The 57671-nt window shown below is 44.3% G+C and carries 48 protein-coding genes, 1 other RNA gene and 1 pseudogene (1 of these 50 running past the window's edge); 18 read left to right on the top strand and 32 right to left on the bottom strand.

Features of this window, described 5'->3' with window-relative positions; all coding sequences use genetic code 11:
- Together H2O73_RS17665 and grpE are read right to left on the bottom strand one after the other, a co-directional pair.
- A partial coding sequence (locus H2O73_RS17665; RefSeq protein ID WP_182110255.1) for an Hsp70 family protein occupies positions 1–120 on the bottom strand: 120 nt, incomplete at its 3' end.
- 321 nt (positions 121–441) lie between these two features.
- A complete protein-coding gene (gene grpE, locus H2O73_RS17670) occupies positions 442–1047 on the bottom strand; it encodes a nucleotide exchange factor GrpE (RefSeq protein ID WP_182110256.1) in 606 nt (201 codons plus the stop codon).
- Positions 1048–1191: 144 nt separating this feature from the next.
- Here grpE and nadK point away from each other — a divergent pair, with 144 nt between their 5' ends.
- The 3 genes from nadK (at position 1192) to bamE (ending at position 4473) form a co-directional block, all read left to right on the top strand.
- Positions 1192–2076 carry an NAD(+) kinase gene (nadK, locus tag H2O73_RS17675; protein ID WP_182110257.1) on the top strand — a complete coding sequence of 295 codons (885 nt, stop codon included), beginning with the start codon at positions 1192–1194 and terminating at the stop codon, positions 2074–2076.
- A gap of 218 nt (positions 2077–2294) precedes the next feature.
- Entirely contained in the window at positions 2295–3959 is a 1665-nt protein-coding gene (recN, locus tag H2O73_RS17680) for a DNA repair protein RecN (protein ID WP_182110258.1), read from the top strand.
- A gap of 154 nt (positions 3960–4113) precedes the next feature.
- Positions 4114–4473, top strand: coding sequence for an outer membrane protein assembly factor BamE (gene bamE / locus H2O73_RS17685; protein WP_182110259.1), 360 nt, complete (start codon positions 4114–4116; stop codon positions 4471–4473).
- 68 nt (positions 4474–4541) lie between these two features.
- Here bamE and H2O73_RS17690 read toward each other — a convergent pair whose 3' ends face one another.
- Entirely contained in the window at positions 4542–4895 is a 354-nt protein-coding gene (locus tag H2O73_RS17690) for an RnfH family protein (RefSeq protein ID WP_182110260.1), read from the bottom strand.
- A complete protein-coding gene (locus tag H2O73_RS17695) occupies positions 4885–5328 on the bottom strand; it encodes an SRPBCC family protein (protein ID WP_182110261.1) in 444 nt (147 codons plus the stop codon). Before H2O73_RS17695 ends, H2O73_RS17690 begins: the two co-directional genes overlap by 11 nt.
- Before the next feature lie 120 nt (positions 5329–5448).
- Between H2O73_RS17695 and smpB the strand changes: the two genes are divergently transcribed.
- From smpB to H2O73_RS17710, 3 genes are all read left to right on the top strand, one after another.
- Positions 5449–5934, top strand: a complete 486-nt coding sequence (smpB, locus tag H2O73_RS17700) for an SsrA-binding protein SmpB (protein ID WP_182110262.1) — start codon at positions 5449–5451, stop codon at positions 5932–5934.
- Between the two features lie 65 nt (positions 5935–5999).
- Positions 6000–6367: a transfer-messenger RNA gene (gene ssrA / locus H2O73_RS17705) on the top strand.
- 234 nt (positions 6368–6601) lie between these two features.
- On the top strand, positions 6602–7111 hold the full coding sequence (locus H2O73_RS17710) for a GNAT family N-acetyltransferase (protein ID WP_182110263.1): 510 nt from the start codon (positions 6602–6604) through the stop codon (positions 7109–7111).
- Between the two features lie 49 nt (positions 7112–7160).
- Here H2O73_RS17710 and H2O73_RS17715 read toward each other — a convergent pair whose 3' ends face one another.
- Positions 7161–8057 carry a LysR family transcriptional regulator gene (locus H2O73_RS17715; RefSeq protein ID WP_182110264.1) on the bottom strand — a complete coding sequence of 299 codons (897 nt, stop codon included), beginning with the start codon at positions 8055–8057 and terminating at the stop codon, positions 7161–7163.
- Positions 8058–8156: 99 nt separating this feature from the next.
- Between H2O73_RS17715 and H2O73_RS17720 the strand changes: the two genes are divergently transcribed.
- The 3 genes and pseudogenes from H2O73_RS17720 (at position 8157) to H2O73_RS17730 (ending at position 11906) form a co-directional block, all read left to right on the top strand.
- Positions 8157–8765 carry a short chain dehydrogenase gene (locus H2O73_RS17720; protein WP_182110265.1) on the top strand — a complete coding sequence of 203 codons (609 nt, stop codon included), beginning with the start codon at positions 8157–8159 and terminating at the stop codon, positions 8763–8765.
- A 201-nt stretch (positions 8766–8966) separates the two neighbouring features.
- Entirely contained in the window at positions 8967–10232 is a 1266-nt protein-coding gene (locus H2O73_RS17725; RefSeq protein ID WP_182110266.1) for a mechanosensitive ion channel family protein, read from the top strand.
- Positions 10233–11102: 870 nt separating this feature from the next.
- Positions 11103–11906, top strand: a pseudogene (locus tag H2O73_RS17730) (mechanosensitive ion channel family protein).
- On the opposite strand, the gene H2O73_RS22230 reads toward H2O73_RS17730, so the two are convergent.
- The 3 genes from H2O73_RS22230 to H2O73_RS17740 form a co-directional block, all read right to left on the bottom strand.
- Positions 11896–12024 (bottom strand): hypothetical protein, encoded by a 129-nt coding sequence (locus tag H2O73_RS22230; protein ID WP_281364250.1) that lies wholly within the window; start codon positions 12022–12024, stop codon positions 11896–11898. The pseudogene H2O73_RS17730 and the gene H2O73_RS22230 sit on opposite strands and share 11 nt — an antisense overlap.
- Positions 12025–12397: 373 nt before the next feature.
- Positions 12398–13897, bottom strand: a complete 1500-nt coding sequence (locus H2O73_RS17735) for a PTS transporter subunit EIIC (protein WP_182110267.1) — start codon at positions 13895–13897, stop codon at positions 12398–12400.
- 457 nt (positions 13898–14354) lie between these two features.
- Positions 14355–14954: a DUF2913 family protein gene (locus H2O73_RS17740; RefSeq protein WP_182110268.1), complete on the bottom strand. Its 600-nt coding sequence runs from the start codon at positions 14952–14954 to the stop codon at positions 14355–14357.
- A gap of 341 nt (positions 14955–15295) precedes the next feature.
- Between H2O73_RS17740 and H2O73_RS17745 the strand changes: the two genes are divergently transcribed.
- Positions 15296–16336 (top strand): DNA cytosine methyltransferase, encoded by a 1041-nt coding sequence (locus H2O73_RS17745; RefSeq protein ID WP_220457656.1) that lies wholly within the window; start codon positions 15296–15298, stop codon positions 16334–16336.
- A 106-nt stretch (positions 16337–16442) separates the two neighbouring features.
- Here H2O73_RS17745 and H2O73_RS17750 read toward each other — a convergent pair whose 3' ends face one another.
- Complete coding sequence (locus H2O73_RS17750) at positions 16443–17300, bottom strand: HaeIII family restriction endonuclease (protein ID WP_182110269.1); 858 nt, start codon at positions 17298–17300, stop codon at positions 16443–16445.
- Positions 17301–17514: 214 nt separating this feature from the next.
- On the opposite strand from H2O73_RS17750, the gene H2O73_RS17755 reads away from it, so the two are divergent.
- From H2O73_RS17755 to H2O73_RS17765, 3 genes are all read left to right on the top strand, one after another.
- On the top strand, positions 17515–17808 hold the full coding sequence (locus tag H2O73_RS17755) for a hypothetical protein (RefSeq protein WP_182110270.1): 294 nt from the start codon (positions 17515–17517) through the stop codon (positions 17806–17808).
- A 196-nt stretch (positions 17809–18004) separates the two neighbouring features.
- Positions 18005–19549 (top strand): bifunctional GNAT family N-acetyltransferase/carbon-nitrogen hydrolase family protein, encoded by a 1545-nt coding sequence (locus H2O73_RS17760; RefSeq protein WP_182110271.1) that lies wholly within the window; start codon positions 18005–18007, stop codon positions 19547–19549.
- 264 nt (positions 19550–19813) lie between these two features.
- Positions 19814–21133, top strand: coding sequence for an MBL fold metallo-hydrolase RNA specificity domain-containing protein (locus H2O73_RS17765; protein WP_182110272.1), 1320 nt, complete (start codon positions 19814–19816; stop codon positions 21131–21133).
- 27 nt (positions 21134–21160) lie between these two features.
- Here the strand turns inward: H2O73_RS17765 and H2O73_RS17770 are convergent, their stop codons facing one another.
- Positions 21161–22075: a DUF808 domain-containing protein gene (locus H2O73_RS17770; protein WP_182110273.1), complete on the bottom strand. Its 915-nt coding sequence runs from the start codon at positions 22073–22075 to the stop codon at positions 21161–21163.
- 223 nt (positions 22076–22298) lie between these two features.
- The gene (locus H2O73_RS17775) at positions 22299–23567 is read right to left on the bottom strand and encodes an O-acetylhomoserine aminocarboxypropyltransferase/cysteine synthase family protein (protein WP_182110274.1); all 1269 of its coding nucleotides are present in this window, start codon (positions 23565–23567) and stop codon (positions 22299–22301) included.
- Between the two features lie 449 nt (positions 23568–24016).
- Here H2O73_RS17775 and H2O73_RS17780 point away from each other — a divergent pair, with 449 nt between their 5' ends.
- Entirely contained in the window at positions 24017–25570 is a 1554-nt protein-coding gene (locus H2O73_RS17780; protein ID WP_182110275.1) for an alanine/glycine:cation symporter family protein, read from the top strand.
- A 192-nt stretch (positions 25571–25762) separates the two neighbouring features.
- A complete protein-coding gene (locus tag H2O73_RS17785; RefSeq protein WP_182110276.1) occupies positions 25763–26716 on the top strand; it encodes an aldo/keto reductase in 954 nt (317 codons plus the stop codon).
- A 34-nt stretch (positions 26717–26750) separates the two neighbouring features.
- Here H2O73_RS17785 and H2O73_RS17790 read toward each other — a convergent pair whose 3' ends face one another.
- The 4 genes from H2O73_RS17790 to guaB all read right to left on the bottom strand — a co-directional run bounded on the left by H2O73_RS17790 (position 26751) and on the right by guaB (position 31294).
- A complete protein-coding gene (locus tag H2O73_RS17790) occupies positions 26751–27101 on the bottom strand; it encodes a MerR family transcriptional regulator (protein ID WP_182110277.1) in 351 nt (116 codons plus the stop codon).
- Between the two features lie 159 nt (positions 27102–27260).
- Positions 27261–27860, bottom strand: a complete 600-nt coding sequence (locus tag H2O73_RS17795; RefSeq protein ID WP_182110278.1) for an acetate uptake transporter — start codon at positions 27858–27860, stop codon at positions 27261–27263.
- Positions 27861–28162: 302 nt separating this feature from the next.
- Positions 28163–29716 (bottom strand): glutamine-hydrolyzing GMP synthase, encoded by a 1554-nt coding sequence (gene guaA / locus H2O73_RS17800; protein WP_182110279.1) that lies wholly within the window; start codon positions 29714–29716, stop codon positions 28163–28165.
- Positions 29717–29830: 114 nt separating this feature from the next.
- Positions 29831–31294: an IMP dehydrogenase gene (gene guaB, locus H2O73_RS17805; protein WP_182110280.1), complete on the bottom strand. Its 1464-nt coding sequence runs from the start codon at positions 31292–31294 to the stop codon at positions 29831–29833.
- Between the two features lie 232 nt (positions 31295–31526).
- Between guaB and xseA the strand changes: the two genes are divergently transcribed.
- Positions 31527–32858, top strand: coding sequence for an exodeoxyribonuclease VII large subunit (xseA, locus tag H2O73_RS17810; protein ID WP_182110281.1), 1332 nt, complete (start codon positions 31527–31529; stop codon positions 32856–32858).
- Here the strand turns inward: xseA and H2O73_RS17815 are convergent.
- From H2O73_RS17815 to H2O73_RS17875, 13 genes are all read right to left on the bottom strand, one after another.
- On the bottom strand, positions 32838–33080 hold the full coding sequence (locus H2O73_RS17815; protein WP_182110282.1) for a zinc ribbon domain-containing protein: 243 nt from the start codon (positions 33078–33080) through the stop codon (positions 32838–32840). The genes xseA and H2O73_RS17815 overlap by 21 nt on opposite strands.
- A 305-nt stretch (positions 33081–33385) precedes the next feature.
- Complete coding sequence (locus H2O73_RS17820) at positions 33386–34270, bottom strand: alanyl-tRNA editing protein (RefSeq protein WP_182110304.1); 885 nt, start codon at positions 34268–34270, stop codon at positions 33386–33388.
- Between the two features lie 64 nt (positions 34271–34334).
- A complete protein-coding gene (gene der, locus H2O73_RS17825; protein WP_182110283.1) occupies positions 34335–35822 on the bottom strand; it encodes a ribosome biogenesis GTPase Der in 1488 nt (495 codons plus the stop codon).
- A 174-nt stretch (positions 35823–35996) separates the two neighbouring features.
- Positions 35997–37157 carry an outer membrane protein assembly factor BamB gene (gene bamB / locus H2O73_RS17830; protein ID WP_182110284.1) on the bottom strand — a complete coding sequence of 387 codons (1161 nt, stop codon included), beginning with the start codon at positions 37155–37157 and terminating at the stop codon, positions 35997–35999.
- Between the two features lie 11 nt (positions 37158–37168).
- Positions 37169–37783 carry a YfgM family protein gene (locus H2O73_RS17835; protein ID WP_182110285.1) on the bottom strand — a complete coding sequence of 205 codons (615 nt, stop codon included), beginning with the start codon at positions 37781–37783 and terminating at the stop codon, positions 37169–37171.
- A gap of 66 nt (positions 37784–37849) precedes the next feature.
- Entirely contained in the window at positions 37850–39118 is a 1269-nt protein-coding gene (gene hisS, locus H2O73_RS17840; RefSeq protein WP_182110286.1) for a histidine--tRNA ligase, read from the bottom strand.
- A 35-nt stretch (positions 39119–39153) separates the two neighbouring features.
- Complete coding sequence (gene ispG / locus H2O73_RS17845) at positions 39154–40272, bottom strand: flavodoxin-dependent (E)-4-hydroxy-3-methylbut-2-enyl-diphosphate synthase (protein ID WP_182110287.1); 1119 nt, start codon at positions 40270–40272, stop codon at positions 39154–39156.
- 9 nt (positions 40273–40281) lie between these two features.
- Positions 40282–41223 carry a RodZ domain-containing protein gene (locus tag H2O73_RS17850; protein ID WP_182110288.1) on the bottom strand — a complete coding sequence of 314 codons (942 nt, stop codon included), beginning with the start codon at positions 41221–41223 and terminating at the stop codon, positions 40282–40284.
- A 407-nt stretch (positions 41224–41630) separates the two neighbouring features.
- Entirely contained in the window at positions 41631–42755 is a 1125-nt protein-coding gene (gene rlmN, locus H2O73_RS17855; protein ID WP_182110289.1) for a dual-specificity RNA methyltransferase RlmN, read from the bottom strand.
- Positions 42756–42940: 185 nt separating this feature from the next.
- Entirely contained in the window at positions 42941–43369 is a 429-nt protein-coding gene (gene csdE / locus H2O73_RS17860; RefSeq protein WP_182110290.1) for a cysteine desulfurase sulfur acceptor subunit CsdE, read from the bottom strand.
- A gap of 8 nt (positions 43370–43377) precedes the next feature.
- Positions 43378–44187: a tRNA cyclic N6-threonylcarbamoyladenosine(37) synthase TcdA gene (gene tcdA, locus H2O73_RS17865; protein ID WP_182110291.1), complete on the bottom strand. Its 810-nt coding sequence runs from the start codon at positions 44185–44187 to the stop codon at positions 43378–43380.
- A 141-nt stretch (positions 44188–44328) separates the two neighbouring features.
- Positions 44329–45429, bottom strand: a complete 1101-nt coding sequence (gene mltA, locus H2O73_RS17870) for a murein transglycosylase A (protein ID WP_220457657.1) — start codon at positions 45427–45429, stop codon at positions 44329–44331.
- A gap of 81 nt (positions 45430–45510) precedes the next feature.
- Positions 45511–45939: a DUF2850 domain-containing protein gene (locus H2O73_RS17875; RefSeq protein WP_182110292.1), complete on the bottom strand. Its 429-nt coding sequence runs from the start codon at positions 45937–45939 to the stop codon at positions 45511–45513.
- A 157-nt stretch (positions 45940–46096) separates the two neighbouring features.
- Here H2O73_RS17875 and argA point away from each other — a divergent pair, with 157 nt between their 5' ends.
- Both argA and H2O73_RS17885 read left to right on the top strand, forming a co-directional pair.
- The gene (gene argA, locus H2O73_RS17880) at positions 46097–47434 is read left to right on the top strand and encodes an amino-acid N-acetyltransferase (RefSeq protein WP_182110293.1); all 1338 of its coding nucleotides are present in this window, start codon (positions 46097–46099) and stop codon (positions 47432–47434) included.
- 250 nt (positions 47435–47684) lie between these two features.
- A complete protein-coding gene (locus tag H2O73_RS17885) occupies positions 47685–47864 on the top strand; it encodes a hypothetical protein (protein WP_182110294.1) in 180 nt (59 codons plus the stop codon).
- Positions 47865–47916: 52 nt separating this feature from the next.
- On the opposite strand, the gene recD is transcribed toward H2O73_RS17885, so the two are convergent.
- The 4 genes from recD to H2O73_RS17905 all read right to left on the bottom strand — a co-directional run.
- The gene (gene recD, locus H2O73_RS17890) at positions 47917–50061 is read right to left on the bottom strand and encodes an exodeoxyribonuclease V subunit alpha (protein WP_182110295.1); all 2145 of its coding nucleotides are present in this window, start codon (positions 50059–50061) and stop codon (positions 47917–47919) included.
- On the bottom strand, positions 50058–53693 hold the full coding sequence (gene recB, locus H2O73_RS17895; RefSeq protein WP_182110296.1) for an exodeoxyribonuclease V subunit beta: 3636 nt from the start codon (positions 53691–53693) through the stop codon (positions 50058–50060). Before recB ends, recD begins: the two co-directional genes overlap by 4 nt.
- 296 nt (positions 53694–53989) lie before the next feature.
- Positions 53990–57451 carry an exodeoxyribonuclease V subunit gamma gene (recC, locus tag H2O73_RS17900; protein ID WP_182110297.1) on the bottom strand — a complete coding sequence of 1154 codons (3462 nt, stop codon included), beginning with the start codon at positions 57449–57451 and terminating at the stop codon, positions 53990–53992.
- Positions 57452–57659: 208 nt separating this feature from the next.
- Positions 57660–57671, bottom strand: the final stretch of a protein-coding gene (locus H2O73_RS17905; protein WP_182110298.1) for a TDT family transporter. It continues 960 nt past the right edge of the window; the window shows 12 of its 972 coding nt (coding positions 961–972); its start codon lies beyond the right edge, outside the window — the gene reads right to left on this strand; the stop codon is at positions 57660–57662.

Genomic DNA, 57671 nt, shown 5'->3' on the forward strand with positions numbered 1-57671 from the left:
AACAACAGATGCGGTTGTACGCTCACCTTCCGCGTTTTCAATCACGCGTGGTTTGTCGCCGTCTAAAACAGCAACACAAGAGTTAGTAGTACCTAAGTCAATACCAATGATCTTACCCATCAGGCTATCTCCGAATAAATTCTATTATCGTTTTGCTCTATCCCATATGTGGGGGATAGAAAATTGGGTTTCAACCCTTGCTCACAAACAAAAGCGATATGTTTGCTTCTTGTATGCACCATAAATAAGGGCGGCAAATGGCATTTCAAGGGAGAAAAACAAAAAAAATCGTTTTTTTGCTATTATTTTTCCCGCTCACCTTGATAGTGATGACACTTTAGCCACTGAAAGCACAGGGTTATGTTTTGCTAAATGCGAAAAACGCCCCATCTAAGACAGGGCGTTGCATTATTTCATAGCAGAAAAAGGATAACTTCGCGATTACTTCGCAACCATTACCATTGCAGGGCGAATCACACGACCATTCAACTCGTAACCTTTTTGCATTACGAACATAACAGTATTTGATTCGTGATCTGGGCTTTCTTGAATTGACATCGCTTGATGGAACTCAGGGTTGAAAGTTTCACCTTCAGGGTTAATTTCTTTCAAACCAAACTTAGCCACCACATCTGCAAACGTTTTGTGAGTCAGTTCTACACCTTCAAGAAGAGGTTTAACCGCTTCGTTTTCACTGTCTGCCGCCGCAATCGCACGCTCTAGGTTGTCGATAACTGGCAATAGTTCTTCTGCAAACTTGTTTAGAGCGTATTTACGCGCCTTATCAATTTCTTGCTCAGTACGACGACGCATGTTCTCTACTTCTGCTTTAGCACGTAGCACGCCTTCTTGCTGATCTTTAAGCTTCGCCTCGCTTGAAAGTAGAGCTGCTTCTAATTGAGCAATTTTTGCTTCTTGCTCATCCTGTTCAGTCTCTTCGTTCCATTCGATATCAGCATCTGTACCTACAGCTTCTACGTCAGACTCAACGGCATTCTCTTGCTGTTGTAGCTCTTCTTCTTGGATTTTTTTCTCTTCGTTGCTCATGATATCTCCAGAATTCACGTATTTGTGTTGTTTGCGTGTCACGATTGCACGCTATAAATACACAAAAATTCGCATATTTAGCTAACTTGCCATTATTATGGGGATGAAGATTATCGATTCAAGCCTATTTCTACCGGAAAAGCCATGAAAAAACCATTTGAAGTGATCGCCATCATTGGTAAACCTCGAGATCAGCAAGCAATTCAGACCCATAAAGAATTGTATATTTGGCTGACTGGTGAGGGTTACAGCGTTTATATTGACGATCGTTTGAGCGATATTCTTAGCGATATACCCAATGAACACTTTGCGAGCTTAATCCAACTTGGGAAAGCGGCAGACCTTGCCATTGTCGTGGGTGGTGACGGTAACATGCTTGGCGCAGCACGTGTTTTATCTCGTTTTGATATTTCAGTGATCGGTGTTAACCGTGGCAATCTAGGTTTTTTAACCGACCTCAACCCAGAAGACTTTAAAACCACACTTAAAGCCGTTCTTGATGGTGAGTTCATAGAAGAAGAACGTTTTCTGCTCGAAGCAGAGATCCACCGACATAAACAGATCAAGAGCCACAACGCAGCCCTCAATGAAGCGGTACTCCATCCTGGGCAAGTCGCACATATGATTGAGTTCGAAGTCTATATTGATGACAGTTTCGCTTTCTCGCAACGCTCTGACGGTTTGATCATATCAACTCCAACAGGCTCTACCGCTTATTCGCTTTCTGGTGGCGGTCCTATTCTATCGCCTAGCCTCAATGCGATTTCATTAGTACCGATGTTCCCACATACCCTATCCAGTCGCCCTTTGGTGGTGGACAGTAAACGCCGTATAAAATTGATTGTCTCGCCAGATAACCGCGGCACACAAGAAGTAAGCTGTGATGGGCAGGTCTCATTACCTGTCTCTCCTGGTGATGAAATTCATATCTATCAAAGCCCCAACGCGTTGAAGTTGATTCATCCTAAAGATTACAGTTACTACCACGTATTAAGAAATAAACTCGGTTGGTCAAGTAAACTGTTTTAGACCACTACATCCCCAAAAGGCTGATGCTAACCCATCAGCCTTTTTTTATTTTTCCCGCCAGCGAGTTAACCAATCATCACTCTGTAAAACTTAATGTAATCAATAAGCTTCTAAAAACCACTTTCCTCACAAAATTTTCATTGCCCATCTTTACTGTATAAAGAAACAGTATATACTGAGTCTATATACAGTATTGTTCATTTAAACAGGTAATAAAAATGCTGGCTCATCTGAGTGTTAATAATTTTGCTATTGTTAAATCTTTGCAGCTAGAACTTTCTAAGGGCATGACCACCATCACCGGTGAAACGGGTGCAGGTAAATCTATTGCAATAGATGCTCTTGGGCTATGTTTAGGCGGTCGTGCCGAAGCCTCTATGGTTCGTCAAGGTGAAGAAAAAACCGAGGTCAGTGCGGCATTCTCTCTTGAGAACAATATTCACGCTACGCGCTGGTTAGAAGATAATGACCTGTTAGATAGCAATGACTGTATTTTACGCCGAACCATCAGTAAAGATGGGCGTTCTCGCGCCTTTATCAATGGCAGCCCAGTTCCACTTTCGCAACTAAAATCACTGGGACAGCAGTTGATCAACATTCATGGTCAACATGCGCACCACCAGCTAATGAAAAGTGATTATCAACTGGCAATGCTCGACCAATATGCTGGGCACCTTAACTTACTCAAAAATACCCGCAATGCTTATCAAACTTGGCGTCAAGCGGATAATAACTTAAAGCAACTACGTGAAAATAGTGCGCAGAACCAAGCACAAAAACAGTTGCTGGAATATCAAATAAAAGAGCTTAACGAACTCTCGCTTGGTGAGGAAGAGTATGAAGAACTCGAACAAGAGCATAAGCGCTTATCCAATAGTGGTGAGCTTGCCTCCACCTGCCAACAAGCGATAGAGCTTATTTATGAAGGTGAAGAAGTTAATGCGCTTGGTATTTTGCAATCAGCCAATCACTCCCTAATTCAACTTGCAGAACTGGACGAAACGCTGGCTGAACTACCTAATATGCTGGCAGAAGCCATCATCCAAATAGAAGAAGCCAACAACGAGCTGCGCAATTATCTCGACAATATCGATGTTGACCCAACGCGCATGGCATTCGTCGAGGAGCGTTTTTCGAAGGTCATGTCGATCTCACGCAAGCACCACGTGCTGCCCGAAGATCTTTACCAACATCATCAAGATCTACAAGCTCAGATAGAACAACTCGACTGTTCAGACGAAAAACTAGAAGAGCTTGCTCAAGATGTTGAAGCCAAATATATGGCATTTTTATCTAGCGCAGAGAAATTGCATAAATCTCGTAGCCGTTATGCGAAAGAGCTAAACAAACTCATCACAGCCAGCATGCATGAATTGAGTATGGAAAAAGCGCAATTTAGCATTGAAGTGCACAATGAAGGGACGCACCCATCACCACTCGGTTTAGACAGCGTGTGTTTTGTGGTATCCACCAACCCTGGTCAACCAATGCAGCCTATCGCGAAAGTCGCTTCAGGTGGTGAACTTTCACGTATTTCGTTAGCTATTCAAGTGATCACCGCGCAAAAAGTAGATACACCAAGCCTGATTTTCGATGAAGTAGATGTGGGCATCAGCGGACCAACCGCCGCCGTCGTCGGTAAAATGTTACGTAAACTGGGCGAATCTACCCAAGTACTTTGTGTTACTCACCTTCCCCAGGTAGCTGGTTGCGGGCACCAACAACTGTTTGTCGCCAAACAGACCAAAGCGGGTAAAACTGAAACACAAATGAACCAATTGGGTGAAGATCAGCGCGTAGCTGAGCTTGCTAGACTTCTCGGAGGTAGCCAAATCACCGAATCAACCTTAGCGAATGCTCGTGAGCTACTTATTGCGGCATAAAGAACTATTTTTTACGAATTGTGTATCGACTTTGCAACCTAATTCAAAAATCATGGTCTGAAATAATTCAAAACAAGATGAGCTTTTTACATTAGGCGCAAGCTTGTTTATTATCAGCCCAGTTTAACAAATGGATAGTTACAAGAATTTGAGTATGCAATTGAAAAAGTGGCTTATCGCAATACCACTCGCCATGACGATGCTGACGGGTTGTTCATTATTAGAAAAATTGGTGTATCGAATTGATATCAACCAAGGCAACTACATTGAACAAGAAGCCGTAAACAAGCTAAAGTTTGGTATGAGCAAAGAGCAAGTACGCTTTGTACTAGGCTCGCCAATGTTAGTAGAAAATGGATACCCAAATACTTGGTATTTCATCTACCACCATACCGAAGGTCACAAAGAGTCGATTCAGCGTAACCTGATTGCAAACTTTGATGAGCAAGGTCGCTTAGTTGAAGTAACGGGTGATTACCCTCTAAGTGATGCATTTTTCGAAAGCATCAACTAATCTCTGTTACCGCTATGAATCAAAAAGGCTCGCTTAAAGCGAGCCTTTCATTTTATCTTGCTTGGCAATTAACCACTCTTACGCATTGCGTTAGGTTTGCCACCGGTCACCGGATCAGCACCACCAGACGCTTTCGCTTGTTCAGCACGCTTACGACGAATCTCTTTCGGGTCAGCTAAAAGCGGGCGATAAATTTCTATTCTGTCACCATCACGAACTGTCGCATCCAAACGCACATTGCGGCTGTAGACACCCACCTTGTTTTCTTTCAAGTCCACTTCAGGGTACAGCTCTAACACACCCGACTGCGCAATGATGGCTTCTACTGTCATCGCCTTATTGACGACTAAAGTAAACACACGTTGCTCTTGTGGCAGTGCATAGACCACCTCAACATGAATCATGTCAGACTCAATACTCATAACACTCGTACACCTGTTTCGCGCGTTTGGTAAAAGCGTTAACCATATTACCGGTCAACTCATTGAAAATTTTACCGAAAGCCATTTCAATCATCTTACTTGAGAATTCAAATTCCAGCTTTAATTCAACTTTGCATGCTTGCTCATCAAGTGCCGTGAAAAACCAACCGCCCCTCAACGTTTTGAACGGACCGTCGACAAGACTCATAAGAATAGCTTCCCCCTCCACCAACTCATTCGCTGTGGTAAAAGTTTTGCTAATCCCCGCTTTAGAGACATCAACCGAAGCAACCATACCAGACGCACTCGCTTCAAGAACTCGCGAACCCGAACATCCAGGTAAAAACTCAGGATAACTGGCAACATCATTAACTAGATCAAACATCTGCTCAGCACTAAATGATACTAATGCAGAACGAGTGACTTGCTTCATATATTCTCCTACTTGACGAACAACTTGAGCACAAAGCCCTACGCAATTTTACTTTTATTTGCTCTCAGCGCAAATAAAGGGATTTGCTAACCCCATTGTGCACCGTATAATGGCGCTATTATGGCAAAGAAAAAAACAAAACAAAAAGCGGGTAGTAATACTATCGCGCTTAACAAGAAAGCTCGCCACGAATACTTCATTGACGATGAAATTGAAGCTGGCTTGGAGCTACAAGGCTGGGAAGTGAAAGCCCTACGCCAAGGCAAAGCCAATATCGCAGAAAGCTATGTGTTTATGCGTGACGGAGAAGCCTTTGTTAGCGGAATGACGATCACTCCTCTTAATCAAGCATCAACACACGTTGTCGCAAACCCTACGCGTGTACGTAAACTCTTAATGAGCCGTCGCGAACTCGACAACCTAACTGGCAGAATCAACCGTGAAGGTATGACTTTGGCTGCACTGGCACTTTACTGGTCTCACTCTTGGGTGAAGATTAAGATTGGTGTTGCTAAAGGTAAAAAACTTCATGACAAACGTACTGATCAAAAAGAAAAAGATTGGGCTCGTGAGAAATCACGCGTAATGAAGAGTTCATTGCGTTAAACTTGACCACTTAGACGCAGAGTACTAGACAGGGTCTCCTTTTCTGATACTATGCTCGAACACTTGGGGCTGATTTAGGATTCGACGGGAATTCAGAAGTCTGAGGTGCATGCCGAGGTGCGGTAGGCCTCGTTAACAAACCGCAAAAAAATAGTCGCAAACGACGAAAACTACGCACTAGCAGCTTAATAACCTGCCAAGAGCCTCTTTGCCCTAGCTTCCGCACGTAAGACGGGGAATAACAAAGAGTCAAACCCAAACGAGCTAGTCCGGATTCTCCCGCCTGAGAGATGAACGACGAATTATAATTCAGGATAGTCATTTACTAGCGTGTCGGTTCGCAGGTGGATGGTGAATTTAAAGATCGACTAAGCATGTAGTACCAATGATGAAAGGTTTTCGGACGCGGGTTCAACTCCCGCCAGCTCCACCAAACGTTTGGAAAGGGCCAACTCGCAAGAGTTGGCCCTTTTTGTATGTGCCTCATTTTCAAATAGTTAACGATGAGCGGGCTCACTCTCAATGTCTAACTCAATACAAGAGTCGCTCTCTTGCCAAATCATTTAGTAACACGCTTGGTAACACCGATTTATTGATTTCCGTACCTACCCCACCGTCTTGCATGCGCTTATAATCTTGACCTCTCTCCATCTTTGAGGAAATTCACATGACTGTCGTATGTGAAACAGAAAGACTGATTGTTCGCCATTTTGCATTGAGCGATGCCGAATTTATTGTGCGATTACTCAATCAACAATCCTTTATTCGCTATATCGCAGATAAAAATGTCCGCACGAAAAAAGACGCGATCAATTACCTCAATCAAGGTCCAATGGCGAGTTATGCCAAGTATGGCTTTGGTCTTAGCTTAGTGATGCTCAAAGAGTGCCATACGCCAATTGGAATGTGTGGAGTACTAAAAAGAGATGAGCTGGAACACCCTGATTTGGGTTATGCGTTTTTAGATGAGTTTGCGGGCAAAGGCTATGCAAGTGAAGCGGCGGCTAAAACCCTGACAAGTACCATGAAGCAAAGTGCGCTTGATACGGTTCTCGCGGTGACTTTGCTCGATAATGCGCGCTCTAATAAACTACTCAACACGGTTGGCTTTAGCCTGCAAGGCACTATTGAGCTGTACGGCTCGCTCAATAATTTGTACCAATATCAAACAAGCTAATTCTTCGATTTGAATTGCGCTGGGTAACGTCCAGCGCAGAAACTAACCGTTAAATTAAATACTTAGGGTTCTCGCGTAGCCAATCTACTACCGCTTGATTGAACTTCACTAGTTTTGATGGCGTGATCCTGCGCTGGGCATAAATCAAACTCAGTTTATGCGACTTCACCGACCACTGTGGCAACACTTGCACCAGCTCGCCCCGCTCCAGCATTCCTTCCGCATGCATATAAGGTACACACGCCAACCCCACCCCTTGCTGCGTCAAAGATAGAATTGCCGTATAAGTGTTCGCACGTATATTTCCCATCACTTGCTTGAATACGGTCTCACCATCTTGCACCAACTGCAGGTGGTTCCAACGCTCATTTTGGCTATTAAGTACAAAGAGCTGCTGCTCAATATTGTCTATGGTCACAGGTGCTAAAGAAGCCAAGTAGTCCGGAGCAGCAACCAGTACATTGCGCATATCGCCCAACTCTTTTGCCACCACATCTTCAGGCAAAGTATCAAAGGCGCGAATCGCCACATCATACTCCCCTAGCTCAATTCGTTTTTTTCCGGGACCAAAATCGCAAATCACCTCAACCAACGGGTTTTGTTGGCAATAAGCAGGGATCACGCTTTGGCACAGCGAACGACCAAACTCCAAGGGTGCGGTAATTCTTAGCTCACCGCTGATTTCTTGTGCCATGTCGCGCACCCGCATTTCAGCTTCGGTTGCCAACAATTGGATCTGCTGCGCTCTAATCAGTAGATCGCGTCCTGATTCCGTCAAACTGATTGAGCGCGTGGAGCGATGGAACAACTTACTGTTCAGGGAGCTTTCTAAACGCTGGATATGACGCGAGACCAAACCTTTCGACACATCCAATATCTCAGCCGCTTTGGTAAAGCTGCCCTCTTCTGCCACCGTCAAAAATGTCTGTAGATAGGTTAGATTCATGATTAGCACCATTTAGTAAACAGTGCGCTCATTTTGTGTGGTTTTTCTGTGTAATTCAAGCCAATAAGATACAAAACGTAAACACAACGGAGAGCAATCATGAAAATTTTAGTTATTGGTGCTGCGGGCACTATCGGTTCAAAAATCACTCACGCATTACAATCACGCTGCGAAGTTATCACTGCGGGTAAAACCAGTGGTGATGTGCAAATCGATGTCACTGATCCAAGTTCAATCCATGCCGCATTCGATAAAATCGGCAAAGTGGATGGCGTTATTTGCGCAGCGGGTGATGTGGCTTTCAATACCTTTGAGCAAATTAGCCGTGAAGAATGGGATGTGGGCATCAACAGCCGTTTGATGGGGCAAGTTAATCTGACGCAAATCGCGCTGAATTACTTAAACGATAATGGCAGCATTACGCTAACCAGCGGCATCATTGCTGACTACCCCATTGCGTATGGCGTCAGTGCTGCCACGCTCAATGGTGCGCTAGAGCACTTTGTCAGCGCAGTATCGCATGAACTACCACGTGGAATTCGTATCAACACCGTTAGCCCAACCGTGGTGACAGAGTCATTGGGCACTTATGGTGACTACTTTCCTGGCTTTCACTCCATTGATGCAAAGGATGTGGCGAAGTTTTACCTACGCGGCGCTCTGGGTGTCGAAAATGGCAAAACTTTCAAAGCGTTTGCAGGTAACTAACTACCAACCTTTACGCTATTTGCCGCTCTTTCTGAGCGGCTTTTTCATTGGTACATTACAAGCCTCATCTAAAACCTGCCTATCTCTAAGACAAACATCCCACCTTGCTGCTACCATTGACGCTACACTTTAAAAATGAACGAGTTGAAACTTAACTCGCTCTTCCCTCATTAAGCTATAACAATAAAAGAGGAAACGATTTTGCTAGAGCATCATGTGCGTAATTACATCGCCGCGAAGTTAGCGGACGTCGGCATCAGCAGTGATCCTTATGGCATTGAATTAACCAGTGTGTTTGTACTCACGGTGCTGGCTATCGCGGCGATAAGTTATCTGGTGGTTCACCACGTCATTGTTCGCTCAGTTAAAAACGTACTGCAAAAAAGCAATAAGCCATTAGCAGACAGCCTTGCCAAATTCGATCTTCTAGGAAAACTATCATTGTTGGTTCCAGTGATGATATTAGATGTAATGATTCCAATTGCGGTCGGACACTACAGTTTACTCGCAAGTATTCTTGATAGACTGCTCGGCGTAATGGTTTTATTCATGTTTATTTGGGTGATTTTTGCGCTTTTAGATGCCCTAAACGACATCGCCACGTTCAAAGGCATTACCCGTAAGATGCCGATCAAAAGCTTCGTTCAACTTATTAAACTGTTCGCCTTTTTCGTCGGTTTGATTATTTTTGTTTCTATTCTTGCCAATGAGTCCCCAATCATTTTCTTATCCGGTCTTGGCGTGGCTACTGGTTTTGTGATGTTGGTGTTTAAAGACACCATACTCGGATTTGTCGCTGGTATTCAGCTTTCAGCCAATCGAATGATCAGTCTCAATGATTGGATTCAAATGAGTGCTTATGGCGCAAACGGTACGGTAGAGGAAATCTCTCTCACCACGGTTAAGGTCAGAAACTTTGATAATACCGTCAGTATGCTGCCAGCCTACGCACTGGTGCAGAATGCGTTTATTAACTGGCAAGGTATGTCTGACTCTGGTGGACGACGCATTGAGCGCTCCGTCAACATTGATGTGACCTCGATTCGCTTCATGAGTGACGAGGAAATTGAATCAATGAAAAAAATCCGAATTCTACGCCAATACATCTACGAGAAATCGCGAGATATTAGTGAATATAATCAAGAATTAGAGGAAGGCGACAATGATATTGGCAACATTCGTCAAATGACCAACTTAGGGCTATTCCGCGCTTATGTGAATGCCTATCTACGCGCCAATAAAGACATCCACCAGTATATGTTAATCATGGTTCGTCAGCTGCAACCCACTGCGGAAGGTATCCCCCTTCAAGTTTATGCGTTTTGTAATAATGTCGATTGGGCGATCTATGAAGGCGTCCAAGCCGATCTGTTCGACCATATCTACTCAATGATGCCAATGTTTGGCTTACGCCCTTATCAAGCGCTGAGTAGCAATGACGCAATAAATATTGGAAAGGATAAGTAACGGTACTAAAACGAAAAATGGTTGACCACTATAATTCGGTAGTTATAAACATTGGTAAAGAGCAAAGATAATTCCCCTTTCTTTTTCACCTTAAACTCATGCCAGATCAAAGGTAGATGTATGATATTCATCACATAGAAAGCATACCTCTCGGTGGTAAAATCAACGGTGTAGCAAACAGGCCGATCATCAAGCCTATTCACTATCACTTATCTGAGGTTTTTGTATGGGTGTATATACAGAAGTATTTTTGCGTACTAAGTTAAAATGCAACCTCGGATGTGATATCGAAAGTGTCTTCAACTTTTTGTTTAATAATGGAGATAAGCCCACTGTCATACCAAATCATGTCTTTTTTGAGTGCGTAAATTGGCAAAGATTTGGTCGTTGCAGTTATTCCAATTTTCAAACATTCAGTTATATCAATGACGGGTACCTTTGCAGCCGATTTGACGTAAAAGTGGTCGATCAAGATATAGGTAAATTTTTTAACTGGATCGAACCCTATATTGATAAGAATGAACAAGACTCAGTTTGTGTTGGCTGGTTCTGGTCAGAGAAAGAACAGCAACCCGAACTCGTGTTTATGTAAATGATAATGGCAGAGTCACGGCATTAGTTTTAGGTTGAGCAAGCTAAATTAAAATACCATCTCGTTGAGTAACCACCACCGCCTTGTTAGACCTCCCCTATATAAATTATTGATTGAAAAAACCACGAACAATCAAATACTCACACAAAGTTGAGATATCTCTAGTCGCATAGAGCTACACTACTTAAGACCGTTTAATTTACTAAACCGAATCGCCTAGCGAGCGGTTCCTGAATAGCGCCATTTCTAACGACATACAAAAAGTAAAGGATGCTATTTTGCTAGAGCACCTTATTCGCAATTATATTGCAGCCAAGCTCACTGATGTGGGTATTAGTAGTGATCCGTATGGTATTGTGAATTAACCAGCGTATTTGTGCTGGTCGTGCTGGCTATTGCTGCGGTGAGTTACTTAGTTATACACCATGTCATTTTTCGTTCTGTTAAAAACGTATTGCAATAAACCGTTGGCTGATCTTCGCGCTTTTAGATGCCCTCAACGATATTGCCACATTCAAAGGCATTACCCGCAAGATGCCGATCAAAAGCTTCGTTCAGCTAATTAAACTGTTCACCTTTTTTGTCGGTTTGATTATTTTCGTTTCTATTCTTGCCAATGAATCCCCTATCATTTTCTTATCTGGTCTTGGCGTTGCAACTGGCTTTGTCATGTTAGTATTTAAAGACACCATACTTGGATTTGCCGCTGGTATTCAGCTTTCCGCCAACCGAATGATCAGCCTCAACGACTGGATTCAAATGAACGCTTATGGCGCAAATGGTACGGTAGAGGAAATCTCGCTAACCACAGTGAAAGTCAGAAATTTTGATAATACGGTAAGTATGCTGCCGGCCTATGCGTTGGTGAAAAACGCATTTATTAACTGGCAAGATATGTCTGATTCGGGTGGTCGCCGCATTGAACGCTCGGTCAATATTGATGTAACGTCGATTGGGCTATCTATGAAGGTGTCCAAGCAGACCTATTCGACCACATCTACTCTATTATGCCGATGTTTGGCTTACGTCCATATCAAGCTCTAAGCAGCAATGATGCGATAAAAATTGGATTTAGTCGGTAATACCAGCAATGGTTGAGTTCCCTTCGGTTGGCAAGAAAAACCACATCAAGCCGCGATGGTTACCGACAGAGCATAAGCTACGCAAAACGCCCAAAGAACAAATGTGACTGACCAGCATTTTGCTACCGTACCACGAATGGTCGCTCTAAAACTTGGAGCTGCCCGAAAGACACAGATTGAGCTATATAAGGCAAAAATTGGCAATGCAATAATTTTAATCGCCACGCAGATTGTTTCGGGCAACAAAAACTTACTTGATTCTAGAGCAAATAATAAACCGTAGGTTCCGCAGATTTGCAATAACAATACAGATTTCCACAGTTGAATTTCACCTCTGAACCATCGAACAAAACAGTTAGAGGATTTCATCATTGAAGGGCTTACGCTGGTACTTGTCATAACATGCCTCATCTGGTCGTAAAATGGCGCACCTTATACAAGGTGCGCGACTGCTGACCATTTAAACCGCCATGGTCCAATACTTAATAAAGTTACGCAGGTGCTAGTTCACCTTCTGGGTTTTCAAGCAGGTTGGCTATAAACTGTGCCTTTGCACCGAGTATAATTTGAACGCCATTGTTACCTACCTTCACAACGCCCATCACACCGAGTTTTTTGATCTCATCTTCATTAACTAAAGACATATCGTTCACTTCTAGGCGAAGACGGGTGATACAAGAACCTATCGATGTAAGGTTACCTCGACCACCAACATGGCGAAGAATCGCAATTGCCAAGCTTTCATCATCGAGTGTGATTTGCGCTGTTTCTTCCTCACGACCTACCGTTTGGTAATTGAACTTACGAATCACAACACGGAATACAGAGTAATAAATTGCAGCATTCATTGGTCCCCAGATAAAGAGTTTCATCCAGTTTGTCTCATAACCTTGCAGTCCAGGTAACACTCCAAACACGACATAATCGATGATACCGGCTGAGAAGGTTTTACCCATTTGCATATCAAGCGCATAAGTTACAGAGTAAGAAACCCCCGCCATGATGGCGTTGAACACATACAGTAATGGCGCAGTAAAGACGAATGCAAACTCTACAGGCTCTGTAATGCCGGTAACAAAAGAGGTTAGTGCGGCAGAACCCAATAGACCTGCTGCAATTTTCTTGTTCTTAGTATGCGCTTCTTGGTACATCGCCAAACAAGCCGCAGGGAAAGCAAACATGTAGATAGCAAAGTTGCCAGAAAGGTACGCACCCGCATTATCGTAGCCACCACCTTCAAATGAATACACACCATCAGCAAACATACGGAACCAAATTGTATGAGCGCCATTGACAATATCGCCATTCACCGCTGTATATTCAAAGAATGTGTACCAGTACGGGTTATAGAAGATGTGATGCAAACCAACAGGGATCAACGCGCGCTCCATAAAGCCGTAGAAGAATGTAGATATATACATATTACCTTGGCTAAGCGTCGTCGATGCCGCAGCGATTGCTTCTTGCACGTAGTGCCAGAAATAAGGCACGAGTAAACCCAAGCAGAATGCTGAAAATGCCGTCACAATCGGTACAAAGCGTTTACCAGCAAAGAAGCCTAAAAACTCCGGCAACTGAATATTATAGAAACGGTTGTACATATATGCACCTAATAAGCCCATGATCATGCCGCCAAGAGGACCCATCTGCATCGACTTAATCCCAAGCACTTCTACATAAGCATGGGAGTTCGCCACCATTTCATCGGTAATGCCATAACTCAACCCGATGGTCATATGCATGACTAAAAAGCCAGCAACAGAAGCCAATGCCGCAGTACCTGAATCTTTGGTTAAGCCAACGGCTACACCAATACAGAACAGTAAATGTAAGTTATCAAAAAGGACTTGCCCAGCCATTTGCATTAACGGCCAATTAAGTTGAAAGCCAAATGCTAGCAATAAACCAGCCGCTGGCAACATAGCAATAGGCAGCATTAACGCTTTGCCTAGCACTTGTGCTTTGGTCATTGTGTTTTGTAGGAAACTCATATTGTTCTCTCAATTAAAACGTTAGGAAAAAAGGTCACTTCCATGAGGTTTAGAAAGTTCATATGAGAGTGTAAAAAACATTCAACATCTGAAGGTTACAAATTAAATGAGATTTGTAAGTGAATAGTCTGCTTTGTAAGCAAGCGATTACATTGTGACTTAATTACAGAAAAAGCTCCGCAAGGAGCTTTTTTAGGGGGAAAGGTGACTAACCTTAGAGGTGCTGCAATCACTGTAAGTGATATTGCAGATAGCTACTGTACTTCAATTGTCTGGTCTGAACGTTGCAAATTGCTATGTTTTTGTAACGACTCACTTACACAGCTCACCACCGAAAGACCCAAGATTCATACTCACAAAGAGGGACGCTAGCCAAGTACTTAAACACGTAAAACCCCCTCTACCAAGTTGATTTTTACGCTTGGTTCAAACCTGTTGTTACCTAACCTTTACTAAATTATCCCTGCAACTCAAACCTTAGGAATTCACTGTCTTCATACAGCACATTGTGGCTAAATTGAGTGAATTTACACACAGTGGCTAGCACTGCCGCGCGTTCATATACGGTGGCTTTTACCAAGAAAGTAATCGGCGCCAACATACTGCCTTCATCGGAGAAATGGCTGTTGAGATCAGTGGCGAGCACACAAATAAAGTTCTGCCCTTCAGCATAGCCTAGGTCTACATCTCGCGGTGAAGAGAGTAATACTGTTAAACCTAGATCTTTCTCCATCGAGCGCACCAACAGCAAATACTCTTCTAAAGAAGTCAGTACCACACTTTCATCAAAATGGATCAACTCAAGAAACATCTTTTCTAAGTTGTAACCATTCCCTTTCGAGTGTTGAATCAGTACTTTGATCTTTTTCTTTAGTAGCTTATAGCGCAGAGAAGAAGATTGCTTCTTCAACCAGAGGCGGAAAAGTGAGTTTTTATCAGCTAGGTTTAAAGATCTGCCTTTGTCGAGCTGATGAAATTCCAAGTGCAGCAAGGCACTTAGTGCTAGCTCTCTAAGTAGCAGGTGAGTTCGTTCTTGTTGTGATAAAAGAGGTTTCAAATTTACTTATAACTACGGTAACGAGAGAAGGACTCAACGCCTATTTGCTAGGCACTAGCTTAGTTGCTAGCGTGTTGACCAATGTAGCCATTTGGCGTATCGGCTATGAGTAATAATATTGGGCTTGCTTACACAAGATGCAAGAGCATAACGAAATAAAAAATAGTTGTACAGCGAGTTAACCGTCCAATTAAGCAACGAATTGCCATGCTCATCCCAAACTGAAAAATAGTTACTCTATATCTCTATGGCATAACGCCAACACCAATATTTTCCAAGCTAACATCATGATGTTGCGACAAAAAAAATAGCTGGCCTTATGTACAGTAAATTGCTACACTATGCGCAATCCATCACCAGTAAACGATACTAAAATAACTATGCAAGTTGTCTCTTTTTTTGCCGGAGCAGGCGGTCTCGATCTAGGTTTCGAACAAGCAGGCTTCAACGTTGTTTGGGCGAACGAATATGATAAAGATATTTGGGCAACCTATAAGAAAAATCACCCACATACCGTTCTAGACCAACGCAGCATTACAGAGATTGACGCAAGTGAAGTGCCTGAGTGTGATGGCATCATCGGCGGTCCTCCATGTCAAAGCTGGAGCGAAGCAGGCGCACAGCGCGGTATTGATGATAAACGTGGGCAGTTGTTCTTCGACTTCATCCGAATTTTAGAAGCGAAAAAGCCAAAATTCTTTTTAGCTGAAAACGTAAGTGGCATGCAACACACTCGCCACGCCAATGCGTTAAACAACATTAAGCAGATGTTTAAAGACGCGGGTTACGACTTGTTTTATCAAATGATGAACGCCGTTGACCACGGTGCAGCGCAAGATCGCAAACGAGTGATTTTTATTGGTTTTAGAAGTGATCTCAAGGTGGATTACAAATTCCCAGAACCGATTGATAAAACAGAAAAAAAAGCACTAAAAGACATTTTGCTTGATCTTAATGATTCAGCGGTGCCAGCATTAGATAAGCAAAAGCCAAACCCTGATGTAAAGTTCTTAAATCACGAATATATGATTGGTGGGTTTTCTACCATGTACATGTCTCGTAACCGAGTCAGAACATGGGATGAGCCTTCATTCACAATTCAAGCAGGCGGTCGACACGCACCTATTCACCCAAGCGCACCAAAAATGGAAAAGGTTGAGAAAGATCTATTCAAGTTTGTTGAAGGTCACCAATACCGCCGTTTAAGCGTACGCGAATGTGCTCGTATTCAAGGCTTCCCCGATGACTTTGAATTTGTGTACAACAATGTTGCAGCGGGTTATAAGATGATAGGTAACGCAGTCGCTGTACCGTTCGCAAAAGCGGTGGCGCTAAGCATTCAAGCACATCTTGCTGCGGCACAATCACAACAAGCGGCATAACCTAGAAGCTTTAACCTAGAAGCTTAGCTAGAATCAAACATGAAAACGGCACCGAGTTAGGTGCCGTTTTTACTTTGGTCAAACCTATGAAAGCATAGGCTGAGCTTTATGAAATAAAGAAGCTCTCGACGCTATCTGAAATCAATCGGGTATCAAATTTCTGGTTAATAGTTTTTCCAACTGAAAACCGGCTACTCGCGGTGTGCAATCTCATATCAAACGAAAAACCATTATCAAAATCTAATTGAATATGGTTATGGCTAGTCTGCTTTGCCATTAGCGCCCGAGGCTTAGCAATATTGCTAAACGGCAACACTTCAACGCCATCACGACTAATAATGACTTTGTCAAAATTGCAATTACCCACTAAGAAATCGAATGCTTTATTCGCATTCACAGGTTGGCGATTAATGGTGCCAGTCACCAAACCGCACATCTCATCGTAAAAGCTTAAGATAATGCTTTCATCTTGGCTTTTCACCACATGAAATAGTTCCGTCTCAAATTGGCTGATTCGGGCAAAAAAACGATTCGAAATGGCGGTGATCTCAGTACGGTAGCTTTTCTCTTGAGCTTTATCTGCTATTCCCAGTTGGGAAAAAAGATTGCCCGGTCTTTGGTGCTTAACCGCATTGTTATTGTGTTTGAGAGAAAGGTTATACTGCCCCGTTGCGCTAACAAGGCGAATATCTGTTACGTCCCCTTTCACCGCATCTTGGTCTGAGATACGGATAATCTCAACGCAGCCTTGATCAGCCACTCGATTCTCTTTAACCCACTGCACAAATGTTTGGCAATGTTGACTGTAGTAGCGCTGCATCTCAACCGGCAAACTATCATAATGTTGACGATCTCGGTGCTGATCTCGCTCTGTTTGAGCGCTAAGTTTTGCTGAACTATAAAGCCGAGTAAACGTCTCAACCAACAAATACTCTAACGCTCGACCATTTCTATTTGATTTCATTTTTGTGCCAGCCAACAGTTTAAACACGACATGCAAGGCACGCATAATAGAGTATTTATTTAATGAAAACACGGAGGGATTCGCGATAAGTATGCGAGTTGCTACGCTTGACCAGTGTCGGTTTGCGATAGATCAATCTTAATCACTATTTCACTCTGGCAGCCAATAATCTTGGCTAGACTAATATTAAGATTTCCAAAGCAAGGAGGCTGCCATGTTAGCTATCCAAAGAAAATACTGTCTGTCGAACCGCCCTAACCTACACGCACAGTTTGAAGTGAACCCGACCGGAAGGTTAGAAGTTGAAATAATTGAATTACATGAGCACCATAGTACCGAATTTGGCGATCTTAGTTTTAAATCACAAGGAAATACGATTGAAGTATGTGGTGAAGAACAACAAGTACCTTGGCGCTGTAAACTCGCGGTTACCGATGCTCTGGAACTTTCTTCTTTGGTAGAAGAAGCCAATGAAGAATATGAAGTTTTAATGCGCGATCTTATGTAGTAGTACCAAGCCCCATCAACACAAAACCTCCTAATTGGAGGTTTTCTCTTTGTTGTAGAGAAAAAATCCTTATCGTTTCCAATCAAAAACCTTTGTGTCCCACGTTCAAACTGTGAGTGCTTGATATATTTGCCTTATTTAAATTCTGGCATTCTCAACCATACTTGATGAAATGCTAACAAAGGACAAGCGGAATATGGATGGCAACACACCCAAGCTTTCTCTACGTACAATAGAACCGACGGATTACCCAGAATTAGCCACGCTAATGGATTTGGTTTTTCATGACGTTGGTGGTTCTTGGCCACGATTAACCATTATGGATCTCATCCACCAATTCCCTGATGGACAAATCTGTATAGAAGATAACGGTAAAATTGTTGGTGCCGCTCTAACAATTAAAGTGAATTACAACCGCTTTTCTCTTCCACATCTTTATACCGATATCATTAATGAAAACAATGTCATTCAAAACCAAGTCACTGGTGACGCTATGTATGGTTTAGATGTATTTGTTCACCCTGACTACCGTGGTTTGCGTTTAGGGCGCCGTTTATATGATGCGCGCAAAGAGCTGTGCCGTAGCAAAAATTTCAAAGCGATTTTAGCGGGCGGACGAATCCCGAATTACCACCAGCATGCCGACAAACTCACCGTTGCAGAGTATATCGATAAGATAAAACGCCGCGAGTTACATGACCCAATTCTCTCTTTCCAACTGGCCAACGATTTTGATGTAAAACGAATTATGCGTGGCTATTTACCGGAAGATGATGCCTCGCAAGGCTACGCGACACTATTGGAATGGGATAATTTTTTCTACGAAGAGGATATAGAGTCTATCCACGATGTGGAAAAAACATTGGTGCGCATTGGCGTCGTGCAATGGCAAATGCGCGCAATGAATGATTTGGAAGATCTGCTTGATCAAGCGGAATTTTTTATCTCTTCGCTGGCAAATTACAAAGCGGATTTTGCCCTCTTCCCTGAGTTTTTCAATGCGCCACTGATGGGGCTAAGAAAAGAGCAGAATTCAGTTGAAGCCATCCGTTTTCTAGCAAGCTTCACCGAGGAGATCAAAAACCGATTTTCACAAATGGCCGTGACTTATAACATCAATATTATCGCTGGTAGTATGCCTGAAATTAAAGATGGCAAACTCTACAATGTCGCCTATCTCCTTCAGCGAGATGGTCAAATTGATGCGCAATACAAAATTCACATTACCCCACACGAGCAAAAAGATTGGGTGATTGATGGTGGGGATCAAATCAACGTATTTGAGACGGATGCTGGCAAAGTCGGCATTTTGATCTGCTACGACAGTGAGTTCCCTGAATTAGGTCGAATCATGGCTGAAGAAGGCGCACAAATTATATTTGTCCCCTTCTGGACTGACACGAAAAACGGCTATCAGCGGGTAAGAATCTGTTCACAAGCAAGGGCGATTGAAAATGAATGTTATGTCGCCATTGGCGGCAGCGTTGGCAACTTACCTAGGGTTGATAATGTCGATATTCAGTACGCTCAATCAGCGGTATTTTCCCCATCAGACATTTACTTTCCACACGATGCGACGCTAACAGAAGCCAGCGCAAATACAGAAATGATCATCTTCGCCGATGTCGACTTAACCAAACTAAAGCAATTAAATACCGAAGGTTCCGTGACTAACTTAAGGCACCGCAGGCTCGATCTTTATGGCGGTTTTACTCAGCCCAAAGACATCCCTGAAGGGTAACCATAACCACTGAAATCTTCCGCCGCCAGTCCATTGACTGGCGGTGCTTTATTAATAGTGCACATGGGAAATACCGGATGTCTGTCCATATTTCTACTGCTGTTTTTCTTGTTTACTCACTCAGAACAATCACTCCCTCACAGTAAATTTTTAAACAGTTGAGTAATGTATATCCATAGCATCAATCTAAGTAAGTCATTGGATAATCTTGCTTATAAAGCTTAATGCAAGGCGAATCTGAATCGAACGATATGGAGGCGCAATATGGAATTTATACATCATGGTGGCAAAAATACGGTCACAGGCTCATGCCATGAGCTGCGTGTCGATGATCAAGCCATTCTCATTGATTGTGGCTTATTTCAAGGCGCTGATGAACGGTCATTGGAAATCGAATTTGAGACTGAACATCTTACCGCACTACTGTTAACTCATGCTCATATTGACCATATCGGGCGAGTGCCATGGTTAGTCGGCAACGGCTTTCATCAATCTATTTACTGTACCGAAGCGACAGCAGAACTGTTGCCATTAATGCTAGAAGACGGTCTAAAACTGCAACTTGGGCTCAACAAAAAAGAAGTGCAATATGTACTCAACCAGATTGATTGTTTACTAAGACCACAGCCTTACAATCAATGGTTTACCCTTTACTCAGAAGCACAAAGACCACTCAAGGCTCGCTTTCAGCAGGCAGGGCATATCCTAGGGTCTTCTTATATCGAAATACAACTCGCCAACGGTGAAGTGGTGGTTTTCTCTGGTGATCTCGGTCCTACCAATACACCGCTACTTCCCGATCCTATCTCACCGGAACGTGCTGACTATCTATTGATTGAAACCACCTATGGCAACAAACTGCATGATGAAATTGACTCTCGTGCTCAACGATTAAAAGCCATTATCGATCGCTCTCTTGCCGATGGCGGCGCTATCTTAATACCGGCTTTTAGTGTCGGTCGAACCCAAGAGCTATTGTTTGATATTGAACAATTGATTTATCAGCATCAAATTGATGCCAATTTGCCTATCATTTTAGATTCTCCCATGGCACAAAAAGTAACGGAGTCTTATCGCCGCTTCAAGAAGCTTTGGGGTCAGGAAGCCAAAGACCGTCTGGCAGCCCAACGCCATCCATTAGCCTTTGAACAATGCATCACCGTCAACGACCATCGCTATCATTTGGCGCTGGTTAACCGTCTCAGATCGAAAGGTGAAGCGTCTATTGTGGTGGCAGCATCGGGCATGTGTCAGGGCGGACGAATTATGGATTATTTGAAAGCATTGCTACCCGATGTTCGCACCGATGTATTACTCGCCGGTTACCAAGCAGAGGGAACGCTAGGAAGATCAATACAAAATGGTGACATGGAGATCAACATTGATGGTGAAGACGTCGAGATAAATGCTCAAATCCACACTATGTCGGGCTATTCAGCACACGCTGACCAAGCAGATTTACTGCGCTTTATCGATGGCATAGCGCAACCACCAAAAGCGATTCACTTAATTCATGGCGAGGCAGAAAGTAAAAGCGCCTTTGCCCAAGAGCTAAGAGCCAAAGGCTACGAAGTGATAGAGTAAAAAAACGCACTATGAGCTTTAGGAACATCATGATCTAATTGCTTGATAAAGGCTAATTACCCCCAAAACAATAAAGCCACTGACTAAGCCAATCACTCCATTGCCAACCACGGAATAAGTCGCGGAAACAAAGGGGATCACTGGCAGAAAACTCACCATAGTTTCCAAAGCATGATGAACAAACGGCAAGCTGTGCACCACAATACCACCACCGACTAAGAACATGGCGATGGTCCCCACCACGGTTAATAGCCTCATCAACTTAGGTGCAGTTGCGACCAACCCATTCCCTATCGCCCCTAAAGCTCCCTTACCCTCGCTTCTGCGTTGCAAATAAAAACCCAAGTCGTCCATTTTCACAATTCCTGCCACCAAACCATAAACGCCGATGGTCATCAGTATTGCAATGAGGCTCATCACCAATACTTGCGTGAGAAACGGATGCCCTTGTACCGTGCCTAGAGCAATCACAATTATTTCTGCAGAAAGGATGAAATCTGTCCGAATTGCGCCTTTAATCTTTTTTTGCTCATAATCTGCTAACTCTTCTGCTGACTGTAGTGGTGGATTGGTCTCATCACTACTATAAGAGACTAAATCATCATGGTGGAAAAACTTCTCATGAATTTTCTCAGCACCTTCAAAGCACAAAAACAAGCCGCCAATCAGCAATAAAGGGGTGATCAACCACGGCGCTATCGAGCTTATCAATAAAGCGGCGGGGACTAAGATCAACTTATTCTTGAACGAGCCTTTTGCAACGCCCCATACGACCGGAATTTCCCTCTCTGCTCTGACTCCAGAGACTTGCTGAGCATTTAAGGCTAAGTCATCCCCAAGAACGCCTGCTGTCTTTTTGGCAGCAACTTTAGACATCAGCGCTACATCATCAAGTACGGATGCAATATCATCTAAAAGTGTTAATAAACTTAATCCTGCCATCTTTTTGCCCTTTTATTTCTAGCTGCGCGATACTTCATTCGCTGTTAGATCATCATAAGCCAAAAACGCGTACTTGGTATGTCGCTTGTTAGGCGTAAAGAAGGCTAGAGACAACAAAGGCGCCCGTTTAGGCGCCTAGATTGGTTGAAATAGAGTGATGAAATCTTAGTTCTCAGATACGCTCATCACTCACTTCCCAAAAACTCACTTTCCAAAGACAGAGTTAAGATTGCAATGCTTGCTCTAAGTCTTGAAGAATATCTTCAATATGTTCAATGCCAACAGAGAGGCGAATCATCTCTGGTGACACGCCAGCTTGGCGTTGCTCAGCTTCACTTAACTGGCGGTGGGTCGTCGATGCGGGATGACAAGCCAGCGATTTAGCATCGCCAATATTCACTAAACGCTTAAAGATCTGCAGCGCATCATAGAAGCGAACACCAGCTTCATAACCATCTTTTAAACCAAAAGATAAGATTGCAGATGGCTTACCTTGCATATATTTCTCAGCCAACGGGTAAAACGGAGAATCCGTCAAACCAGCGTAACTCACCCAACTGACTTTTTCATGCTGCTTGAGATATTCGGCTACTTTTAAAGCATTCTCTGTATGCCTTTCCATACGTAATGACAACGTTTCTAGCCCCTGCATTAGCATAAATGCATTCATTGGAGACATTGCTGAACCTGTATTGCGCAAAGGCACCGTACGGGCGCGCCCAATAAACGCAGCGTCACCAAAGGCTTCAGTGTACACAACACCATGGTAAGAAGGCTCTGGTTGGTTAAATACTGGGAAGCGTTCTTTGTGCTCAGCCCAAGGGAATTTACCCGCATCAACAATCACACCACCAAGTGTTGTGCCATGACCACCAACGTATTTAGTTAGTGAGTGCACCACGATATCGGCGCCAAACTCGATAGGTTTACACAAGGCTGGGGTTGCGACGGTATTGTCGACAATCACCGGTACACCTTGTGCGTGCGCAAGATCGGCAACACGTTCTAAATCAATGATGTTTCCCGCAGGGTTACCGATACTTTCGCAATAGACCGCTTTGGTATTTTCATCAATCAACTCCGCCAGACTCTCTGGCTTGTCGTCTTTCGCAAAGCGAACTTCAATTCCCTGCTTAGGCAACATATGGGCAAATAACGTATAAGTGCCACCATAGAGTTGCGGGGTTGAAACGATATTATCACCCGCTTCAGCAAGCGTAAGAATGGCATAGTTAATTGCGGCACTCCCCGCGCTAACTACCAATCCCGCGATTCCGCCTTCCAAAGCCGCCATGCGTTTTTCCAACACATCATTGGTTGGGTTCATAATGCGTGTATAGATGTTTCCCGGAACTTCAAGATTAAACAGATCAGCACCATGCTGAGCGCTATCAAACTCATAAGCGACGGTTTGGTAAATAGGTGTTGCCACAGATTTAGTTGTCGGATCGGTTTCATAACCGAAGTGAATTGCTAAAGTTTCGTCTTTCATAATTCATCCATGATGTTTTTATTACTCAACATCTAGAATGCCTAATTTTTCACCATGAGACTAGCGACACAAGACACAAAATCCGCACGATATCGTTGATTAGTTAAAATGAGATTAATTTATTGCGATTTGATAACCGAATCAGATGCATATTTCATTGCTGGTCAGTTTTTAAGCATAAAAAATGAATAGATCCTCTTTATTGCGCAGCATTCGAGCCTGTATTTGTTAATAAAAATAACCTATTAATTCTACAAAACAACGTAATAGCCATACTACAAACCACATAAGCAACTCCACGCAAACTTTAGTGCTCAATATCACAGAGATCACACCAACAAAACAAATAATTTAACAAATGCGCTACATAAAGGTTAATATTCGAGCACACAATAAATACAACAAACGCAACATCTCGCATACAACCATCATTAACAGGGAAAATGCTCATGCAGTCTTTAGTTGATTTTCTGAATGGAATTATTTGGAGTCCCGTGCTTATTTATCTATGCCTAGGCGCGGGCTTATTTTATTCGGTCATTACACGTTTTGTTCAAATCCGTCACTTCTTCGAAATGTGGCGACTACTTCTATCAGGTAAAAGTTCTGAAAAAGGGATCTCCTCTTTCCAAGCACTTGCCGTTTCACTCTCCGGTCGTGTCGGTACTGGTAATATCGCGGGCGTTGCTGCAGCGATAGGCTTTGGTGGTCCTGGCGCTGTATTCTGGATGTGGACAGTCGCTTTCTTCGGGGCGGCAACCGCATACGCTGAGTCAACACTCGCGCAGATCTATAAAGAAGAAGATGAAGGCGAATTTCGTGGTGGACCAGCTTACTACATCGAAAAAGCGATGGGTCAAAAGTGGTATGCGTGGATCTTTGCTATCGCAACAATTTTTGCTTGTGGTGTTTTACTACCGGGTGTGCAATCAAACAGTATCGGTAATGCTGTTGAAGCGGCTTTTGGTTCAGGGCAAATGATCGAAACGGCTGTTGGTACCTTCAGTTTTGCTAAAATCTTTACTGGCACCGTTGTCTCTATCATCCTCGCCTTCATCATCTTTGGTGGTGTTAAGCGAATTGCTCACTTTACCCAAGTCGTGGTTCCTTTTATGGCATTAGCGTACATTGTGACGGCATTTATCATTATTTTGCTGAACATCAGTGCGGTTCCAACGATTTTTGCCATGATCATAAATGATGCCTTTACTCCAATGGCCGGCTTTGGTGCTGCGATTGGTTGGGGTGTTAAGCGCGGTGTTTATTCTAATGAAGCCGGTCAAGGTACAGGACCACATGCGGCGGCAGCAGCGAATGTGGACCACCCTGCACAACAAGGTTTAGTTCAGTCATTTTCAATCTATATTGATACGTTACTGGTTTGTTCAGCGACTGCGTTTATGATCCTTATTACTGGCGCGTACAACGTACACGGTGGTGGAGAAGGGGCATTCTTAGTACAGAACCTATCGGAAAGCATCAGCGCTAACGGTCCAGTGTTTACCCAGCTAGCCATTGAAAGTGCTCTACCAGGCATTGGTAAGCCATTTATCGCGGTTGCACTGTTCTTCTTCGCATTCACGACCATTTTGGCTTATTACTACATTGCAGAAACGAATATTGCCTATATCCGCCGTACATTTAAGATCAGCGGGCTAATGTTCATCCTAAAACTGGTTCTCATCTCAGCGGTATTCTATGGCACCGTCAAAACAGCAAACCTCGCTTGGGCGATGGGTGATGTGGGTGTTGGTTTAATGGCGTGGCTAAACATCGTGGGTATTTTGATCATCTTCTTCCTTTCAAAGCCAGCGATCAAAGCATTGAAAGATTATGAAGAACAACAAAAACGTGGTGTGACTGAATACACATTCAACCCAGTGAAATTAGGCATCAAAGGTGCGACTTACTGGGAAGATAGATATCGCCGAGAATCAGGAAAATCGGCAACCTCAGGTGATAAAGAAGTCGACGTAGAAGTGGTAAACAACACTTCATCATAAAAAAAGCAGTGGTAATCTGTAAAACTAAAAGGGGTTAACCAAACGGTTAACCCCTTTCTTTTTGCAATGTCCCATTCGGAAATAATGCGACTGATGTAGCCTTTCCAAAACTCTGACATTGAGTTAGACCATACTCTAACCCCCACGTTTATTACCAAGTACTCATCTCTTATGACAATTAAGGATTCAATCATGGAAAAGCGTATGCTAGGTAACTCAGATCTCGATATTTCTGTACTCGGACTTGGTAGCTGGGCAATTGGTGGCAATATCGGAGATTGGGGTTGGGGAGAACAAAATATACAAGACTCAATCAAGACCATTCACACCGCGCTCGATAATGGTATCAACTGGATAGATACCGCGCCCGCTTATGGTTTGGGCAACTCAGAGCGCGTTGTAGCGAAAGCACTAAAACAGTCCAGCCATCGCCCTTATATATTTACAAAGTGTGGCTTTCGTTGGAACGAAGGTGAATCAGAGTTGCTCGCTGATTTAAGTCGTCATTCGATCAGAGAAGAGATTGAACTGAGTTTAGCTCGGCTCAACGTTGACTGCATCGATCTTTATCAGATTCACAAACCAAACCAAGATCATTTGCTTGAGCAAGCGTGGGAAACACTCACCCAACTTAAGCAAGAAGGCAAAGTACGCCATATTGGTGTTTCAAATTTTTCCGTTACACAACTCGAGCGCGTCAGTAAGATCACGCCAATCACCTCTTTGCAGCCCCCATACTCATTAATTAACCGAGACATAGAGCAAGACGTGCTTCCTTGGTGCCTGAACAATCAAGTGGGTACGATACATCATTCCGCAATGTCGCATGGCTTACTCACGGGTACTTGGGATCATCAACGTCTTAGTTATTTAGACGCGCAAGATTGGCGCAGAAAAAGTGAACAGTTTCAGGAGCCTGAGTTTAGTCGACACTTAGCGTTCGTTAATTTCCTTCAAACTCTAGCCGACAAAAAACAGTGCAGCGTAGCCCAGTTAAGCATTGCTTGGACATTAGCTCACCCAGCAACTACCGGGACCATTATCGGCGCACGGACCCGTTTACAATTGAAAGAGCTCTTGCCTGCGGCAGAGATAATACTCTCACCCGATGAGCTAAAACAGATCGACACTTTCCGTCACTCATAATAGTAAAACGGGGTGTATGCCCCGTTTTAATCTTTCACACTAGCGTCGTATAGTGTTCTATCTTCCAATTGATATGCCCTAGGCACTCATCAATCTCTCGACGATTTTGTTGTAGCCTTTGTTTATGCTGCTGCAAAATATCTAATAGAAATTCCGTCGGCTTTTGCTCTGATTTCATAATGCTTGCGTAAGCCCGAATATCTTTTAGCGGCATACCCGTCATTTTTAAACACTGAACAAAATGAAGCCAATGGATATCTTGTTGACGATAAAAACGGTGACCCGACTCATCTCTTGGGACCGGATAAATCAAACCTTGCTTCTCATAGTATCTCAACGTATGTAGGCTCAAACCCGTTTGAATAGATGCCTCTTGAATTCTCATTGTCCCCTCGTGGTAAGTTGATTGCTTAACAAAATTACCACTCATGGAAAAGAACGCTATACAGTGACGAGATCAACGCGAGCCTTACCGAATAAAAAAAGGGTTAGCCAATGGCTAACCCTTTTCTCAATAATTAAAGCGTGTTACATACGCGAGCGATTAAGCCGCTACTTGTTCAGCTGCTGTAACACGTTGAACGCGAGCAGGACCAACAGGTAGAACAACGCGACCGTATTCATTGTTCAGTACTTGAGCCATTGCAAAGTAAATTGCGCTCGCGCCACAGAAGATACCTTCGATACCTGCGATAGTACCGATAACTGTGCTACCAGTGAAATCACGTGCAGCAAGTAGGAAGAATAGTACTGTTAGTGAGCCGAAGATTACTTGCTTCGCTAGTGGGTAGCAAAGTGAACCAACAAACATAAAGCCAGTGAAGATACCCCAAAGAGCTAGGTACCAACCCATGAAGCTGTGTGGGCTAGCAGCCGCTAGACCCATTTCAGGCATTACGATCAAACCAACTAGCGTTAGCCAGAATAGACCGTAAGAAGTGAACGCTGTCGTACCAAACGTGTCACCACGTTTAAAACACATCATGCCCACAAGCACTTGACCTAGACCACCGTAGAAGATGCCCATAGCCAGAATCATAGAATCAATTGGGAAAAAGCCTGCGTTGTGGATGTTAAGCAGGATGGTAGTCATACCGAAACCCATTAGACCTAATGGTGCTGGGTTAGCCAGTTTTGTTGACATTTAAGCGTACCTTTCAAAAAAAGTGATAAAATTTACGCGCAGATTTTAGAGCGAGAGCGTACAAAAACAACACTTCTTTGGTGAAAACTTATATTACACAAATCAACCCACACACTAACATTAACTCGCTAGTCGGTAACGTCTGCGAAAACCAACAAAAACACAGCTAAAAACCACATAAAATAGCCATTTTTAAATTCAATAATGATGCAATAAAAAGCCAATTTGCAGCGATTTCATTAATAAAAGGCACAAAAAAACCAGCCCGAAGGCTGGTTTTTATTATCTCTAATCGAGGAGGATTATTCCCATTCGATCGTCGCTGGTGGCTTACCTGAAATATCGTACACCACGCGAGAAATACCGTTAACTTCGTTGATGATACGGTTAGAAACCTTACCTAAGAAGTCGTATGGTAGATGTGCCCAATGCGCTGTCATGAAGTCGATTGTTTCTACTGCACGTAGCGATACAACCCAATCGTATTTACGACCATCACCCATTACACCCACAGAGCGAACTGGTAGGAATACCGTGAAGGCTTGAGATACTTTGTTGTATAGATCCGCTGCATGAAGCTCTTCAATGAAGATAGCGTCAGCACGACGTAGCAAGTCACAGTACTCTTTCTTCACTTCGCCAAGAACGCGAACACCTAGACCAGGTCCTGGGAATGGGTGGCGGTAAAGCATGTTATAAGGAAGACCTAGCTCTAAGCCAATCTTACGAACTTCATCTTTAAACAACTCACGTAGTGGCTCAACCAAGCCCATTGCCATATCGTCAGGCAAACCGCCCACGTTATGGTGAGATTTAATTACGTGCGCTTTACCTGTTTTAGAGGCTGCTGATTCGATAACGTCTGGGTAAATAGTACCTTGCGCTAACCACTTAGCATTGGTTAGTTTCTTAGATTCTTCATCGAAGATATCAACAAACACGTGACCAATGATCTTACGTTTAGCTTCTGGCTCTGATTCGCCTTTAAGTGCGTCTAAGAAGCGATCTTCAGCGTCAACTTTGATGATGTTTAGACCGAACTTGTCGCCAAACATATCCATTACTTGTTGACCTTCGTTTAAACGAAGTAGACCGTTATCAACGAATACACACGTTAGTTTATCGCCAATTGCGCGGTGCACTAGCATGGCAACCACAGAAGAATCTACGCCACCAGAAAGACCAAGGATAACTTCGTCATCACCTACTTGCTCTTTGATTCGAGCTACTGCATCTTCAATGATTGATTCAGAAGTCCAAAGACGCTCACAACCACATACGCCAAGAACAAAGTTCTCCAGCATTTGTAGACCGCCTTTAGTGTGTGTTACTTCTGGGTGGAACTGAACGCCGTAGTATTTCTTCTCTTCATTCGCCATTGCAGCGTAAGGACAGGTATCTGTCTCGCCTACTTTTACGAAATCAGCTGGAATTTCTACAACTTTGTCACCGTGGCTCATCCAAACATCTTGAGTTAGCTCAAGATCTTTAAAGATTGCAGATTCACCAGATACTTTAACTTGTGCGTAGCCAAATTCACGCTCAGTTGAGCCTGCTACTTTACCACCTAGCTGCTCAGCCATAGTTTGCATGCCGTAACATACACCTAGAACTGGTACACCTGAGTCAAATACATATTGAGGAGCGCGTGGCGAATTATCTTCCGTTACACTTTCTGGACCACCAGATAGGATAATACCGTCTGGGTTGAATTCACGAATATCCGCTTCTTCAACATCCCAGCTCCATAGTTCACAGTAAACACCGATTTCACGGACACGGCGTGCAACTAATTGAGTGTATTGAGAACCGAAGTCCAAGATAAGGATACGTTGGTCATGAATATTTTTAGTCATTTTGGGCAGTCTTATAAGCTAGGTTATGAAAACGAGGCGAGTTTACCCGCCTCTTATCAATGCTTCAAGGAAAAAAGCAAACGTTTACGTCGAGATTCTTTTGCTAAGTAAAGATTAACTACGACGGTAGTTTGGTGCTTCCTTGGTGATTTGAACGTCGTGTACGTGAGACTCCGCCATACCTGCACCTGAGATACGAACAAACTCTGCTTTAGTACGCATAGCTTCAATTGTCGCTGAGCCAGTTAGACCCATACTTGAACGAAGACCACCCATTTGTTGGTGAACGATCTCTTTTAATAGACCTTTGTATGCGATACGACCTTCAATACCTTCTGGTACCAGCTTGTCTGCTGCATTGTCAGATTGGAAGTAACGGTCTGAAGAACCTTGAGACATTGCGCCTAGTGAACCCATGCCACGGTAAGATTTGTAAGAGCGACCATTGTAAAGAATGACTTCACCTGGTGCTTCTTCGGTACCTGCGAACATTGAGCCAACCATCACACAAGATGCACCGGCTGCGATTGCTTTACAGATATCACCAGAGAAACGGATGCCGCCATCAGCGATAACTGGAATACCGAATTCATTTGCTACTGCTGCTGCATCTGCAATTGCTGTTACTTGAGGAACACCAACACCCGTTACGATACGAGTAGTACAGATAGAGCCAGGGCCGATACCCACTTTAACAGCACTTACACCGGCTTCGATCAATGCTTTGGCACCAGCACCCGTTGCAACGTTACCACCGATGATATCTAGATTAGGGAAAGCAGCGCGAGTTTCGCGAATACGGTTTAGTACACCTTCAGAATGACCATGTGAAGAGTCAATAAGTAGAACGTCAACACCCGCTTCAACCAAGGCTTGAACACGCTCTTCGTTACCAGCGCCAGCACCAACTGCGGCACCTACACGTAGGCGACCTTGCGCATCTTTACATGCGTTCGGTTTCGTTTCTGCTTTGTGGAAGTCTTTTGCCGTGATCATACCGGTTAATTGGAAATCATCATTCACTACCAGTACTTTTTCAACACGTGCTTTGTGCATCTTCTCTTGCACTTCTTCACGACACGCGCCTTCTTTTACTGAAGCTAAACGCTCTTTAGGCGTCATTACCGCTGACACTTTTTTGTTTAGATCAGTAACAAATCGAACATCACGACCAGTAATGATACCGACTAGTTCGTTGTTTTCAGTGACAACAGGAAAACCTGCAAAGCCATGTTTTCTAGTAAGTTCTACTACGTCTGCGATGGTCGCATCTGGGTGAACCGTTACGGGATGTGTCACAACACCAGCTTCAAAGATCTTCACTTGGTGAACCATCTCTGCTTGCTGTTCGATAGACATATTCTTATGGATAAAGCCGATGCCGCCTTCTTGCGCCAGTGCGATAGCTAAACGAGCCTCAGTCACTGTGTCCATAGACGCAGAAATCATTGGGATGTTTAAAGAAATGTTTTTCGTCAACTGAGTGCGAAGATCAGCTGTGTTTGGGAGAACAGTGGAGTGAGCTGGCACTAGTAGTACATCGTCGAATGTCAGCGCTTCTTTGGCAATTCTTAGCATTTGCAATATCTCTCAATAGAAAGGTAAAAAAGGAAATCCAACCTCATCGTTTCGCATAATGAGTGCCGCAAGTTTTGTTCACTTTGCTGCATTTGGATTAGATATTGCGGAGGGATTATACGGTGAAGACTGACGCTTGACCACAAATTTATTTAATTTTTTTCTTGCATTTACCCCCTTGCTATGTATTATATTGCCGCTAATTTCCATATTCACGCCCACGAGATTAGCTGTGTCATCTCTGACCAATCAAAATATCTTTACCGTTTCTAGACTTAACGCAGAAGTGCGCCTTTTGCTTGAGAATGAAATGGGGATCGTTTGGCTCGTTGGTGAGATATCTAACTTCTCTGCTCCTGTCTCCGGTCACTGGTATTTCACTCTTAAAGACGCTCGTGCCCAAGTCAAATGCGCCATGTTCCGTGGCAATAATCGTCATGTTTCCTTTAAGCCTGTAAACGGTAATCAAGTATTAGTTAAAGCACGCCTGTCTCTATACGAGCCACGTGGTGACTACCAACTGATTATCGAAAGCATGCAACCGGAAGGTAATGGTCGACTGCAGCAACAATTCGAAGAGTTGAAAATGAAGTTGGCTGCTGAGGGGCTGTTTGCTCAAACCAGCAAGCAAGCTCTACCTGAGCATCCCAAATGCGTGGGTGTGGTAACGTCTAAAACAGGCGCAGCCCTGTTTGATATTCTTGATGTACTCAAACGTCGTGATCCGTCTCTTCCTGTTATTGTCTATCCAACCCTAGTACAAGGCGAAGAAGCGGCAATTCAAATAGCTCAAGCAATTGGTTGTGCCAATAGCCGCAATGAATGTGATGTGTTGATCGTTGGTCGTGGTGGCGGTTCACTGGAAGATCTGTGGTGCTTTAATAACGAGATATTAGCGCGCACTATCGCGGCTAGCCAGATCCCAATCATCAGCGCTGTTGGGCATGAAGTGGATGTTACTATCGCTGACTTTGTTGCTGACATGCGCGCGCCAACTCCCTCAGCCGCAGCGGAATTGGTCAGCCGAGATAATAGCCATAAAGCTCAAGGACTGGTAGCACATGAACAGAAGCTACATGCGGCATTACGCTATTATTTTGCGGAGCAAAAACAAACACTGCGTCTACTTCAGCACCGCCTTGAAAAACAGCACCCTAACCAACAACTTCAGCGCCAAAGCCAGCAGCTTGATGAGTTAGACGGTCGCCTGCAACGCGCAATGCAAAGATTCATCGCCCAGCACCAGCAAAAGCTTGAGCGACAGTTACACCGCATTCAACTCCATTCCCCAGCGAAACGTTTAAGCGCTCAACAAGCGAGCTTAGCGCGTGTTGAGCAAAAACTTCTTGATGCGATGGATAAAAAGCTGCTGACATCGCGCCATCAATTGGCACTGGCTGCTGAAAAGCTTGATACGGTGAGCCCACTCGCGACACTGAAACGCGGTTACTCGATTACCCAAACAGAACACGGTGACGTGGTGCAATCAGCCCAAGATGTGAAAACGGGTGATACGCTGATCACCCGCTTAGCAAATGGCGAATTACGCTCTACCGTTAACTAGGTTTTTGGGCTGAAACTCAAAACGGACTCGCGACTTTGATTTGAGTTCATTACAGCTGTTACAAAAATAGTTCGCCGCGCCACATGCTTGCAGCTTTTCCAACTCCGCTTGGCAGTCAGGACAAAACCCCACTTTAACAAAATCTCCAGCACACGAATGGCAGTGATAGTAGCCTTGCCAGTCTAACTCTTGCTGACATTTCGGGCATTGATTGTCGCTCATTTACATTCCCTCATCGTTCCGATAGATCCTATTCTGACGCTCAGTTTGTCGTTCAACTTTGATCTTCGTCACCTCACAACCGCGCAATCGTTTAGTTGACGCTAAAGCAATCAATCTGCCATGATGATCTTAGTAAGATCATCGGCTAAATCCATTTTGATCAGCGATCTGCCCCAAAAAGAACATTTATATAACCACACACCGAAAGCATAAGTTACATATCCTGTTTTTGGATTTTTAGCGATATTTTACACCCACAAACAAAGAAAATAAGAACACAAACAGAATTAAGTAAAAAGATCGCTCTAGCGTGTCTTTGGAGTTACATCGGTCTGCATTTCAATGTAGTTCGATTCACTTTCACGTAAAGTTACTGCAATAGTTTGTAGTTCCTTAAGTGTATCAATGTGCGTACCCCCACAAGGAATTTCAACCAGCTCACCTTCAGCCAAGTGACACTGCCAGTAACGTGAGTCCGTTAAATGCTCGCCTTGGCAACGCATTGAAATCTCATGCCCGGAGGTCAACCAAGATTTAACTTGTTGATTTATTTCATTTTCAATTTCTATTAAGTGTTGTAAAACCTCAGCGCTATTTAATCCACGTTTTCGTAGTGTTTTACCCAGGCGGTAGGTATCCATACATTTATCTTCACTGACAAAGCTGGTCTCTTGCGCGTAACTGTTAAAATCATAGTGACCAAGCGGATCTTTTCGGTCCGCATCTTTTCGCCAGTAACCTTGCTGCGTTAACACTTTATTCAACGCTAAAAAAGCCAAATGACCTGCGCTATGACCACGGCTTAATGCTTGCTGATAAGTTTTATCGACTGATAAAAGTAAACTTTCACCAATAATTAGCTGATTTGATTCAATATCAACACAATGCACTACCACAAACACCCAGCCGGGTTGGTCACGCTTGATCGGAATGCTCTTATCGACATAAAGAGTATTGGTTGCCAATTCAACCGCACCAACTAAGCAGTTCACTACTGAATACTCTTGGTTGTTTACGGTGATTGTCCCTCTGTCTGCTGGATGATCGGGCCATATGTGGCTGACCGGATGAAATGGGGTTTTGTCAGTGACTAGGTAGGTTATATTTTGTTCTTGTTGAACAAGCTGGATATTGGCTTCAAGTTGCCATGTTTGGTGACAAAATTGAGTAATAGTTGCTGTTATATTCATCATAATAATACTAATAGGTATAAAAAAAGCGCCTATATTGTAGGCGCTTTTTTTAATCTTGCGGTTATTTTTTGCGATTCTTCACCATCGTCATCAAGCGTTTTCGGCTACGCTCTTGAGAAAGTGTCATCTTGCTGGTTTTGCCTTCGAATGGGTTTTCACTATTTTGGAATTGAATTCGAATTGGCGTACCCATAATTTCTAATGACTTACGGTAGTAGTTCATTAGGAATCGCTTGTATGAATCTGGCAGTTCTTTCACTTGGTTACCGTGAATAACAATGATTGGTGGGTTATAACCACCCGCGTGCGCATATTTCAGCTTAACGCGGCGACCACGAACCATTGGTGGTTGGTGATCATCTGTTGCCATTTTCATGATACGAGTCAGAACGGAAGTACCAACACGTGTCGTTGCTGACTTGTAAGCTTCTTGTACCGACTCAAACAAGTGACCAACACCTGTACCGTGAAGTGCAGAAATGAAGTGGATGCGTGCAAAGTCAACGAAACCTAGACGACGGTCTAGCTCTTTCTTCACTTGCTCTTTCACATCATTGTCCAGACCATCCCATTTGTTTACCGCAAGTACGATTGAACGACCTGCGTTTAGGGCAAAGCCAAGTAAGCTTAGATCTTGATCTGAAATGTTTTCACGTGCATCGATAACCAGTAGAACAACGTTGGCATCTTCAATCGCTTTCAATGTCTTAACAACAGAGAACTTTTCAACCGTTTCGTTGATACGAGTACGGCGACGAACACCTGCTGTATCGATAAGAACATATTCACGACCATCACGTTCCATTGGAATGTAGATAGAGTCACGCGTCGTACCCGGCATATCGTATACAACAACACGTTCTTCACCAAGAATACGGTTTGTCAGCGTTGATTTACCAACGTTAGGACGACCAATGATCGCCATTTTGATTGGCTGATCTTGAAGACGCTTATAAATTTCTTCCGCTTCTTCTTCGGTGTAATCTAGCTTTTCTTCTTCTTGATCTTCAAACTCCGTCAAATCTGAGATTTCGCCTTGAGTCTCTTCAATCAATTTTTCAGCAAATGGGTTAAGTGCAAGATCGATAAGCGCAGCGACACCACGACCATGTGCTGCGGCGATTTGGTACATGTCATCCATGCCCAATTGCCAAAACTCAGCACTTGCCGCGTCAGCGTCAACACCATCAATCTTGTTAACCACAAGCATTGCTGGTTTTTCAAGTTTACGCAGATGTTGGGCAATCGCTTCATCCGAAGCAGTTAAACCAGCACGACCATCTACCATGAATAGAACCACATCAGCTTCATCAATCGCCGCTAGCGATTGCTGTGCCATTTTGGTTTCTACACCTTCTTCTGAACCATCAATACCGCCGGTATCGATGACGATAAATTCATGCTCACCAAGCTTCGCTTGGCCATATTTACGGTCACGAGTTAAGCCAGGGAAGTCCGCCACAAGCGCATCACGTGTGCGAGTTAAGCGGTTAAACAACGTAGACTTACCTACGTTCGGACGCCCTACTAGAGCAACAACAGGTACCATAACAACCTCTACAATATTCTTTTCTTATGTAGTTATAGGTAACGACTGACAAGATTTCCTCTCGCCAAATTGTTACCTATAGCAACATGCTTTAAGTTAAGTTTTTGTTTTACATAAACAAAACGACTCCTAGCTGTCACCAGCAAGGAGCCGAATGTGAATTATATCACGAAATTATTGACTGAGCGTTAGTTTCTTTACATTGCCATTTCGGGTCGTAATAACAAAACCATCGCTTAGCTGAATCGGTGCAACAGCAAAACCACCATTGCCTTCATCTTCCATCGCTACAAATTCACCTGAGCTGCGATCAACCCAGTATAGATAACCTTCGCTATCGCCAACGACAAGATAGTCACCAATTACTTTTGGTGCTGTCACTAAACGGTGTTCAAGCTGCTTATTAGTCCAAAGCTCGGTACCACTTCGTGCATCCACAGCCACTAAGTGATCTTTCTCTGTGACTAAGAAAACACGGCTGCCATCGTTAGCAATATCAGTAGCCGATGAATAGGTGCGCTTCCAAGCAGGTTGACCTGAACGTAAGTCAATCGCGGTTAGCTGACCGTTATAGCCGACAACATATAATGTACTACCCATCAGCATTGGCGATGCATCCACATCAACAATACGGTCAATCTCAGTGGCACCTTTTGGCGTACCAATTGGTTGTTGCCAAATTAGTTGACCTCGCTGAACAATCGCAGCAGCCAAACGACCATTTGCCGTACCCCAGAATACACCACCAGAAACCGCGACAGGTGCGCTTGTACCACGTAGCGTTAACGTCGGTACTTCGGTACTAATAGCCCACTTTTGCACGCCGCTTTGCTGATCAAGAGCAATCAGTAGCCCTTCACTGGTATGTGCCATCACCAAGTTTTCATCGGTTGCTGGTGTAGAAAGCACTTCTCCTTGAACCGGAGTACGCCACAATAGCTCCCCTGTCTCTTGGTTTAGTGCAATGATTTCACCGTTCTCACTGCCAATGAACAATTTGTCATAAGCGGCAGCGATGCCACCTGACAAGCGAGCTGATGTGTCTTCTTCTAGGTCAATAGCCCAAAGCGCTTTACCATTTTCAGGATCAAGTGCTTTAACTTCACCATTTCGGCTAGCAACGAATACTTTGCCATACGCATATTGAGGTGAAAGCTTTGAGAAATACTGCTCGACACCATTGCCAACAGAACTGCTCCATACAGATGAAGTGGTAAATTCACTATCAACTTGTGGCACTGGCGCCATGATAATAGTGTCTTCTTCACTTGCACAGCCAGCCAACACGCCAATGACGGCTACTGTTGTCAGTGCCTTGTTCAGCATTTTCTTCATGCAATGTGTCCTTACTTGGCTAGGTCATCCAATTTCATTTGTAATGCTTCGCTCGCATCACCAGATTGTTGTGCTTCGGTGTAAGCTGCGTATGCACCTTCTGCATCGCCTTTACGCAGTAAGATGTCACCTTTCAGTTCATCTACGCGACCTTGCCAACCGTCATCGGTAATTTTATCAAGTTGAGCGATAGCACCTTCAAATTTGCCTTGCTCTGCTTGTAGACGCGCAAGTCGGTAGTTAATCACAGCAAGTAATGCTTGATCTTTAGAAGCGGTCGTTGCCCATTGAAGCTGCTCAATAGCGGCATCCAATTGGTTCGCTTCAACTTGAACTTTAGCCAATTGCAGTGCTGCTAACACGGCGTACTCTGTATCACCGTTTGCATCAATAAAGCTCTGAACTTGTTGTTCCGCTTCTGCACCCGTCGCTGCCAAGGTTTCTACCGCTTTGGTGTAGTGTTCTGAAGCGGCTTCTTGAGCAGCAATGGTTGAATCTTGGTAGTAACGCCAACCAAATAGACCACCTAAACCAATCACTGCGCCGAAAATAACGGCTTTACCGTTCTCTTTCCACCAGTCTTTGATCGCTTCAACTTGTTGTTCTTCAGTATCGTAGAGTTCCACTTCCTGTCCTCTTAATATCACAAAAGTGATGACTCACATCACCACTTCGTTAAACTTATAATTTGGTTAGATAAACTCAGCCAATTTTGCAATTGCGTCTACTTGGCTGTAAGTCTCTTGTGTGCCGCCAACTAGATCTTTCAGTACCACGGTGTTATCCGCTACTTCATTTTCACCCAGTACAAGTGCAACTACCGCACCCACTTTGTCAGCACGTTTGAATTGCTTCTTAAAGTTGCCACCACCAAAGTGGTTCATAACACGTAGACCTGGTACTTGTTCACGTAGCTGCTCTGCCAGCTTCATACCCGCCATCATAGTACCTTCACCAGCGGTAACCATGTAGACGTCAACACTACGACGTACATCGGTTAACTCTAGTGTTTCTAGCATCAAAACAAGACGCTCAAGACCCATAGCAAAACCAACTGCAGGCGTTGGTTTACCACCAAGTTGCTCAACAAGACCATCGTAGCGACCACCACCACAAACGGTACCTTGTGAACCTAGGCTTTCAGTGATCCACTCAAATACCGTACGGTTGTAGTAATCTAAGCCACGAACTAAACGCTCGTTAACTTTGTATTCGATACCCGCAGCATCAAGAAGTTCACATAGACCTGCAAAATGTTGCGTAGACTCTTCATCTAAGTATTCAGAAAGACGCGGAGCATCACCTAGAATCGCTTGCACGTCTGGGTTTTTACTATCCAATACACGTAACGGGTTTGTGTGCATACGACGCTTACAATCGTCATCAAGAACATCCATGTGTTGCTCTAAGAATGCGATCAGCGCTTGACGGTAATTTGCACGCGCTTCCAGTGAACCGATTGAGTTCAGCTCAAGACGTACATGTTTGTCGATGCCCAGTTCACGCCAAAGACGTGCTGTCATCATAATCAACTCTGCGTCAACGTCTGGACCATTTAAGCCAAACACTTCCACACCACATTGGTGGAATTGACGGTAACGACCTTTTTGTGGACGTTCGTGACGGAACATTGGTCCCATGTACCATAAACGTTGTTCTTGGTTGTACAGCAGACCATTTTCAATGCCTGAACGTACACAGCCAGCCGTGCCTTCTGGACGTAGGCTTAAGCTGTCACCATTGCGATCGTCAAAGGTGTACATCTCTTTTTCAACGACGTCTGTTACTTCACCAATTGCGCGACTAAATAGATGCGTCATCTCAACGATTGGCATGCGCACTTCATTGTAACCGTATGCGCTAACTACGTTCTTCACTGTATTTTCTAGCTTCTGCCACAGTGGTGATTGAGTTGGGAGACAGTCGTTCATGCCTCGGATTGCTTGAATTGTTTTTGCCACAATAATTACCGTAGTTTTAATTACTTCGTTGAGATTTAGTTTTGCACTTTGATTTCAATGCGATTGCTTTCATCAAGTAGAGCGGCTTTCGCACGGATCTTAGCTTCAAGTTGATTCACTAGATCATCGTTGTCGAAACGCTCTTTTTGACGTTTGCCATCTTCGTAAAATGCACTTTTCTTGTTGCTGCCCGCCAAACCAAGGTGTGATACCTCAGCTTCACCCGGACCATTAACCACACAACCAATGATCGATACGTCCATCGGCGTAATGATATCTTCAAGACGTTCTTCAAGTGCATTTACCGTGCTGATCACATCAAATTCTTGACGAGAGCAGCTTGGGCAAGCAATAAAGTTAATACCGCGAGAGCGAATACGTAGCGATTTTAAAATATCAAAACCGACTTTGATCTCTTCCACTGGGTTTGCAGCCAAAGAAATACGTAGCGTATCACCAATACCCTCGGCTAATAACATGCCAAGCCCTACCGATGATTTCACTGAGCCCGCACGAGCACCACCCGCTTCGGTGATACCTAAATGCAATGGTTGATCGATTTTCTTTGCCAATAGACGATATGAGTCCACCGCAAGGAAAACATCTGATGCTTTGACACTCACTTTAAATTGGTCGAAGTTTAAGCGATCTAAAATATCCACGTGACGCATTGCTGATTCCACCAATGCTTCAGGTGTTGGTTCACCGTATTTTACTTGGATATCTTTTTCCAGCGAGCCACCGTTAACCCCAATGCGAATCGGAATATTGTAATCGCGAGCGCAATCAACAACCGAGCGAATACGCTCTTCACTGCCGATATTACCCGGGTTAATTCGCAAACAGTCAACGCCATATTCTGCTACTTTTAGCGCAATACGGTAGTCAAAGTGAATATCGGCCACTAGCGGCACATTCACTTGCTGTTTTATCAGCTTAAATGCTTCAGCGGCGTCCATTGTTGGTACGGACACGCGCACGATATCCGCACCGACATTTTCCAGCGCTCTAATTTGTGCAACAGTCGCTTCCACGTCTGTTGTTCTAGTGTTGGTCATCGACTGCACCGCAATCGGCGCGCCGTCACCAATAGGCACATCGCCCACATAAATACGAGTCGATGGGCGACGTTTAATAGGAGATTCGTGATGCATAATCGTTTTTTAAGGTAAGGTAAATCTAGCTGCTTTGCCTGCAGTATACCCAGAAAGGTCGACAGGTTCACTCGCTAATATAATAGAAACGTTTTCCGGCGCACCTAAAATGATGTTGTAAGGCTTCTTACCGTCAACCGTTACAGATTCACCAGCACCTTTAATGCCGCTAAGCATCGTTTTGCCGGTTGAATCTTTAACTTGAACCCAACATTCATCATTAAATTTCAATTCCATACGGTTACTGATGTCTACATCTGTAGTCTCAGTTGGTGCTACCGTTTCCGCGTTAATTGGTTCTGCTTGCTGAGCAGTAGTTTGCACTGTATTGTCCGAACTCACTGGTAATGCCACTTCTTCTTCAGTCACAGCATCAACTTCGTTCGCAGCCTCTGTTTGTATTTCCTCTACAGAATCAACGGTAGGCTCAATAATTTGTTCAATGTCAGCGGGTTGTTCTTCTGACTCAACAATCAGTGCTGGTTCATCTTCAGCAATCAACTCCACTGCATCTTTTTGTTGGTTCTGCCACCACCAAACCGATGAGATCGCGACGATGACAATCACAATCCCCCATGTTATCGCCATGATGCGGCTATCGTGTTTCTCGCGATTGGTCTTACGCGAAAAACTTTTCATCTCTTGCTCTTGTGGCGGTTGCGACCCAACACTTTCGTCCAGTGCCGCGAGTACTTCACCTTCATCAGCACTAACGACTTTGGCGTACGAACGTAAGTAACCTCGAGTAAAAGTCGCGACTTGGTCTGGCTCAAATTCGTTATTTTCGATCTGTTGAATAATGGCAATACGCAGGCGCAAACGATCGGCGACTTGTTTTTGCGATAAACCAAGTTGTTCGCGCTTTTGTTTTAGAATGGTGCCTGGTTCAAGTTGAACGGTTTTCGTCTCAGTAAGCTCATCTGTCACTGGTGTCGGTTGATCTGTATTCATATTGTTGTGTCTCTCGTTTTACTTTAAGTCGACCAGTGTTAATTATTTTTAGTTAGTTGCTGGTAAAAACCTAAGGTATGTAAATTTGCTAACCTGTTTGTCATCTAAAGGCATCTTGCTGGCAAGATTGGGTTTACGTTGCAGACAAACGAGTTATGCCTCTTCCCCGTCATTTTGTAAAATTATCAGATAATACGTTAAGGGTATAACTGTTAATTCTAATAGATATAAAACATGAAACAACACAATCAGGTTAGATAAATTACAGCAAGCTCAAGGTTTTTCTAAAAATTGACATTTTTAAGTAAGATAAAACCAACAAACTGCGATAAATATTGATTTTTGTCGGAAATGAATTGCAACAAAAAAGCCAGAGCAATGCTCTGGCTTAATCATTAAATTCAATTTTATAGCGCTTTAACGTCGATTGTTTCGCCTTTCGCCGCTTTTGCCATTGCAGTTCGCTTGGTACGGTCGATAACATCACCCACTAACTGACCACAGGCTGCATCAATATCGTCACCACGAGTTTTACGAACGGTCACGGTAATATCATATTGCATCAGCGTCTTTTGGAAACGGTCGATACGTGAATTGCTTGGCTTTTTGTAAGGCGAGCCCGGGTATGGGTTAAACGGGATCAAGTTAACCTTACATGGCGTCTCTTTCATTAGCTCAGCCAGCTCACGAGCGTGGTCCATGTCATCATTAACATGGTCAAGCAGAACGTATTCTACGGTTACTTTACCGCGGTTTGCGTTTGATGCTGCAATGTAACGACGAACTGATGCTAGGAAGTCTTGGATATCCCAACGATCGTTAATTGGCATGATTTCGCTACGCAACTTATCGTTTGGCGCATGCAGTGAAATAGCCAAAGCCACATCCACTTTACCTGTCATTTGATCTAAGCCTGAAACCACACCAGAAGTTGATACGGTAACGCGGCGCTTAGACAAACCAAAACCAAGATCATCCAGCATGATATCCAATGCTGGTAATAGATTTTTCATGTTAAGTAGCGGCTCACCCATCCCCATCATTACTACGTTAGTAATTGGGCGACGACCAGTCTCTTTATGCAGACCGATTTCACGTGCTGCACGCCAAACTTGACCGATAATTTCAGACACTTTCAAGTTACGGTTGAAGCCTTGTTGCCCAGTAGAGCAGAACTTACATTCCAGCGCACAACCCACTTGAGAAGAAACACACAAAGTTGCGCGATCATCTTCTGGGATGTATACCGTTTCAACATCTTGATCACCCACTCGCATTGCCCATTTAATGGTGCCATCCGATGAGTGCATTGCTTCTGAAACCACTGGTGCTTTAATCTCGCAGCGTTGTTTCAGCTTTTCACGCAACACCTTGTTGATGTTGTTCATGTTGTCGAAGTCATCAACACCAAAATGGTAGATCCACTTCATCACCTGTTCGGCGCGGAATGCTTTTTCATTTAATTCTTCAGCAAAGAATTTGCGCAATCCTTGGCGATCAAAATCGAGCAGGTTGATTTTTTCAGCGGTCATGAAGCCTCTCAACAACAGTACTATAAATAAGGGCGCGAATTTTACAGCCTTTAGCCCATGACAACAAGTGTGACAAGCGTCTGTTTTGCTAAGACATTAAATTTGCAATGATTAAACTTTGCACAACATTGGTGTGCAGATGGTAAATCCCGCAAAATGGCAGGATCTGATGATAGGTGCGGTGATTAAATCGTCACTTGCTTGATCTGTTGAACGATCGCTTTTAAGCCGTTACCACGCGAAGGGCTCAAATGGGCAATCAATCCAAGTTTCTCAAAATAACTTTCGATATCAAAAGCTTGAATATCATTACTTGTTTTTCCGTTATACGCCGCCAGTACCAAAGCTATCAATCCGCGCACAATACGTGCATCAGAATCGGCACAAAAGTACCAAGTGTCTCCCACTTGCTCGCTCACCAACCAAACTTGGCTTTCACAGCCAGAGACCGTCACTTGCTCAGATTTAAATTCTTCTGGCATTACAGGTAGTTTTTTACCCCATTGGATAACTTGGCGATAGCGGTCTTCCCAACCACGCATTGTCTGCATGGTTTCAACAATCTGTTCTGCGGTAATTTCGTTACCAAACGGGGTTGCAGGAAACGTTGACATAGCTACTCCTACTTCGCGTGCTTCTGCACAAGTTTTTCAACAATGCGCGATACGGCAACAAAACCAAACGTGGCCGTTACCACGGTTGCTGCGCCAAAACCACTGGCACAATCCATGCGTTTCGGACCTTCAGCTGTGGCTTTTACGCCACACACTGAGCCATCAGCTTGTGGGTATTTAAGCTGCTCAGTCGAAAATACGCAGTCAATCGCGAACTTACGCTGCGGATTTTTTGGAAAATTGTGGTGGCGACGTAAGGTATCTTTAATTTTCTTTGCCAGAGGATCTTGAATCGTCTTAGTCAGATCGGCAACTTTAATTTGAGTCGGATCAGTTTGACCACCCGCACCACCGGTAGTAATCACTTTGATTTTGTTACTGCGACAGTAAGCCAGCAGTGACGCTTTTGCTTTTACGCTATCGATAGCATCCAAGACATAATCGAACTCTTTCGACAGATACTCATGCTGGTTATCCGGCGTAATAAAGTCATCAATCAAATTGACCTTACACTCAGGGTTAATCAACTTAACACGCTCAGCCATCACTTCGATTTTACTTTGACCCACGGTACCACTCATCGCATGGATTTGGCGGTTGATGTTAGTGACACATACGTCATCCATATCAATCAGGGTAAGTTCACCCACGCCAGTGCGCGCTAACGCTTCCACTGCCCACGAACCTACACCACCAATACCAATCACACACACGTGCGCGGCACGGAGAATTTCCACTTCGCTGTTGCCATATAAACGGCGAGTACCACCAAAACGTTGGTTGTAATTATCAGAAGCTGGAGTGTCTAATTCACGCATAAATTAAGCCCGTAAATCGGTTACAAAAACAAAGAGTGCGTTTTATACGCACTCTTGATTCAAATGTCTATAGTCGTCCTAGCTGCAGCTCCACCAGTGTTGGCGTACATTGGCAAACCTCAACGGTAACATCGACATCACTTAGTTTTGTTTCTCTGGCGGCATTGCCCAAGGCGCTTGAGTCGGCGAATTTTCTAAACCCAATTTCCACACACGACCAAAATGCTTGTAGTGACCGGCTTCTGTCCCTGCTCGTGGTCCCATACCATGGTATAAGTCTAAGTGGTTTTGTTTTACCGCGCCGCCTGTATCAAGCACAATCAATAGACGTAATTGATGCGCACCACTCCACGTACCATCAGCGTTCAGTAGCGGCACCTCCGCTAAGATTGGTGTCCCCATAGGCAAGATTGAGCGATCACCGGCAACCGATGCCATCGCCAATAATGGAATGCCAGCCGAGCCAGTTACTGGTGCGTCGGCGCGAGGGGTGAAGAAAACAAATGACGGGTTTTGCTCTAACACTTCGCGAACCGTTGCTTCATCATTAGCTAACACCCAATCTTTGATCGCTTTCATCGACATTTTTTCGCGAGGTACTTCATCTCTTTCAATCAGCACTCTACCGATACTCACGTAAGCTTTATTGTTTTTGCCACCATAAGCAAAGTACTCCAGCGTGTCGTCATCTTCAAAATGAACAAAACCACTGCCTTGTACTTCCATCAAAAACGGATCAATCATATTTGGGGCATAACCAAGCTCTAACCCTTTCCCATCTAGCGCACCTGCGTAAATTTCTGCACGAGTCGGGCAGTTAGAATCACAATCGGGTTTTGCATAAACTGGGTATTTAAATTTCTCATTCGGCTGGTGACGCAACTCCATCACTGGTGAAAAGTAGCCAGTAAAAAGCACATTACCTTTTTTATCACCACCACCCAATTGGGCGGTCTGAATACCAAACTGAGTTAATTGGCTAGGATCACCACTTTCCAGTACCCACTCGTTCAGCTTCTCGTACAAAGGCTGATAGATTTTCGCCATTGATGGTGACTTCTCCACCACTTTCTCAGCCTGTTTATCAAACTCGGTAAAATCTCGAGTAACGTTTGATTCAACCAGCTCAGTTCGATTCAAAGTCGTCTCAAATTCTTGGTCAAAATATTGCTGAGCTCTATCTGTTGGCTGAGCGCAACCAAACAGCAACGAAGCGGCTGCTAACGGAAGGAAATTTTTCATTATTTAGGGATCCATAAACGCGATATGTCGAGCATGACAGGCTCATAATATCAACGTCAATGCTGTGATAGTTAAAGAGTGTTAATTTAAAGTAGTTTTAACAAAAACGGGCTGGTAAACGCCCTCAACTTGCATGGTCATTTCATTCCAGTTTTCATAGTCAAACTTAAATCGGCGCTCTTGAGTGCCCGAGTGATAGACTAAATACTCACCATCAAATTGGAAATCAGTATCCACTACACCGCCATCAACAACGATACCAGATTGGCTAATCACCAATCGGTCAGCTTGATAATGTGCTACATCTTGTTCAACCCAAACCCCATAAATGAGGGACTCTGGATATGAAGCTTGCTGGTACTTGCCATAAAGCATCAGTGCGGCTTGAAAAATGAAATAAGTACACAAAAGCGCACCTAACCAAATAAGCACTTCCATCCATCTGTTTTTGAATGAAAACAATCCTTGTTTTTTTCCCTGTTCCGTTCTGTTTTTTACTGTAACGTTCATAGCACCTAGCCTTACGGAAAAATGCTCTATAGCACGCGCGCTGTAAGGTCTCAATGCAATAGTCAGTTTATTGGATATCAATTCCAAAAAAACACTTGCCTATTTCAGAATAAATTTGCACTATAATTACATACAAATTCATAAAAATGGACTTTCTGTGAAAATACGTAGTACGGCGTTAGTCAAAGGATTCCGTCAGTCGACTCCTTACGTTAATGCTCATCGCGGAAAAACCGTGGTGATAATGCTTGGCGGGGAAGCGGTCGCTGATGGTAATTTTAAAAATATTATCAGTGATTTAGCACTACTTCACAGCTTAGGTGTCAAGGTAGTCCTTGTGCATGGCGCACGCCCACAAATCAATTCTATTCTATCTAACAATTCTGTAGACAACGCTTATCACAAGGGTATTAGAGTAACAGACGAACACTCGCTGCCATTAGTTATGCAAGCTGCAGGTCAATTGCAGCTTGCAATCACCGCCCAACTTTCTATGAGCTTGAGCAATACGCCCATGGCAGGGACACAACTCAATGTTGTTAGCGGAAACTTCGTCATAGCCCAGCCACTTGGTGTGGATGATGGTGTTGATTATTGCCACAGTGGGCGCATTCGTCGAATTGATATTGAAGGCATTAATCGCATGCTTGAGCAAGGATCGATCGTGCTATTAGGTCCGATTGCCAGCTCGGTGACGGGTGAGTCTTTTAATCTACTTTCTGAAGAAGTAGCCACCCAAGTTGCCATAAGACTCAACGCCGACAAATTAATTGGCTTTTGTTCAGAGCAAGGTGTGCTCGACGAAGATAACGAGGTGATTGCGGAATTGGTCCCTCGAGAAGCTGAGCAAATTCTGAAAACGTTTGAACAAGATGTCGATCACTCCAGCGATAACTCTTCTGGCACACTACGTTTCTTACGTGCTGCAATCACGGCTTGCCGAGCCGGTGTTCCACGTAGCCACTTAGTCAGCTACAAAGTGGACGGAGCGTTGATCCAGGAATTGTTCTCTTTAGATGGTATTGGGACACAAATAGTCTACGCCAGTTCGGAGCGAGTAAGATTAGCGAAAATTGATGACATTGGCGGCATTCTAGATTTGATCCGTCCATTGGAAGAACAAGGCATCTTAGTTCGTCGCTCACGTGAACAACTAGAGCAAGAGATCCACCAGTTCACCATTGTTGAAAAAGATGGGCTGATCATTGGCTGCGCTGCGCTCTATCCTTATGTAGAAGATAGTATGGCTGAAATGGCTTGCGTGGCGATTCATCCCGAGTATCGTGATGGCAACCGTGGACTGATTTTACTCAATCACATGCGCCAGCAATGTAAGCAACAGGGCATTGACCAGTTGTTCGTCTTAACCACTCACAGTCTGCACTGGTTTAGGGAACAAGGCTTCTATGAAGTTGGCGTAGAGTCGTTGCCTTCGCAGAAAAAGAACCTATACAACTATCAAAGAAACTCCAAAATTCTCGCTATACGCACCTAAGCAAACTGTACTTATGCAATTTGAAAACAGAGTGCGTAAATATTAAGCAAACGATGTCGTATAAAAGACCACCGATTCAGGTGGTCTTTTTAGTCTAATATTTAAATTATGCGCTTTATTTCACAGCAATAATTGTATAGTATTCGCTCGTTTTTCGAACAAACATGATTGGAATCACACTTACTAGCTTTGCTAGACCGCACGGAATGCTTTAAGTAGATATTAATAACGTCAACTAAGAGCAAATGTCATGAAAACAGTAATTTGTAACTCACTACAAAGCTTTTGGGATATGGCGGAAAACGAACTGCTAACGGACTTAAATGTCCACTGCGTGTTCCCCGTCACTGATAACTTAAAAAGCTTTATCCTCAACTGCCAAACACAATATAAAATCCGCAATATCTCGTTTACCACCGCATTTAGCTAATTTTCACCTTCGCTTTGCTGCAACAACCAAGGATGGTTTTAATCTTCATACTTTAGCTTTTTAGCCGCTCCGCTAAACCACTCGCTCTTTCTGTCATCACTTTTATGCCCCGCTTCACCACATCAGCTTGTACATACATAGCTAAACGTTTTTTCGCACGAGTAATACCGGTATAGATCAGCTCTCGGGTTAAAATAGGACTAAACTCTTTCGGTAAGATCATTAAAGTGAATTCAAACTCACTACCCTGTGATTTGTGAATCGTCATCGCGTAGGCGGTCTCATGCTCAGGCACTCGACTTGGCAATACCGATTTAACACTGCCATCCGGCAGCTCAAAAAAGACTTTTAATCGTGGCTCTTCTAATGAGTCATCCAGAATACAGATGCCAATATCACCGTTATACAGACCCAACGCATGATCGTTACGGGTGATCATCACTGGTCGACCGTGATACCAAAGCTCGTCTTGAGTTTGGATCAGCTTACGTGCTACCAAAGCACGCTCAATACGTTGGTTAAGCCCATTCACACCAAAGTCCCCTTCACGAATCGCACACAATAAGCGGCATTTTGCAAAGGCATCTAAACCTGCTTTGGCTAATTCAGTGACCGATTCAAGTTGCTGAGTATTGGCATTGAGCTCGCGCTTGGCAATGCGCTTTAAGTAGCCACCGTATTCACTCACCATGGTTTGTATCAACTGATTGTAGTGCTGCATATCTAATGGGTATTGGGCAATATCATCAAAGTCTCTTTGCCAGACAGCATCAAGCTTAAACGCAGAACCCGAATTTACCGCTTTGGCTAATTGACCAATGCCAGATCGTGCATCAAAACGGTAGCTCTTTTGCAACATACATAAGCTATCACCGACACGACTGCCCTTTTGAGTGCTGTTTGCCAAACTGCTGTAGCCAGACAACTGAGCGATCAAATCCCCTTGCGTCGCACTGTAGCCATATTGGCTAAACGAACAAATATCTCCAAGTACCGCACCCGCTTCTACTGAAGCAAGTTGGTCTTTGTCTCCAAGTAAAATGAGTCGTGCGTGTTTTGGGAGCGCATCCACCAGCTTATACATCATTGACAGATCGACCATTGATGCTTCATCGACCACCAAAATATCAAGGTGTAATGGATTAGATTGGTTGTGACGAAACTCGGCACTGTTTGGTAAAGCGCCAAGTAAACGGTGTATGGTGCTCGATTCGGTTGGAATCGCTGCCTTAAGCTCAGGGCTGACAGGTAACTCTGCGACCGCTTTACCTATCGACTCAGTTAGACGAGCCGCCGCTTTACCTGTTGGTGCCACCAGCTTAATGGTTGGTGCCGTTATTGCACTACTGTCCACATGTTGTGCTTGCTCAATCAATGCTGCCAGTAGCTTAGTTACTGTGGTGGTTTTGCCGGTACCCGGACCACCTGAAATCACCGCAAAGCGTTTGGTCAGCGCAATTGCTGCCGCCACTTTCTGCCAGTTAACACACACCGATTGCGGTACTAACTCATCGAGTGGAGACAACTGCTCTGCGCGGGTGGCTTGCAGTAAAACTTGTTCGATAGCACTCCAATCTAATTGGCTGTTGTCGACCACATCCAAGTGATCGCACACCATTTGCTGGCGCTGAACTTGAGTTAACCCACCTAATTGCGAGGCTTTGCTGAGGGCGGAATATAAAAAGTGATAACTACGCGCAAAGAGATGATCCAGTAGTTCAGACAGCTTTTGTACATCGGTAGGCTTTAAGATCATCGGTGTCCCAAAGCTCACCAACCTCTCTGCTAAAGTCACTTCGTAGTGCCAATAACGGTGTAAATAGACACGCTCGCCGTCAAACACCAGCGGCAATCCCGCCACGTGATGACTACCGTCTTGATTGGCGTAAGATTTGGCGACCCAAATAGATTGAGTTAACAGCGCTTGCCAATCGACCGCGATCAACTGTTGATTTAGCTCTAATGCCGCCTCACCAAACAACCCCAACTTTGCGGCTAAATCGGTCGGTTGTGCGTGTGCGTCAGCCAATGGTAAACAGATGTGCCCTTTACCTAATTCACTACTGATGACACCGGTGATAAATGCCAACTCTGCACTTTGTGATTTACTGTAGATAAAGCGAGCCAGTTGATAATCCAACTGACGGATCGAGCCTTTTTGCGCCAAACGCTGTAAGGTTTCAAGTAACGTATTCATAGGTCTAGCACCATTTGTCCGGCAGAGTTGCCGCGTACATCAATTGTCTCACCATCAATCAGTTGGTCTAATTCTGTTAAAAACTGCAAGCTGGGTTTGGCAGAGAAAATACCGTGCTCTCCTTCCCCATCCATACCCCGCAAAAACAGGTAATACGCCCCGCCAAAATGTTGCTCATACGAATAATTAGGTAATCGGCTGCGCAGAAAACGGTGCAGTGCTAAGGCGTATATTTGGTACTGCAGATCATAACGATGATCAGCCATCGCGTCTCGCAATGCATCACCGTGATAATCATGAATATCATTGCCAAGATGGTTCGATTTCCAGTCCAATACGTAGTATTTACCTTGATGTTCAAACACCAAATCGATAAAGCCTTTCAACATGCCTTGTACGGTTTGAAAGCCTAAATCCCCTGCTTTAGCAGAGAGTGGGTCATTGCGCTGGATAACTCGGTTAAGCTCGGCAGACGCTAACACTTCAATCGGCAGTAAGAATTCCATCTCCACCAATCGTTGTGATGCACTTTTCTGATTCAAGCACAGGTCTTTACCGTCAAGCGGTGTCGCTAACACGGTATCCACCAGCTTTTGTAAGATTGGCAGCCATTCAATATCCAACTGCTCACTCTCCATCAAAGCAATGATGGTTTGCTGATTGGCTTCGCTGCTCGCTGGCTCGGTAAACTCCACCTGTTCAAATAAGGTGTGCAAAAACGTACCGGGTCTCGCGCCGCGCGGGAAGGTGAAAATAGAACGTTCTGGCTCAATAAGCTCTTGCTCGTCTTGCTCTTGTGATGAGTCCACATCCAACCTTAGCAACTCACTTGATGCGTCATCACCCAAAAATGGTGAGGTATGATGCGAACCTTGCTTCACCAACCCTGAATAACTGGTAATACGCCAACTGCGATCAATTTCTTGCCCTAACTCTCGTGCATAAAGCATTTCAATCACCGGATCATTGGCAACAAAAGGTTGCGAGTGTGAATCCGGTAAGCCTTGCATATCAACGCAATCTAACCCTTGGGTCTGTTTCTCAATCGCGCTGGTTAGCTCACCTATGCTCCCTGCTTGACCATTTTGCAGCAAATAGCCGATTGCACTGTTATGGACACCCGTCGGCTCTTTGGTTGAGCGACCATTACGTAGCGGCGCTGCACCAATAAAACAACCATAAACAGCGCGAGTCAGCGCCACATAAATAAGGCGCAAATCTTCCGCTAAGCGTTCTTTATCTGCCTGCGCCAGTGCTGCTTTATCTTTGGTGATATCGAGGATGGTTCGATCCAATTGCGGATCATAATATTTGGCTTCACTGGCTTCGCGATAACTGAGCACAAATGGCAAAAATACTAAGTCATATTCCAGACCTTTTGATTTGTGAATAGTGACGATCTGCACCAGATTACGTTCAGATTCCAAACGCTGGATTTGATCATCACTACCACCTAAGCCATTTTGAGCATCGCTTATTGCTTGTGCTAGCCAACGCAATAAGCCGTGATCACTATCAAGCTCGCCACTGGCTTGCTGCAACAACTCACCAAGGTGCATTAAGTCGGTCAGATTGCGCTCACCACTCTCTTCTTCTAGTAGTCGCTCAGCAATATGACGCTTGCTCATCACCGCTCGCAACATCGGCAATACGCCACGTTGAACCCACAATTTACGATATTCTTTGAATTCGTTGACGGCGTTTTCCCAAGCGGTTTCGTCGTTATTCAAGGCATCCAAGCTCCCCGCATCAAGGGCAAACAGCTCGGAGGCTAAACTGGCACGCAGGGCGCGATCATTTTCTGGGGTTAATACCGCTTGCAGCAAACGTTGTACATCTTGCGCGACTAAGGCGTTAAAAACGCTATCACGGTTTGATAGGTAAACACTGGCAATGCCTTGCTTTGCCAACGCTTGCTTAATCATCCGACCTTCATTACCGGTACGCACCAAAACGGCAATATCACCCGCTTGAATCGCATCCGCGCCTTTCGCGGTGGTAAATTGCGCGTTACCTTGCTGAGAAGCGGTTAAAATTGTCTGGATTTGGTCGGCGGTGGCTTGTGCCATAGCATCAAGGTATTCCCCTTTTGCCAGTGGTTTATCGTCAGCTTCTTGCAACCAATAGGTCAATGCTGGTTGAGTTTTGCCATTGAGCTGCCAAGTTCTCAACTCCGCTTTAGGGCTAGCTGAAACTGGATGAAAGGGAATGTCTTGATCATAAATGAACGCGCTATCGGGCAGTTCAAACACTTGGTTTACCGCCGCAACCATGTCGGCACTCGAGCGCCAGTTCGTCCCTAGAGTAAAGTGTGAAGAAACCTGATTTCTGGCTTTGATATAGGTAAAAATATCCGCGCCGCGGAAACCGTAAATCGCCTGTTTTGGGTCACCAATCATAAACAAACCACATTCAGGGTTTTGAATATAGATACGGCTAAAAATACTGTATTGCAGTGGGTCGGTATCTTGAAATTCGTCAATCATCGCTACCGGATAAAGCTGACGAATCCGTTCAGCAAGTAAGCCCGAATCATCACTGTCAATCGCGGCAGAAAGATTAGTCAGCAGGTCATCAAATGACAACCACTGCTTTTGTTGCTTCGCTTTAGCCAATAGTGCTCGGCACTGTTCAATCGCGTGGGCTAAAAGCGGCGCTTTTAAACTGATCGGTTGAGCGATAAACGCTTCAATCGCGACAAAAACCTCATGCTGAGGTGCATCGCCTTTCGGCGTCTTTTCAACTAATACATTTTGTGCAAATTTTTCTAACTGCTCAGGGAAATCGTAGCTGGTGGTTTCGCTACTTGCCCACAATGACACCGTCTCAAGCCAAGTTGGTAGAGATTTTTTACTGTAGCTGCGCTTGTTCACACCAGACGCTGAAATCAGAGCGAGCAGATCTTGTTGGCACTCTCGCCACTGCGCTTTTAGCTGGTCAATTTTAGCGAGATTATCTTGGTGTAGTGATGCTAAGTCACCTTGCATTGCCGCCACTGATAATTGCAGCGGTGCACCGGTTAGATACCCTGAAACGTCTTGCAGCAGTGCCGCGGGTGAGCCCCAAATCGAGCGCACTTCACCCGCTAATTTCAATGGTAGTGGGTAGAAGTTACGACGCCAGTAGTCAGCCACAATTTGAGCTTTTAAATGGCTTTCATCGGTGACAAATTCATTGTCAAAACGGCTACCCGACTCAAACGCATTTTGCGTCAGCATTCGCTGACAAAAGCCGTGAATGGTATAAACCGCCGCCTCATCCATTTGCCGTTCTGCTTGCAGTAAAATGGTGGCAGCTTGTTGGTGATCACTTATCGCTTCAAGTAAAGGCTGAATGACAGGATCGCTGCTTTCACCACGTGCAAAGGCAATACGTGCATCATGGATTCTTGCGCGGATACGATCACGCAATTCTGCGGTGGCGGCTTCGGTAAACGTCACCACTAAGATTTGATCGACCGTGAGCGGCACTTGATGGCGTGACTCTTCACTACCGTGACCCAGTAATAGGCGCAGATACAAACCTGCAATGGTAAAAGTTTTACCAGTACCCGCAGAAGCTTCTATCAAACGAGCACCATGCAAAGGAAACTGCATGGTATCTAACGATGTGACAACTGACGAAGATGTCATAACAATCAAACCTTTATGTAACTTTTAAATCAAATAGATCACATAGTTCGTTGTGATCTAACCGTGATATTGAATCTTTACTGGCGATTTCCCGCGCCCACTTAACTTTATGCGATGCGACTCACAGAACATCAACCCGTTAGGCTTTACTATCCGCGCCACGAGTTCAGGAAGCGACAGCTTACCGTTGAACCAACCGAATAATGGTCCCTCTGACCTGTGGCCGTACAGTAAACGCCCTACACATTAATAATGATTTCCTGGCGGCCACCCACTTTTCCCTGTACACCTCAAACCTAAGCATCATTCGCTTCACGCATATGCAGTCTCGGCGCTTGGATAACCAATGCAGCCAACTGGCGTACTTCTTGTGCTAATCCATCATTCCATTGCGGCCAAATACGCGCGATGTAAGAGTTATTCCCTTCGCCTTGGCTAATAAAGCCATCGTTAAAGGCATCAATCATTTTCTTCAATGATTTCTCTTCATCATCTGCCCATTCCCCACCACGGCTAAAGCCAGCATCAATCGCAGCCAACGAGGTTTTTGGAAAGTATGCCAAGGGTTTAGTCATGCCTTGATAAAACAGGCGCACCAACTCTGACAATAGGCTTTGTGCAAACTGACGATCTTCAATTGCGGGATAGATAAGGTGAATCACACCCTCTTTGCGATCATAACCAAGCATATGAGTACGTTTTGCCACTCCCATCGCTGACATGGCTAAGTGATCAATCCAAGCCGATAAGTAATCTTGTGGGCGAATTTTTCCACTGCGATAACGGACTAAACCGGATTGATAGCTCTGTGTTAACCAACCTTGTAAATGAACCAATTTGTCATCACCAAGCACATCCAAACTCAGTTTGATTTCGATATCATCACTGGGTGCATTGCAAACAAAGGTTAGCGCTTCAACCATTTGTTCAGCCTGTACGCGGTTGGTTTCAAATTCGATATCACCAAAAGCGGCAACCGGTAATTTACCTTGCGCTCTTTGCTCAGCAACAAAGTGTTGCACAACCGGCTCTGCATTCCCGCCACTGACCAGCAAGTCATTGAGCAGTGCATCACGCATCTGATAGCTCTCTAACCCATTGAGTACAAAGGGCTCATCATCGGGTAAGATCGGCAGTGGTGGCTCAAAGGTCACTTTCAAACGGCGGTTAAAGAAATACTGTACCGGTAAGCGCCAAAAACGTTGCAGCTCAACCATATCCAACTCAAGCGGGTAAGTGGCATCCAGTAAATACTCACTCAGCTCACGGTTAAATTCACCGCTGCGCTGACCTTGTCGATTCGCCGCAGGTAGCCACTCTTTGGCGTAACTGGAATAGCCAAGCTCAGCTTGTTGCTGGCTAAATGCCGCCGGGCTAAAGGGCACCATGGTGTGTTGACGATGTAAATGCGCCAGTAGTAAGTCACCGGAGTCATCACAGCTAAGCGCTTCATTACCGACTAAATGGTAATTTTGATGGCAATACTCGAGTAATTCCGACACCAATACTGAAGGCACTCGCTCAGTATTGTCTTGAATGGAACGCCCAACGTAGCTGATGTATAGGCTTTGTTGGGCAGAAAGAATCGCCTCTAAGAAGAGGTAACGGTCATCATCACGGCGCGAACGGTCGCCTGCGCGAGTTCGACCATTCATTAAATCAAACCCTTCTGGCGGCATTGAACGTGGATAGACACCATCGTTCATGCCCAACAAACAGACGGTTTTAAACGGGATTGAACGCATTGGCATCAAGGTACAGAAGTTCACCTGTCCCGCTAAGAAGCGTTGACTAACCCGCGTACCTGACAGCTTATTATGTAAATACTGGCTAATGATGCTTGGCGCTAGCGCCTGCTCAAATGCGGCGTCTTGTAACTGATCTTTCAGTGCCGATAACGTATCACGAATCGATTTAAGCGCCACTTCACCTTCCAACTCCACATTGAAAAAATCATCCAACATGGTGGTGAGCAACTGACGCCAACTCTCAATATTCTGAGTTTGTGATAACTGCTGACGGTAATGGGTGACGGTTTCAATAAAGTGCGCCAGTTTACCAGCCAGCTCAGCGCCCATGCCTTGCACTTCGTTGTACGGCGCTAGGGTTTGTTCACCGTCATCAAACAAGCCTGCCGATTCAGGCATGGCATAACCAAGGAGCATGCGCTCAATACCAAACTGCCATGTGTTTTGCGCAGTCGTTGGCAAATCAAATTCAGCTCCCGTGGCTGGGTTTAAGCCCCATCGAATACCGGACTCTTCAACCCATAACTTGGCTTTTAAGAACTCATCTTCACTTAACGAAAAGCGACTCAATATCGTCGGTGTTTCAAGCAATTCAAGTAACTCAGACGCTAGACAGCGAGTATTAGCAAGGTTCACCAATTGCATGAAGGCCGCCAAGATTGGGCTTTCTTGATCGGCGGTTCGGTCAGAGATGGAATAAGGGATAAAACGTTCACCCGGCGCGTTACCGAATACGGCTTGAATCGCAGGGCTGTAGGCGTTGATATCTGCCACCATGACAATCACATCACGCGGTTTTAAATTTGGATCGGCATCAAACATCGCCAGTAACTGGTCATGCAGCACTTCCACTTCACGCATTGGGCTATGACAAGCATGCAGAGTCAATGAGTGGTCATTCGCTTCAACGGCTTGTTTGTGATGGCTAGATGTGAGCAACTGATCATCTTGATGCTCTTCAAGATTGAGGATATCCGCTTGCAGTTGATGCAGTAGCGAGTCACGTTCAATCTCAACAAACGCTTCGATTTCATGAGATTCAAGCTGCGACAATAAATACATGTTATCGCGCCCCAGTTTACCCATCGAGGCAAGTAAGCTATTGCCGACCACATCGGTGTGCAGCTCATCAGCGACGTTATCTTCAATGCTGCCTTTAAGCTGTTCACTTTCCCCTTCAATTTGTGACTGCTGATCACGCCAAACTAAATGCTTACGCTGCTTGGCGGCCAACTTGGCAAGAAATTTTCTGTCTCGCACTTCGCCCCAATAATAACGACATGGGTTGGTAAACATTAAATGCACATCGATGTGTTCACCCAAAGCTTTAAGTGCATCCATATAACGCGGCGGCAATGAGGAAATACCAAACACAAATAAGCGTTGTGGTAAGCCATCTAATTTTCCTTGATAGCTTTCAATACTATCGATGAAGTGCTCATACAGGTTGGCGCGGTGGTAAGGTGATTGTTCAAGTGCAATGGTATGGTCATACAAAGCTTGCCATAAAATAGGCTGCCATGGGTGCTCATCACCAATTTCAGCCACCACTTGCCCGGCTTCCCAGCTCGCAATCCACTCTGGGCGGTATACCAAGTAACCATCAAAGATATCGGCAATTTTTTCCGATAGTTGATACAGCTTTGAGCTGTCGTGATCATCGGTTAAGTAACGTTGCAAAGGGGCAAATTCTGGCTTATCGAGCAAACCCGGTAGAATTTGCATCAACTTCCAGCCCATCGACTCTTTATTAAACGCACTGCGCTGAGGAACGTCAGGTAACACCTGAGTAAACATGTTCCAGATAAACGTCGCAGGAAGGGGGAATTCAATGTTGGCTGCCACGCCAAATTCTTTGGCGAGTGACATTTTCAACCATTGAGACATACCTGGGCTTTGCACCAGAATTTGTTCTTTATCGAAAGGATTCTCAAGCGGGTCAATCTTGACCAGCTCAACAAGTAGCGATTTTAAAATATCGACTTGATTGGAGTGATAAACAGTAAACAAAATGTACGCTCAAATGGTTTGCTAAATGAGCCTGAGATTAGCATATGTGGCGGGAGTTTACTGTCGAATTTACTGGAGTTTGCGCGAGGTTGCAGCTTCTTTGCTCAGACGACAAAAGGTATAGGTCCTCTTGCCATCTGAGCCAAATTTTCCTTAGTATTTTTACCCATTAAGCTTAGTTCTCTGAATGACCCTAAGCTAGGGTTGGCTATTCCCCGCG

The sequence above is a fragment of the Vibrio marinisediminis genome (assembly GCF_014050145.1).
GTDB classification, from domain to species: domain Bacteria; phylum Pseudomonadota; class Gammaproteobacteria; order Enterobacterales; family Vibrionaceae; genus Vibrio; species Vibrio marinisediminis.

Coding starts and splice junctions, on each gene's coding strand:
- H2O73_RS17695 (WP_182110261.1), bottom strand. CDS start 5,328: ATGAAGCAAGTCACTCGTTCTGCATTAGTATCATTTAGTGCTGAGCAG.
- rlmN (WP_182110289.1), bottom strand. CDS start 42,755: ATGACCGCTGAAAAAATCAACCTGCTCGATTTTGATCGCCAAGGATTG.
- guaB (WP_182110280.1), bottom strand. CDS start 31,294: ATGCTAAGAATTGCCAAAGAAGCGCTGACATTCGACGATGTACTACTA.
- recD (WP_182110295.1), bottom strand. CDS start 50,061: ATGAATACGTTACTTGAAACCTTACAGCGTTTGGCGCAAAAAGGCTCG.
- der (WP_182110283.1), bottom strand. CDS start 35,822: ATGGTACCTGTTGTTGCTCTAGTAGGGCGTCCGAACGTAGGTAAGTCT.
- H2O73_RS17850 (WP_182110288.1), bottom strand. CDS start 41,223: ATGAATACAGATCAACCGACACCAGTGACAGATGAGCTTACTGAGACG.
- H2O73_RS17735 (WP_182110267.1), bottom strand. CDS start 13,897: ATGAGTTTCCTACAAAACACAATGACCAAAGCACAAGTGCTAGGCAAA.
- H2O73_RS17755 (WP_182110270.1), top strand. CDS start 17,515: ATGTTAGCTATCCAAAGAAAATACTGTCTGTCGAACCGCCCTAACCTA.
- H2O73_RS17710 (WP_182110263.1), top strand. CDS start 6,602: ATGACTGTCGTATGTGAAACAGAAAGACTGATTGTTCGCCATTTTGCA.
- H2O73_RS17750 (WP_182110269.1), bottom strand. CDS start 17,300: ATGAAATCAAATAGAAATGGTCGAGCGTTAGAGTATTTGTTGGTTGAG.
- grpE (WP_182110256.1), bottom strand. CDS start 1,047: ATGAGCAACGAAGAGAAAAAAATCCAAGAAGAAGAGCTACAACAGCAA.
- H2O73_RS17775 (WP_182110274.1), bottom strand. CDS start 23,567: ATGAAAGACGAAACTTTAGCAATTCACTTCGGTTATGAAACCGATCCG.
- H2O73_RS22230 (WP_281364250.1), bottom strand. CDS start 12,024: ATGCTGGTCAGTCACATTTGTTCTTTGGGCGTTTTGCGTAGCTTATGC.
- recN (WP_182110258.1), top strand. CDS start 2,295: ATGCTGGCTCATCTGAGTGTTAATAATTTTGCTATTGTTAAATCTTTG.
- tcdA (WP_182110291.1), bottom strand. CDS start 44,187: ATGCGTGAATTAGACACTCCAGCTTCTGATAATTACAACCAACGTTTT.
- H2O73_RS17885 (WP_182110294.1), top strand. CDS start 47,685: ATGAAAACAGTAATTTGTAACTCACTACAAAGCTTTTGGGATATGGCG.
- H2O73_RS17770 (WP_182110273.1), bottom strand. CDS start 22,075: ATGGCAGGATTAAGTTTATTAACACTTTTAGATGATATTGCATCCGTA.
- nadK (WP_182110257.1), top strand. CDS start 1,192: ATGAAAAAACCATTTGAAGTGATCGCCATCATTGGTAAACCTCGAGAT.
- bamB (WP_182110284.1), bottom strand. CDS start 37,157: ATGAAGAAAATGCTGAACAAGGCACTGACAACAGTAGCCGTCATTGGC.
- H2O73_RS17785 (WP_182110276.1), top strand. CDS start 25,763: ATGGAAAAGCGTATGCTAGGTAACTCAGATCTCGATATTTCTGTACTC.
- H2O73_RS17820 (WP_182110304.1), bottom strand. CDS start 34,270: ATGAATATAACAGCAACTATTACTCAATTTTGTCACCAAACATGGCAA.
- H2O73_RS17760 (WP_182110271.1), top strand. CDS start 18,005: ATGGATGGCAACACACCCAAGCTTTCTCTACGTACAATAGAACCGACG.
- H2O73_RS17815 (WP_182110282.1), bottom strand. CDS start 33,080: ATGAGCGACAATCAATGCCCGAAATGTCAGCAAGAGTTAGACTGGCAA.
- H2O73_RS17795 (WP_182110278.1), bottom strand. CDS start 27,860: ATGTCAACAAAACTGGCTAACCCAGCACCATTAGGTCTAATGGGTTTC.
- ispG (WP_182110287.1), bottom strand. CDS start 40,272: ATGCATCACGAATCTCCTATTAAACGTCGCCCATCGACTCGTATTTAT.
- H2O73_RS17875 (WP_182110292.1), bottom strand. CDS start 45,939: ATGAACGTTACAGTAAAAAACAGAACGGAACAGGGAAAAAAACAAGGA.
- smpB (WP_182110262.1), top strand. CDS start 5,449: ATGGCAAAGAAAAAAACAAAACAAAAAGCGGGTAGTAATACTATCGCG.
- H2O73_RS17780 (WP_182110275.1), top strand. CDS start 24,017: ATGCAGTCTTTAGTTGATTTTCTGAATGGAATTATTTGGAGTCCCGTG.
- guaA (WP_182110279.1), bottom strand. CDS start 29,716: ATGACTAAAAATATTCATGACCAACGTATCCTTATCTTGGACTTCGGT.
- H2O73_RS17690 (WP_182110260.1), bottom strand. CDS start 4,895: ATGAGTATTGAGTCTGACATGATTCATGTTGAGGTGGTCTATGCACTG.
- H2O73_RS17745 (WP_220457656.1), top strand. CDS start 15,296: ATGCGCAATCCATCACCAGTAAACGATACTAAAATAACTATGCAAGTT.
- H2O73_RS17715 (WP_182110264.1), bottom strand. CDS start 8,057: ATGAATCTAACCTATCTACAGACATTTTTGACGGTGGCAGAAGAGGGC.
- csdE (WP_182110290.1), bottom strand. CDS start 43,369: ATGTCAACGTTTCCTGCAACCCCGTTTGGTAACGAAATTACCGCAGAA.
- mltA (WP_220457657.1), bottom strand. CDS start 45,429: ATGAAAAATTTCCTTCCGTTAGCAGCCGCTTCGTTGCTGTTTGGTTGC.
- H2O73_RS17790 (WP_182110277.1), bottom strand. CDS start 27,101: ATGAGAATTCAAGAGGCATCTATTCAAACGGGTTTGAGCCTACATACG.
- H2O73_RS17765 (WP_182110272.1), top strand. CDS start 19,814: ATGGAATTTATACATCATGGTGGCAAAAATACGGTCACAGGCTCATGC.
- bamE (WP_182110259.1), top strand. CDS start 4,114: ATGCAATTGAAAAAGTGGCTTATCGCAATACCACTCGCCATGACGATG.
- H2O73_RS17720 (WP_182110265.1), top strand. CDS start 8,157: ATGAAAATTTTAGTTATTGGTGCTGCGGGCACTATCGGTTCAAAAATC.
- recB (WP_182110296.1), bottom strand. CDS start 53,693: ATGACATCTTCGTCAGTTGTCACATCGTTAGATACCATGCAGTTTCCT.